The organism is Pontibacter deserti, from assembly GCF_023630255.1.
GTDB classification, from domain to species: Bacteria; Bacteroidota; Bacteroidia; order Cytophagales; family Hymenobacteraceae; genus Pontibacter; species Pontibacter deserti.
The window spans coordinates 2,652,440-2,710,110 of the sequence record NZ_JALPRS010000001.1; the positions used below are offsets into that span (position 1 = coordinate 2,652,440).

Annotated in this window: 44 protein-coding genes (2 of these 44 running past the window's edge); 24 read left to right on the forward strand and 20 right to left on the reverse strand. The window is 44.6% G+C overall.

Annotated features, from left to right (window positions below):
- On the reverse strand, positions 1 to 78 hold the 5' portion of the coding sequence (locus tag MJ612_RS11650; RefSeq protein WP_187033696.1) for an alkaline phosphatase D family protein. Its footprint begins 1,245 nt before the window's first position; only the first 78 of its 1,323 coding nucleotides appear in the window; the start codon lies at positions 76 to 78; its stop codon lies off the left edge, out of view.
- A 122-nt stretch (positions 79 to 200) separates the two neighbouring features.
- Here MJ612_RS11650 and MJ612_RS11655 point away from each other — a divergent pair, with 122 nt between their 5' ends.
- Entirely contained in the window at positions 201 to 845 is a 645-nt protein-coding gene (locus MJ612_RS11655) for a DUF2238 domain-containing protein (protein ID WP_187033697.1), read from the forward strand.
- Positions 846 to 1,196: 351 nt separating this feature from the next.
- Here MJ612_RS11655 and MJ612_RS11660 read toward each other — a convergent pair whose 3' ends face one another.
- The 6 genes from MJ612_RS11660 to MJ612_RS11685 form a co-directional block, all read right to left on the reverse strand.
- Entirely contained in the window at positions 1,197 to 1,910 is a 714-nt protein-coding gene (locus tag MJ612_RS11660; RefSeq protein ID WP_187033698.1) for an OmpA family protein, read from the reverse strand.
- Between the two features lie 309 nt (positions 1,911 to 2,219).
- Complete coding sequence (locus MJ612_RS11665) at positions 2,220 to 2,978, reverse strand: OmpA family protein (RefSeq protein ID WP_250419133.1); 759 nt, start codon at positions 2,976 to 2,978, stop codon at positions 2,220 to 2,222.
- A 255-nt stretch (positions 2,979 to 3,233) separates the two neighbouring features.
- The gene (gene accD / locus MJ612_RS11670; RefSeq protein ID WP_187033751.1) at positions 3,234 to 4,130 is read right to left on the reverse strand and encodes an acetyl-CoA carboxylase, carboxyltransferase subunit beta; all 897 of its coding nucleotides are present in this window, start codon (positions 4,128 to 4,130) and stop codon (positions 3,234 to 3,236) included.
- 157 nt (positions 4,131 to 4,287) lie between these two features.
- A complete protein-coding gene (locus MJ612_RS11675) occupies positions 4,288 to 5,346 on the reverse strand; it encodes a class I fructose-bisphosphate aldolase (RefSeq protein WP_187033699.1) in 1,059 nt (352 codons plus the stop codon).
- A gap of 257 nt (positions 5,347 to 5,603) precedes the next feature.
- A complete protein-coding gene (locus tag MJ612_RS11680; protein ID WP_222619804.1) occupies positions 5,604 to 6,818 on the reverse strand; it encodes an amidohydrolase family protein in 1,215 nt (404 codons plus the stop codon).
- Between the two features lie 104 nt (positions 6,819 to 6,922).
- The gene (locus MJ612_RS11685; protein WP_187033700.1) at positions 6,923 to 8,224 is read right to left on the reverse strand and encodes an amidohydrolase family protein; all 1,302 of its coding nucleotides are present in this window, start codon (positions 8,222 to 8,224) and stop codon (positions 6,923 to 6,925) included.
- A gap of 398 nt (positions 8,225 to 8,622) precedes the next feature.
- Between MJ612_RS11685 and MJ612_RS11690 the strand changes: the two genes are divergently transcribed.
- Positions 8,623 to 9,306, forward strand: coding sequence for a DUF4136 domain-containing protein (locus MJ612_RS11690; RefSeq protein WP_187033701.1), 684 nt, complete (start codon positions 8,623 to 8,625; stop codon positions 9,304 to 9,306).
- Positions 9,307 to 9,346: 40 nt separating this feature from the next.
- Here MJ612_RS11690 and MJ612_RS11695 read toward each other — a convergent pair whose 3' ends face one another.
- The 3 genes from MJ612_RS11695 to MJ612_RS11705 form a co-directional block, all read right to left on the reverse strand.
- On the reverse strand, positions 9,347 to 10,369 hold the full coding sequence (locus tag MJ612_RS11695; RefSeq protein WP_187033702.1) for a M28 family peptidase: 1,023 nt from the start codon (positions 10,367 to 10,369) through the stop codon (positions 9,347 to 9,349).
- Positions 10,359 to 11,849 (reverse strand): cysteine--tRNA ligase, encoded by a 1,491-nt coding sequence (gene cysS, locus MJ612_RS11700; RefSeq protein ID WP_222619806.1) that lies wholly within the window; start codon positions 11,847 to 11,849, stop codon positions 10,359 to 10,361. Before cysS ends, MJ612_RS11695 begins: the two co-directional genes overlap by 11 nt.
- A 104-nt stretch (positions 11,850 to 11,953) precedes the next feature.
- Positions 11,954 to 13,069 (reverse strand): endonuclease/exonuclease/phosphatase family protein, encoded by a 1,116-nt coding sequence (locus MJ612_RS11705; protein ID WP_187033703.1) that lies wholly within the window; start codon positions 13,067 to 13,069, stop codon positions 11,954 to 11,956.
- A gap of 317 nt (positions 13,070 to 13,386) precedes the next feature.
- Between MJ612_RS11705 and MJ612_RS11710 the strand changes: the two genes are divergently transcribed.
- The 3 genes from MJ612_RS11710 (at position 13,387) to infB (ending at position 18,326) form a co-directional block, all read left to right on the forward strand.
- Positions 13,387 to 13,860, forward strand: coding sequence for a ribosome maturation factor RimP (locus MJ612_RS11710; RefSeq protein WP_250419134.1), 474 nt, complete (start codon positions 13,387 to 13,389; stop codon positions 13,858 to 13,860).
- Between the two features lie 7 nt (positions 13,861 to 13,867).
- Entirely contained in the window at positions 13,868 to 15,121 is a 1,254-nt protein-coding gene (gene nusA / locus MJ612_RS11715) for a transcription termination factor NusA (RefSeq protein ID WP_187033704.1), read from the forward strand.
- A gap of 121 nt (positions 15,122 to 15,242) precedes the next feature.
- Positions 15,243 to 18,326 (forward strand): translation initiation factor IF-2, encoded by a 3,084-nt coding sequence (infB, locus tag MJ612_RS11720; RefSeq protein WP_187033705.1) that lies wholly within the window; start codon positions 15,243 to 15,245, stop codon positions 18,324 to 18,326.
- Between the two features lie 74 nt (positions 18,327 to 18,400).
- Here the strand turns inward: infB and MJ612_RS11725 are convergent, their stop codons facing one another.
- Positions 18,401 to 18,742 carry a hypothetical protein gene (locus MJ612_RS11725; protein ID WP_187033706.1) on the reverse strand — a complete coding sequence of 114 codons (342 nt, stop codon included), beginning with the start codon at positions 18,740 to 18,742 and terminating at the stop codon, positions 18,401 to 18,403.
- A 200-nt stretch (positions 18,743 to 18,942) separates the two neighbouring features.
- Positions 18,943 to 19,371 (reverse strand): large-conductance mechanosensitive channel protein MscL, encoded by a 429-nt coding sequence (gene mscL / locus MJ612_RS11730; protein ID WP_187033707.1) that lies wholly within the window; start codon positions 19,369 to 19,371, stop codon positions 18,943 to 18,945.
- A gap of 179 nt (positions 19,372 to 19,550) precedes the next feature.
- On the opposite strand from mscL, the gene MJ612_RS11735 reads away from it, so the two are divergent.
- From MJ612_RS11735 to MJ612_RS11820, 18 genes are all read left to right on the forward strand, one after another.
- Entirely contained in the window at positions 19,551 to 20,333 is a 783-nt protein-coding gene (locus tag MJ612_RS11735) for an enoyl-CoA hydratase/isomerase family protein (protein ID WP_187033708.1), read from the forward strand.
- Positions 20,334 to 20,364: 31 nt separating this feature from the next.
- A complete protein-coding gene (locus MJ612_RS11740; protein ID WP_187033709.1) occupies positions 20,365 to 21,864 on the forward strand; it encodes a lipopolysaccharide biosynthesis protein in 1,500 nt (499 codons plus the stop codon).
- 17 nt (positions 21,865 to 21,881) lie between these two features.
- Complete coding sequence (dut, locus tag MJ612_RS11745; protein WP_187033710.1) at positions 21,882 to 22,331, forward strand: dUTP diphosphatase; 450 nt, start codon at positions 21,882 to 21,884, stop codon at positions 22,329 to 22,331.
- A gap of 150 nt (positions 22,332 to 22,481) precedes the next feature.
- On the forward strand, positions 22,482 to 23,489 hold the full coding sequence (locus MJ612_RS11750; protein WP_187033711.1) for a sugar phosphate nucleotidyltransferase: 1,008 nt from the start codon (positions 22,482 to 22,484) through the stop codon (positions 23,487 to 23,489).
- Positions 23,490 to 23,496: 7 nt separating this feature from the next.
- Positions 23,497 to 25,260, forward strand: a complete 1,764-nt coding sequence (locus MJ612_RS11755) for a tetratricopeptide repeat protein (RefSeq protein ID WP_250419135.1) — start codon at positions 23,497 to 23,499, stop codon at positions 25,258 to 25,260.
- Entirely contained in the window at positions 25,253 to 25,996 is a 744-nt protein-coding gene (locus MJ612_RS11760; protein WP_187033712.1) for a DUF4292 domain-containing protein, read from the forward strand. Before MJ612_RS11755 ends, MJ612_RS11760 begins: the two co-directional genes overlap by 8 nt.
- 82 nt (positions 25,997 to 26,078) lie before the next feature.
- Positions 26,079 to 27,314: a murein hydrolase activator EnvC family protein gene (locus MJ612_RS11765; RefSeq protein WP_187033713.1), complete on the forward strand. Its 1,236-nt coding sequence runs from the start codon at positions 26,079 to 26,081 to the stop codon at positions 27,312 to 27,314.
- Positions 27,315 to 27,977: 663 nt separating this feature from the next.
- Complete coding sequence (locus tag MJ612_RS11770) at positions 27,978 to 28,190, forward strand: Sec-independent protein translocase subunit TatA/TatB (RefSeq protein WP_187033714.1); 213 nt, start codon at positions 27,978 to 27,980, stop codon at positions 28,188 to 28,190.
- Between the two features lie 17 nt (positions 28,191 to 28,207).
- Positions 28,208 to 28,426: a Sec-independent protein translocase subunit TatA/TatB gene (locus MJ612_RS11775; RefSeq protein ID WP_187033715.1), complete on the forward strand. Its 219-nt coding sequence runs from the start codon at positions 28,208 to 28,210 to the stop codon at positions 28,424 to 28,426.
- Complete coding sequence (gene gatA, locus MJ612_RS11780) at positions 28,423 to 29,859, forward strand: Asp-tRNA(Asn)/Glu-tRNA(Gln) amidotransferase subunit GatA (RefSeq protein ID WP_187033716.1); 1,437 nt, start codon at positions 28,423 to 28,425, stop codon at positions 29,857 to 29,859. The genes MJ612_RS11775 and gatA overlap by 4 nt, the downstream gene beginning before the upstream one ends.
- Before the next feature lie 7 nt (positions 29,860 to 29,866).
- Positions 29,867 to 31,408 carry a lytic transglycosylase domain-containing protein gene (locus MJ612_RS11785; protein WP_187033717.1) on the forward strand — a complete coding sequence of 514 codons (1,542 nt, stop codon included), beginning with the start codon at positions 29,867 to 29,869 and terminating at the stop codon, positions 31,406 to 31,408.
- Positions 31,409 to 31,618: 210 nt separating this feature from the next.
- Positions 31,619 to 33,892: an NADP-dependent malic enzyme gene (locus MJ612_RS11790; RefSeq protein ID WP_187033718.1), complete on the forward strand. Its 2,274-nt coding sequence runs from the start codon at positions 31,619 to 31,621 to the stop codon at positions 33,890 to 33,892.
- Positions 33,893 to 34,489: a Holliday junction branch migration protein RuvA gene (ruvA, locus tag MJ612_RS11795; RefSeq protein ID WP_187033719.1), complete on the forward strand. Its 597-nt coding sequence runs from the start codon at positions 33,893 to 33,895 to the stop codon at positions 34,487 to 34,489. It abuts the gene before it with no gap.
- A gap of 12 nt (positions 34,490 to 34,501) precedes the next feature.
- On the forward strand, positions 34,502 to 41,668 hold the full coding sequence (gene sov / locus MJ612_RS11800; RefSeq protein ID WP_250419136.1) for a T9SS outer membrane translocon Sov/SprA: 7,167 nt from the start codon (positions 34,502 to 34,504) through the stop codon (positions 41,666 to 41,668).
- Positions 41,669 to 41,730: 62 nt separating this feature from the next.
- Complete coding sequence (gene gcvH, locus MJ612_RS11805; RefSeq protein ID WP_187033720.1) at positions 41,731 to 42,111, forward strand: glycine cleavage system protein GcvH; 381 nt, start codon at positions 41,731 to 41,733, stop codon at positions 42,109 to 42,111.
- A gap of 94 nt (positions 42,112 to 42,205) precedes the next feature.
- Complete coding sequence (locus tag MJ612_RS11810; protein ID WP_187033757.1) at positions 42,206 to 42,502, forward strand: VanZ family protein; 297 nt, start codon at positions 42,206 to 42,208, stop codon at positions 42,500 to 42,502.
- 41 nt (positions 42,503 to 42,543) lie between these two features.
- Entirely contained in the window at positions 42,544 to 43,821 is a 1,278-nt protein-coding gene (locus MJ612_RS11815; RefSeq protein ID WP_187033721.1) for a M28 family metallopeptidase, read from the forward strand.
- A gap of 147 nt (positions 43,822 to 43,968) precedes the next feature.
- Entirely contained in the window at positions 43,969 to 46,626 is a 2,658-nt protein-coding gene (locus MJ612_RS11820) for a S8 family serine peptidase (RefSeq protein WP_187033722.1), read from the forward strand.
- Positions 46,627 to 47,517: 891 nt separating this feature from the next.
- On the opposite strand, the gene MJ612_RS11825 is transcribed toward MJ612_RS11820, so the two are convergent.
- The 3 genes from MJ612_RS11825 to MJ612_RS11835 form a co-directional block, all read right to left on the reverse strand.
- Positions 47,518 to 48,321: a M57 family metalloprotease gene (locus MJ612_RS11825; protein WP_187033723.1), complete on the reverse strand. Its 804-nt coding sequence runs from the start codon at positions 48,319 to 48,321 to the stop codon at positions 47,518 to 47,520.
- 460 nt (positions 48,322 to 48,781) lie between these two features.
- Positions 48,782 to 49,585, reverse strand: coding sequence for a M57 family metalloprotease (locus tag MJ612_RS11830; protein WP_187033724.1), 804 nt, complete (start codon positions 49,583 to 49,585; stop codon positions 48,782 to 48,784).
- Between the two features lie 296 nt (positions 49,586 to 49,881).
- Entirely contained in the window at positions 49,882 to 50,763 is an 882-nt protein-coding gene (locus MJ612_RS11835; protein ID WP_187033725.1) for a YicC/YloC family endoribonuclease, read from the reverse strand.
- A gap of 128 nt (positions 50,764 to 50,891) precedes the next feature.
- Here MJ612_RS11835 and purQ point away from each other — a divergent pair, with 128 nt between their 5' ends.
- Positions 50,892 to 51,584, forward strand: coding sequence for a phosphoribosylformylglycinamidine synthase subunit PurQ (gene purQ / locus MJ612_RS11840; protein ID WP_187033726.1), 693 nt, complete (start codon positions 50,892 to 50,894; stop codon positions 51,582 to 51,584).
- Between the two features lie 76 nt (positions 51,585 to 51,660).
- On the opposite strand, the gene MJ612_RS11845 is transcribed toward purQ, so the two are convergent.
- From MJ612_RS11845 to MJ612_RS11865, 5 genes are all read right to left on the reverse strand, one after another.
- Complete coding sequence (locus MJ612_RS11845; RefSeq protein WP_187033727.1) at positions 51,661 to 52,098, reverse strand: hypothetical protein; 438 nt, start codon at positions 52,096 to 52,098, stop codon at positions 51,661 to 51,663.
- Between the two features lie 65 nt (positions 52,099 to 52,163).
- Positions 52,164 to 52,541, reverse strand: coding sequence for a hypothetical protein (locus tag MJ612_RS11850; protein WP_187033728.1), 378 nt, complete (start codon positions 52,539 to 52,541; stop codon positions 52,164 to 52,166).
- 68 nt (positions 52,542 to 52,609) lie between these two features.
- Positions 52,610 to 53,755 carry a serine hydrolase domain-containing protein gene (locus tag MJ612_RS11855; protein WP_187033729.1) on the reverse strand — a complete coding sequence of 382 codons (1,146 nt, stop codon included), beginning with the start codon at positions 53,753 to 53,755 and terminating at the stop codon, positions 52,610 to 52,612.
- Positions 53,756 to 53,764: 9 nt separating this feature from the next.
- Complete coding sequence (locus MJ612_RS11860) at positions 53,765 to 56,992, reverse strand: hypothetical protein (RefSeq protein WP_187033730.1); 3,228 nt, start codon at positions 56,990 to 56,992, stop codon at positions 53,765 to 53,767.
- A 4-nt stretch (positions 56,993 to 56,996) separates the two neighbouring features.
- A protein-coding gene (locus tag MJ612_RS11865; RefSeq protein WP_187033731.1) for an NAD(P)/FAD-dependent oxidoreductase crosses the window boundary here: on the reverse strand, positions 56,997 to 57,671 show its 3' portion. It continues 417 nt past the right edge of the window; the window shows 675 of its 1,092 coding nt (coding positions 418–1,092); its start codon lies off the right edge, out of view; it ends in the stop codon at positions 56,997 to 56,999.

Here is a 57,671-nt window from a genome sequence, read left to right on the forward strand (position 1 = left end):
CTGTAAAAGTTTTTCCTGCGCTACAGCTACCAGGCTACAGCACACAAAGTATAGCACTGCCAGTAATCTTAATGTCATAGGTATGGTGTTAAAGTATAAACTGCTTTATGTTGGCACCCAAAGATACGCCGCCTGTATCAAATTTGTAAAAACATAGGTATTAGTTTTAGGTTAATGTGCTGTAACAAGTATATCCTGAAATGACTGTAACCACCAGACAAGCCATCCTCCGAAAGCCTTTCCTGCGCCAGCCATTGCACATGGCGTACATGGTGTTGTTCCTTACTTTCTGGATTTATTCGGCCATCACTACTCCTGACCTTATAAACTGGTTCACTGAAAACTCCCTTACTTTATCCTTGCTTATCTTCTTGGTGGCCTTTTACAATATCTTTCGGTTCTCAGATACCAGCTATACTTTGATCTTCCTGTTTTTGCTGCTGCATGTATACGGCAGCCAGTACGAATACCCTGATAATCCTTTTGGCGAGTGGTTGCAAGTTGAATTTAACCAGCCCCGGAACAATTACGACCGCCTGGTGCACTTAGGCTTCGGGCTGCTGCTCTCTTACCCCATGCACGAGGTATTGGCTTATGGTTTCAGAATAAGACGCATTTTAAGCTATCTGCTCCCAATAGAGTTTGTGCTGTCGTTGGGGGCCTTATATGAGTTAGCAGAATGGGCTGTTGCAGACTTATTCTATAAAGGATCTGAACAAGGCATGGACTTCCTGGGAATGCAGGGCGATATCTGGGATGCACAGAAAGATATTGCTTTAGGTTTTGCAGGCAGTGTGTTGGCGATGTGTATAACTTATTTGCTCAACAGATTCAGGAGCCGATAATAGTTTTTAATCTTAATGATCTTAATCAAAACCTTCTGCAGTCTTAAGATAACAAAAACCAGAAGAGCAGGAGAAGTATAATCTTCTCCTGCTCTTCTGGTTTATAAAGTTGTAAGGGTATTTATTTAACTGCCGGACGAGCGGTGAGCACTTGCTGTGTAAGCTTTGCGTTGTTTTGGCTCATTCGTTCGCAGGCACTAAAGATAAGGGAAATGGCGGTACTCAAAAAAGCCATTTTTAAGTATAGTTTCATATTAACTGGTAATGTAAAAAAGGAAGCGAATAGCGAAAAACAGCCGCACTTACAGGTGCGGCTGAAAAAATCACCAAAAATTACACTTTAATCAAATATTATAACTCGCCTTTTTCAGCGGCTTTCTTCATTTTCTCGTTCGCGAAGATCGCAATCTCTACACGGCGGTTCTGCTGACGGCCGGCTGCTGTAGTGTTATCAGCAATTGGTTGGTCAAAAGCATATCCTTGTGTAGTCATACGGTTACGTGAAACGCCCTGCTGCGTCAGGTAGCTTGCAACAGATTCTGCACGACGCTCAGACAACGCCTGGTTCAGTTCGCGTGTACCGGTATTATCTGTATGTCCTTCTATCAGGATGTTTGTATCTGCGTACTTCTTAAGAGTAGTTGCCAGCTGCGAGATATCAGTTTGGGCAGATGACTGCAGCTCAGCAGAGTTGGTAGCGAACAGTATACCAGAGTTAAAAGTGATCTTTATACCTTCACCTATACGCTCTATTTGAGCATTCTCCAGGTCACGACGTAGTTCTTCTGCTTGTTTGTCCATCTTACGTCCGATAAGGGCACCTGTTGTACCACCTACGGCAGCACCAATAATAGCACCGGCAGCAGTGTTGCCTGCAGCTTTACCAATTACACCACCTACTACAGCACCGGCACCAGCACCAATTATACCGCCTTTAGCAGTTTTGCTCATGCCTTTTTTCTGGGTAGTGGTTGTGTCGCTTGTGCTGCCTGATTTATTGGCGCATGATGAGAACAATAAACCAAAGATTACTAAAATGGATAAATAAATTCTGATACTTTTCATATGCATTTGTGTTTAATTCTACATTAGCGAATCGCTAGATTCTGAGGTTGATACTTTATATTTTCAAAAATGTTCCGGGTTTGCACCTGCTTTCAATACTATTAATATAAGCAAATATTGGCAATCTACACCTATCACACTGAGACTTACCACTTTATATAGCTTATATTGTATACTGTAATGACTAAAATATTTCACGTTTTTTTTAATACCCTTAACATTAGGTATACGCGTTACATGAAGTATAAACAAAAAAAGCGCCTGCCAGCCGAAGCTAACAAGCGCTGTTAAGTATATTACGTAAGCTGTTTAGTTAATCTCACCGCTCTCTGCAGCTTTCTTCATTTCCTCGTTAGCAACGATAATGATTTCTACACGACGGTTTTGCGAACGACCTTGTACTGTGCTGTTATCAGCAATTGGCTGGTCGTAGCTATACCCTTTAGCTTGTAAACGAGATCCTTCTACACCAAGGCTTTTCGCATAGTTTAACACAGACTGTGCACGGCGCTCCGATAACTTCTGGTTCAGTTCATAGCTACCAGTATTGTCTGTATGGCCTTCGATGATCACATTCGTACCTTCGTACTCTTTCAGTGTCTGGGCAAGTTTCGCGATATCTTTTTTAGCAGATGCATTTAGCTCAGCAGAGTTTGTTGCAAACAAAATACCTGAATCAAAATTAATTCGGATAGCTTCTCCTACACGCTCTACATTAGCATTCTCCATGCTCTTTTCCAGCTCTTCGGCCTGCTTATCCATTCTTCTGCCAATAACGGCACCTGTTGCACCACCAACGGCAGCACCAATAATAGCACCGGCAGCAGTGTTACCCATCTTGTTACCGATGATACCACCAATTACGGCACCTGAACCTGCACCTATAATACCGCCCTTAGTTGTTTTATTCATTCCCTTCTTTTGAGTGGTACCTGTTTGTGTACCCGTCTGGGAAGTAGTTTCAGTAGTTGTACCTGAGTTGTCTGCTGTTGGGCGCGTGCTCTGGCAGGAAGTAAACAGCATAGCTGCCGCTAGAAACGAGGTTAATGATAATTTTAAAGCTTTCATGTTTCTTAAAATTGGTAAAGATTTAGTTTTACGGTAATTGTACTGTTTTTGATAAATTTCTTGGCTTTCGCTGCAGAGCGTATTGCAATACGAGTGCCAGTTTTACACCAACGAATCAAATCCTCAAAACAATACAAGCCGTTTTTAAATAATATTAGTTTTTTTAAATATAGAAGCTTAACAATGTGATTATTAGGCAATAAAAAAAGCCTGCACTTTTTAGAGCAGGCTTTTTTATTTTATATTTTAAACTGGTTAAGATGCTTTGGTAGTCTTTTTCGCTTTGGCTTTTGCTTTTTCGGTTTCTTGCTCACAAACCATACTTAGCAAGTTTGTCAGTTTTTCCTTCAGTTCCTTGCGGTCAACTATAAAATCAAGGAAGCCATGCTCCAGTACGAACTCAGCACTCTGGAAGCCTTTCGGAAGATCTTTACCAATCGTTTCTTTAATTACACGTGGGCCGGCAAAACCAATAAGTGCACCTGGCTCAGCAATGTTAAAATCACCCAGCATAGCATAAGATGCCGTTACACCACCTGTAGTCGGATCAGTCAGCATAGAAATGTACGGTAAGCCTTCTTCTGAAAGCAATGCCAGTTTTGCAGATGTTTTAGCCATCTGCATTAACGAGAAGCCGGCTTCCATCATACGCGCACCACCTGATTTAGAGATCATCATAAAAGGTGTGCGTGTTTTGCGGGCATGGTCAATGGCGCGGGCAATTTTCTCTCCTACCACTGACCCCATAGAGCCACCAATAAAGGCGAAGTCCATACAGGCAACAGTAATCTCGCGACCATTCATCTTACCATAGGCACTGCGCACTGCATCTTTCAGACCAGTTGATTTCTGAGTGGCAACTATACGGTTTGGGTAAGGCTTAGAATCCACGAAATCCAGCGGATCGCCTGAGGTCAGGTTCACATCCAGTTCTGTAAATTCGTTATCATCAAAAAGTATAGCAAAATACTCCTTAGAACCAATGCGGTCGTGGTGGTTACATTTAATGCAAGTACTCAGGTTTTTGCGGTGTTCAGCCATACTTGTTACAGCTTTGCACTCCGGGCACTTATGCCACAAACCATCTGGTGTTTCTTTCTTCTCTTCAGTAGGAGTATGAATCCCCTTTTCTACTCTTTTAAACCAAGGCATCATAGTTTAAAGCGTGCGCTATGCACTTAAATTGTTATAACTATACTTGCAGCCAACCGGCCAGTCACTCAAAAAAATGGCCTGCCTTTCAGTCTCCGGAGAGCTTTAAAAAAGGCAGGCCACAAAAATATGTAATTATCAGCAGTTCTGCTACAAATTACGCTAATGTAATCTCGTTATTCAGGTATACGTCCTGAATTGCATTAAGTAGCTCAACGCCAACTTTCATATCTTTCTGGAACGCTTTACGGCCTGAAATTAAGCCCATACCGCCCGCACGCTTGTTAATAATAGCTGTACGCACTGCATCTGCCAGGTCAGACTCACCTTTAGATTCACCTCCAGAGTTGATAAGACCGGCACGACCCATGTAGCAGTTTGCCACCTGGTAACGCGCTAAATCAATCGGGTTATCAGTTGTCAGCTTTTCGTACATATCCTTGTGCGACTTAGCGAAATTGATCGCTGTAAAACCACCGTTGTTCTCAGGAAGTTTCTGCTTAATGATGTCGGCTTGTAAAGTTACACCCAGGTGATTAGCCTGTGCTGTAATGTCGGCAGCTACGTGGTAATCTACACCATCCTTTTTAAAGGCGTTGTTGCGCGTATAGCACCAAAGTATAGTTGCCATACCTAGCTGGTGCGCTCTTTCAAATGCTTCAGCTATTTCAATAATCTGGCGGGAAGACTCTTCAGAACCAAAGTAGATAGTAGCACCTACTGCAGTTGCACCTAAATTCCAGGCTTCATCCACAGAACCGAACATGATTTGATCAAACTTGTTAGGGTAAGTCAGCAGCTCGTTGTGGTTGATTTTAACGATAAATGGAATTCTGTGCGCATATTTTCTGGACATCATGGCCAGGTTACCAAATGTTGTAGCAACCGCGTTGCAACCACCTTCAATAGCAAGCTTAATGATGTTCTCTGGATCAAAGTAAATAGGATTTGGCGCAAAAGATGCACCGGCAGTGTGCTCTATACCCTGGTCAACAGGCAGGATAGACAGGTAACCAGTGCCACCTAAACGGCCATGGTCAAACATTTGCTGCAGGCTGCGCAACACTTGTGGGCTACGGTTGCTCTGGGCAAAAATTCTGTCTACGAAATCCGGACCCGGGACGTGCAGCTGCTCTTTAGAAATAGTTTTGCTTTCATACTGAAGAAGGCTTTCTCCTTCAGAACCAAGTAAAGAAACGATGTTATCGTAATTCATTTTGTCTTTAATATTTTGTGATAGAGACACTTTAGATTTGGTGATACAAATATAGCAAGGTTAATATTATTCTGGTTATACTTTCACTTAACAATGTTACAGGTTCCTGCAGAATAAAATACGGACAGGCGAACAGAGGAAAAATAGCTTAACACAGAACGAACGTAAACCCAACACTCATACTTGCACCCGTTAAAAAAGTTACTTAAAAAAATGGTACCTGCGCTCTATTTAAACAGGTGCCGGTTTATACTTATTTACATGCACTTCTCATTTACCACTTTGCCATTTACAATTACAGTGCATACATGAGAGGTATATTCAAACGGATCACCATCAAAGAGTACGATATCGGCATCTTTTCCTTTTTCCAGTGAACCAATGCGTTTATCCTGCCCAATCATTTTGGATGGCGCTGTTGTGATGGCTGCTAATGCCTGCTCGGGCTGCATACCGTTTGCCACTGCTACACTGGCTTCGAAAAGCAATACACGCGCTCTGGGCACGTAGGCTTCAAAACCACTCTGAATAGCTACCGGAATACCAGCTTTGGCAAGTATAGCTGCCGTTTCAAACGACATATTCTTGTTCTCTCCGTAAGCACGTGCCATAGTTGGATGCACTATAACCGGTACTGCTGCAGTTTTTATCTCATTCACCAACAGGTATGCTTCTGCAGCACCATCCAATACCATATTCAGGTTAAATTCTTTGGCTAAACGCAGGGCCGCCATAATATCCTGTGCTTTATTGGCTGTTACCAATGCTTTATACTTACCGCTCAGCACACCTGCAAGTGTTTCCAGTTTCAGGTTACGGTCTGGGCGTTTTGCTGCATCTGTATTTGCCATCTTTTTGGCATAAGCCTGCGCAGCCTGCAACTCTGATCGCAGCATAGCCATACCTTTTGCCGATGTTTTAGGAGAGTTATAGTTCTCCCCTACTGATGCCCCTAAGGTAAAAGCTACCATACTGGTGGTATCCAGCAAATGATCAAAGCCATCTTTGGATGTTTTTAAGGCCATTAACTGCCCGCTTGCCAGTGCGCCGGGCGCATGCCCTGTGTTTATAGTTGTAACACCATGGCTGCGAACCCAGCTTATTAGTTCTTCATTTGGATTATAGGCATCGATGGCACGTAGCTCGGGTTGTATAGGGGCGGTTTTCTCCAGTTGCTGCTGGTCGGCAGGTACGTTGTAGATACCAGCCAGGCCAACAGAAGTATGGGCATCTACAAAACCCGGCGTAACAACTTTGGCTGTATAGGTTTTATAGTTCTGCGGCACCTGCAGGTTAGCGCCTACAGCTTCTATTCTGCCATCTTTTATCAGCACCACACCATTTTTAATGGGTGAGCCGGCCATTGTATAAACTGTTTCGCCTTTTACAGCGATCTGCGCCATAACCTGCTGTCCGCCAAGCAGGGCCATACCGGCAAGTATAACAGCTCGTAATTGTATATGTTTTTTCATGATAATTTTTTAAAGAGACACAGGACATCAGACATAAGATATAAGACTCACAACTGAAAGGTACTTCTAAAGTCTTGTGTCCTGCGTCTTATATCTTATGTCACTTAATGCGTGTGATAATGTACATCTGTCTGGTAAGTGTTGTAGCCGCCAGTAGCAAACTTCTTATCTTCAGGATTACTGATATCAAATCGTTTCTTTCCTTCTACCCAAGTCTGTTCTATAGTTGTGTACACACTAAAAGGCTCGCCGCTCAATACTATAAAGTCAGCGTCCTTACCTTTCTCCAGAGAACCTACACGATTATCGAGATCCAGCATTTTAGCACCGGCTATAGTTAAGGCTTCCAATGCTTTTTCGCGGCTCATACCGGCACGCACGCCCAGCGCAGCACTTCGCATAAACAAGCGCGAATCAGTAATACCATCATCCGTATGAAAAGCAGTAAGCACACCGGCTTTTTCCAGCACAGCCCCATTGGAATTGCGTACTTCCACAGCTTCAGATTTACCACCGGGCGAGTCAAGTGTAATGATGGAGGCAGGAATGCCCGCCTTTGCAATTTCATCGGCCGCTTTCCAGGCTTCGCTAACGTGGTGGAGCACCATTTTAAAGCCAAATTCTTTTTGCAGGCGCAAGGCTGTCAGTACGTCATCGTAGCGGTGTGTATGGAAGTGTACAATCCTTTTGCCTTCCAGTATTTCTACCAGCGGAGCAAGATTAGCTTTATACTCCGGCAGTTTATCAGCTTTACCTTTTGCGGCTTTTACTTTTGCCTGGTACTGCTGCGCATCCAGGAAAAGCTGGCGGGCCATAGCCGCTGATTTGGCACGTGTTCCCGGAAAAGGAGTTGCCTTCATGGGGTTTGTACCGTTGGCCATTTTCATACCGCCGCATATACCTGTGGTAACATCATCACAAAAGGTAAGGTCGCTGATGGTATTGCCTTCGCGCATTTTAAGGTACACTGTTTGCCCGCTCATCAGGTGACCGGAACCTGGCATTACGTTTACTGTTGTTATACCTCCGGCAAGTGCGCGTTTAAAGGAATCACTGATTGGGTTAATGCCATCTATAATGCGTACATCCGGGTGCAGCGGCGCAGAGGCATCACCGCCAGATCCTTCACCTAAATGTGAATGGGTATCAACAAGGCCCGGCATCAGCACTTTGCCTTTCATGTCGAATTCTGTGGCCCCTTTCGGCACTTTTACCTGCCCGGCAGTGCCTACAGCAGTTATCTTTCCATGCTGCACTACCAGCACGCCATTTTCTATTGGTTTTCCGGCAATAGGGATGATCCTGGCGCCTGTAAATACATGCGGCTTTTCCTGTGCCCATGCTGAGGTGCTGCCCAGCGTTAAGGCCATGCCTAAGGCTGCCAATAATCTCTTATTGGTTTTCATAAAATATAAGGTAAGGAGGTTAGTTCAGTTCTTGAACTTAAGAATTAAATACCTTAAATAAAATAGCTTACCGATCTATAGGTATGTTCTTGCCATTTTATGCTCTCAAACTTTCCTTTTCTGCTACCGCACACCCCGCCCCATACTATACCAAAAGCACCTTAGACCAAGGTTATACTTATTGCTCTGTATTCATTTTCAGTTTAGCAGACTTATTCCGGTGTAGTTTTCCTCCATTTCAGAATTTATACTCCACTTAATTTAAACTGCTCTATACCTGTCTTGGCCAGTATTTCTCCATTTAATAAGCCTCCCTATCATAGCAGCACAAAAATTCTGTTACCTGAATTTATTTTAAAACCGTTTAATAACATATAGCACCGCATATCACTCGCATCATGAAAGTCACTGTAAAACAATATTTTATACAGCTGACCACAGTGAAAATAGCTACGCTACTACTTATAGTTCTCTGTGGCTGCTCTCCCACCACCCGGATTACCGGCACCTGGAGAAATCCGGATGTGAATAAGACCTATAATAACATTGTAATAGCCGCTCTAACGGATAATGTAAAGGCAAGACAGGAAATGGAAAATGACCTGCAGATGCAGTTACAGATGCGCGGCATCAAGGCCACAAAGAGCCTTGATTTCTTTCCGCCTTCGTGGGCAGGCAGAAATGGGCCTGATGTAGACCTGTTGGTAGAAAGGATTAAAGGAAAAGGTATTGATGGTATTCTAACAATTGCACTAGTAGATAAGGAAACCAGAACGCGCTATGTTCCCGGCTACTACAGGTATGACCCTATGGTATATTACGGGGGATGGTACGGAAGTTTCTGGGGCTATTATTCATACTGGTATCCTATGATTTATGAACCAGGTTACTACACAGAAGAAGAGATTTATTACGTAGAAACCAACCTCTATGATGTTAGTACCGATGTTCTGATGTGGTCTGCAAAAACAAGATCGTACAGCCCTTCCAGGCTCAGAAAAGAAGCTGAAAAACTTTCGGAGATGATAGTAACTCGGTTAGGACAAGAAAATTTAATACACGCCACACTTCAGGAAGAATAAAAAAGGCACTGTAAAAGTGCCTTTTTTATTTATATCTTACTTACTCGTTGTAAACCACATGCAGTACCGTTTGCCCAACTGCTTTTAATGTATTTGGGCTGATAATGGCCATGCTATCGGAGTGGCGGTGGTGGTAATCACCAAAATAGTCTCCATCAATCGCTGTCATGTTATATTCTATGATATCGATCATCGGTATTTTAGCTATCGTGTTGATGTAGTAATGATCGTCGGTAATGGCTGAGGCATTTACATACTTAAAGTAATCAGAGTACCCTAATTTGTTGCCGGCTTTCCAAACTTTATCTACTACATCTTTTGCATAATCCATCGAGTTGCCTTCGCGGGCAAAACGTGCATTGTTAGCCCCCACCATATCCAGCAGTATGCCATACTTAGCTGTATAGTTCGGGTTGTGCTTGTTCTTGCTCCAGTACTGTGAACCCAGGCACCAGGTATCTTCTTTGTAAGGTAGTTTGCTGTTATCCGGTTGGCCGTAATCTTCCCCATCGAAAAAGAAAAGATCTACTCCTACTCCTGGCTTTTGCTGCGCGGCATTTATAGTTCTGGCAATCTCTAGAAGTACAGCTACACCGCTGCCACCGTCATTGGCACCATCAATTGGTTTATCCGGGTTGCTGCTGTCTTTGTCGGCAAAAGGACGCGTATCCCAGTGGGCTGCGAGCATAATACGCGTACCAGCTTCCGGGTTATAAGAAGCAATGATGTTGCGCAGGTTCAGCATAGTACCATCAAAGGCACGCACCTGAAATTCCTGTACTTTTACATCGGCCCCATACGCTTTTAATTTACTGATGATCCAGTCTCCTGTTGCTTTATGGGGTTCTGTATTTGGCACTCTTGGCCCGAAAGCCACCTGCTTTGCCACAAACTTATAAGCTGAATCAGCATGAAACACCGGAGCCGTTACACCAGTTGGTTCAGTTGTTTCTTCGGTAGCTACGGTTGCTTGCTCGTTATTGCTTTTCTCTGCAGGATCGCAACTATAAAGTGCCAGTGCACCGCAGAAAAGTATAGCTATCAGGTTCAATTTATTCTTCATAAGCCCAGTCGATACCGGTTTTTAAGTCTTTAATTACAATGCCCTGCTTTTTCAGCTCAGCCCGGATGGCATCTACTTTATCGTAGGCTTTGGTTGCCTTGGCTTCTTTATAAAACTCCAATATAAGCCCAAGCATTTCTTCCTGATCACCGAGCGGTTCTTCCTTCAGGCCAAGTATATCCAGCACCAGCGTTCTGTAGGTTCCTTTTATGGTATCAAATGTTCCACGTGTGAGATGGCTGATCTGCAGCTGCCCTAAGTATAAACTGTTGATCTTTTTGAGCAGGTTGAACAGCGAAGCTATCGTTCTGGCCGTGTTCATGTCATCATCTAACCCACGGAAGCAATCTTCGGTCAGTTTCAGCAGTTCCTGGTTCAGCTTTTCGTCTGGCGTAGCACCTTCTTCCGGGTACTGCATTTTATCCAGTACGCGCATTCCGTTCATCAGCTTGGTATAACCCTTACGGGCGGCCTGCAGCGCTTCGTTGCTAAAGTCCAAGGTACTTCTATAGTGCGCCTGAAGAATAAAGAAGCGTATCGTCATGGGGCTATAGGCCTGCTCCAACATCTGGTGATTGCCGCTGAATAGCTCGCTCAGGTTTATAAAGTTACCCAGCGATTTACCCATCTTCTGACCATTTACTGTGATCATGTTGTTATGAACCCAGTATTTTGCAGCATCAGAGTGGCTGTGGCTTGCCTGGCTTTGTGCTATTTCGCATTCGTGGTGCGGGAACATCAGGTCCAGTCCGCCGCCATGTATATCAAAATTATTGCCCAGGTATTTACGGCTCATGGCCGAGCATTCTAAATGCCAGCCTGGGAAACCGTCGCTCCACGGCGAAGGCCAGCGCATGATATGTGAAGGCGAAGCTTTTTTCCAAAGGGCGAAATCCAGCGGCGAACGTTTTTCTTCCTGCCCTTCGGTTTCGCGGGTATTGCTCAGCAGATCTTCTATAATGCGACCAGACAGCTTGCCATAGTTGTGGTTTTTGTTGTAAGCCGGCACATCAAAGTATACCGAGCCATTCACTTCATAAGCAAAACCGTTCTCCAATATCTCCTTTATCATCTCTATCTGCTCGATGATGTGGCCGGAGGCACGTGGCTCGATGTCCGGAGAAAGCGTATTCAGTTTTTCGAGGTCGCGGTGGTATACGTTGGTATAGTGTTGCACCACTTCCATCGGCTCCAGTTTCTGCGCCTTAGCAATCTTCTCGATCTTATCTTCACCTTCGTCCGCATCATTTTGCAAATGACCAACGTCGGTAATGTTGCGCACAAAGCGTACTTTATACTTCAGGTATTTAAGGTAACGATACAGCACATCGAAGGTAACCGCACTGCGGGCGTGGCCTAAGTGTGGCTCGCCGTAAACAGTTGGCCCGCACAGGTACATGCCCACAAACGGAGCGTGTAACGGTTCAAATACTTCCTTCTTGCGTGTGAGTGTATTGTATAGATTCAGTTTCTGTTGCATAATTATAAGTATAGGCACCAGTGGCGCCGCACTTTATAGTTGATCAGCCTGATACGGCTTATTAATAATTCAAAATTAAAAAGATCGCGCCCCAAGTCCTAACGTTACTCCTCTTCCAGCACATACTTGGCCGAGATCGGGAAATGATCCGAAAGTCCCATTTCGTAATGCGTCTGAAAACTGTAAGCCCGAAGCCCCTCACTATAAAACTGGTTATCGATGCGCAGGAACGGCAGCGGCCCGTTATAAGTTGCCCCTACTCCGGTACCTGCTTCCACAAAAGCGTTCTGCAGATTTCGGGCCAGCTGATTATAAGTATAGCTTGAAGGCATATCGTTAAAGTCGCCGCAAACTATAACCGGATGAGGCGATTCGTTAATATGTTCCAGCAGCTTTTCTACCTGGTGACTACGGGCAATAAATCCTTTTTTCAGACGACGCGCCAGGTTACGGCCTTCTTTCTTAAAGCTTTCTTCGTTACCTATAGCTGAATAAGTATTCTCAATGTCCTGCGACTTTATACTCATCGACTGAAGGTGTGTAGAGTAGATGCGCACTGTATCTCCTTTCACATTCAGGTCGGCCCAGATAGCACGATTTACATTTGACTCTCCAAAGCGGATAATCCCTTTATTTAAAATCGGGTAACGGGAAAAGATTGCCGTACCAATATCAGCCTTGTTGCGGTCAACATAAGACACAGAGAAATATCTGTATTTATCGTAGCGGTTACCAATGCGGCTAATAGTGTTATAAGTATTAGAACCACGATTGCTGTAAAACTCCTGCAGGCAGTACACATCGGCAGGGTGTGTGGCTACCCAATCAATCATTTCACTGGATGCTTCCCGGGCACTGCCATCCGTATCTGTATAAGCATTAAATACATGCACGTTGTAGCTTAGCACCTGCAAGGTTTTAGCTCCTTCCGGTTGTTCATCGCTAAAATTAAAAGCCATAAGCCGGCTATAATAACCCCAGCCAAGTATAATTACCAACAACGGCAACACTAGCAGCCACGACCGTTTAATAAGCCAGTATAGCAGGAACAGGACATTAAGCACAAGTGCACCCGGAAGCGATAAGGCCACAAATCCGGCTGGCCAGAACTCATGTGGCGGCACACGTAGACACAGCACGCCAAGCAGCACCCAAAACACCACCAGGATGTTCAGGATGAGCCAAAACCGACGCCGTATTTTTTTAAATGTATCTGACACGAAACAAACATACAAAGAAACCCTTGATGTATACTATGCCTGTTATAGAAAATAGCAGACCAATAACTGCAATTTAAGCATAATTGTAATTGCTAAAGAACTATAAAGTAGCGATGGCTGTTACATTACCAACAACACCTCCGGCCGCTACCTTTAAGGGCAGCTGCAACTCCCAGAATCAGGCAGAAACTATAAATTATATAGCCAGTAACGGACTGTATTGTATATATAATGTTTTTGTTGTAAATTTGTGACATTATTTCCAAGGAGATGAGGGGACACGAAGTCCCCTTCTTTATTTCTTATACTTGTAAACAATGGCACTAACCGCGAAAAGCATACAAGAGATGGCGGAAGCCAGTCTTCCTGACAGCGACCTGTTTATAGTGGATGTAGCCGTGTCTGATTCACCGGCTAGACCTAAAATCACGGTGCTTGCTGATGGCGAACAAGGTATAACTATTGACCAGTGTGCAACTATAAGCCGCCGTATTAACGCAAAGATTGCAGAAACCTATGGCGAAGAACTGGCTTATGTGCTGGAAGTGAGCTCACCGGGTGTAGATTTCCCGCTGACACAGCCAAAGCAGTTTAAGCGTAATGTAGGCCGCAACCTGAAGTTAAAACTACAGGATGGTATTGAAAAAACCGGCAAACTGGAAGAAGTAACCGAAACAGGTATAAACCTGACAGAAGAAGTAAAACAAAAAGGCAAAAAGGCAACGTATGTGCCTGTGCAAATACCTTTCGGGGAGATTGTAAAAGCAAATGTTGTAATATCATTTAAATAAAAAGATAATGAACAGTTCAGTCCTGATCGAGTCGTTCGCTGAGTTTGCGAAATTCAAGAACATAGACCGCCCGACCATGATGCGTATACTTGAAGACGTGTTCCGCACCATGATCCGTAAAAAGTGGGGTACCGACGAGAACTTTGACATCATCCTGAACGTGGAGAAAGGTGACCTGGAGATCTGGCGTAACCGCGAAATTGTGGACGACAACTCAGAGGACATCTGGGATCATGATAAGATTGCTTTATCGGATGCACGCAAGATAGAGCCTGACTTTGAAGTGGGTGAAGAAGTATCAGAAGAGATACAACTGGAAGACTTTGGCCGCCGCGCTGTACTTACAGCCCGCCAAACGCTGATCCAGCGCATCAAAGACATGGAAAAGGAATTGCTGTTCCAGAAGTATAAAGACCTTGTGGGTGAGATCATCTCTGGTGAAGTATACCAGGTATGGAACCGCGAAGTGTTATTACTGGACCAGGACGAGAACGAGCTGCTGATACCAAAAGGAGAGCAGATACCAAAAGACCGTTACCGTAAAGGCGATGTAGTACGTGCTGTAGTTCAGCGTGTTGAAATTGTGAACGGTAATCCAAAGATCATACTTTCACGTACATCTCCTGCATTCCTGGAGCGTTTATTTGAGAACGAAGTACCGGAGATATATGATGGTCTTATCGCTATCAAGAAAATTGTTCGTGAGCCAGGAGAGCGTGCTAAAGTAGCCGTAGAATCTTTTGACGACCGAATTGATCCGGTTGGTGCCTGCGTGGGTATGAAAGGTTCTCGTATACACAGCATAGTACGTGAGCTTGAAAACGAAAACATAGACGTTATAAACTATACTGATAACCTGGAGCTGTATATTCAGCGTGCGCTTAGCCCGGCTAAGATCAGCAGCATCAAGATAGACGAAGAGAACAAGCGTGTATCTGTGTTCCTGAAGCCAGACCAGGTATCGTTAGCAATCGGTAAAGGTGGCCAGAACATTAAATTGGCAAGCCGCCTGGTTGATATGGAGATCGACGTATTCAGAGAGTCTGAAGTATACGAAGAAGACATCAGCCTGGAAGAATTTACAGATGAGATCGAAGACTGGGTAATTGCAGAATTACGCCGCATCGGTCTGGACACAGCGAAGAGCGTACTGGCAGTTAGCAAAGAAGACTTGCTGCGCCGCACGGAGTTAGAAGAAGAAACCATTGACGACGTGCTGGCTATCCTGCGCGAAGAGTTGGAAGAAGAAGACAATCAATAGTTGTACGTTGTGCCCCATTCGCATAATTTTGAAAGAAATTACCGAGGGGCACTGCGCATTACCTGGTATAAGGGCAACTAACAATTAATATTAAGATTAAAAAGACAGCATATAGAACAAAATGGCAGAAGAACAAACAAGGAGGCTTAAACAGGTTGCGACTACGTTGAACATTGGTACATCTACCATTGTGGACTACCTCTCTGCTAAAGGTTTTGACGTGGAAAATAAACCCACTACCAAAATCACGGCAGAGCAGTTCAGTATGCTGGCTAAAGAATTCGCTTCCTCTATGCAGGACAAAATAGAGGCACACGAACTTAATATTGGTAAAAAGCCGCAAACAAACCAGGTAGTTGAGTCAGAAGTGCACCACCATGAAGTAAAGAAAACTGCAGAACCTGAGCAGGAGATCTTTATTAAAACAGTGCACCAGCCAAAAGGCGAAACAGCTGAACCAAAAACACCTGAAGCACCTGCAAAACCAGCAGAAACTGCTCCTGAGCCTAAATTGCCAGGCATAAAAGTACTGGGCAAAATAGAGCTGGATGCAAAAGGTAACCCGATACCAAAGCAGGCTCCAAAGCCAGCTCCAGCACCGGCTCCTGCGCCTGTGGCAACACCAGCACCAGTAGCTGAGAAACCTGCTCCGGCCCCTGCGCCTGTAGCAGAAAAACCATCAGCTCCGGCACCGGAAGCACCAGCTCCTGCTGCCCCTGTAAAACCAGTTGAACAGCCAGCTCCCGCAGCTAAAAAACCAGCAACGCCTGCGCCTGCGCAACCGGCGGCTCCAGTTGCTGAAAAGCCTGCGGCACCTGCGACACCAGTAACAGCTACCCCTGAGAAGGTGGCGGCACCAACCACTGCACCTGAGCCAACGCCAGCTGCACCCGGAAAACCTTCGGAACAAGAGTCAGAACCAATAGAAACAATTACAGCAAAAGCCGACCAGTTAAAAGGCCTTACTGTACTGGGCAAGATCGAATTACCAGACAGCTCACGCAGAAAAGGTACTAAACCTGTAGCTTCCTCAGATGATAGGAAAGCCGGTAAAAAGAAAAAGCGCAAGCGCATTATAGTTCCTACTGAAGGAGGCCAACAGCCTTCGCAACAACAGCAGGGTGGTGGCCAAGGCCAGGGACAGGGTCAAGGCCCACGTCCGGGTGGAGGACAACAAGGTGGCGGCCGTCCTCATGGCGGTGGAGCACCACACCATGGGCAGGGCCCACGTCCTGCAGGTGGTGGCAGAAACCAACAGCGCAGCACATTTACTCCACGTCCTGAAAAGGCAGAAGTTACTGATAAAGAAATCCAGGAGCAGATTAAGGCAACTCTTGCCAAACTGAGTGGCGGTAAAGGAGCTGGAGGTAACAGAGCCAAGTATCGTCGTGAGAAACGTTCAGCTATTGCCGATGCAACAGAAGAGCGCCGTATGATGGAAGCCGCAGAGTCTAAGACACTGCGCGTAACTGAATTCGTATCGGCAAACGACCTTGCATCACTGATGAACGTGAGTGTGAACGACGTTATTAAGGTGTGTATGCAACTTGGTATGTTCGTTTCCATTAACCAACGTCTGGATGCAGAAGCGATCACTATTATTGCAGATGAGTTCGGTTATTCTGTTGACTTCATTACAAGTGAAGACGAACAGGCACTGGAGCATATAGAAGAGGATGCAGAAGAAAACCTGGAAGAACGTGCTCCGATCGTTACGATCATGGGTCACGTTGACCACGGTAAAACTTCATTACTTGACTACATCCGTGATGCGAACGTAACAGCCGGTGAAGCCGGTGGTATTACACAGCACATTGGTGCCTATAAAGTAAAAACAGAAAGCGGACGTACAGTTACGTTCCTGGATACACCTGGTCACGAAGCCTTTACAGCGATGCGTGCCCGTGGTGCCAAAGTAACGGACGTTGTTATTATTGTGGTAGCAGCCGACGACTCGGTGATGCCTCAGACAAAAGAAGCAATCAACCACGCGCAGGCAGCCGGTGTACCAATTATCATTGCACTTAACAAAATAGATAAACCATCTGCTAACCCGGACAAAGTTCGTGAAGAGCTTGCTCAAATGAACATTCTGGTGGAAGAATGGGGTGGTAAATATCAGTCTCAGGAAGTATCAGCAAAAACTGGCCAAGGTGTAAATGACCTGCTGGAGAAAGTATTGCTGGAAGCAGAACTACTGGAACTGAAAGCTAACAAAAACAGAAATGCAGTAGGTACTGTAATTGAAGCTGCTCTGGATAAGGGCCGTGGATATGTAGCTACAATGCTGGTACAAACCGGTACACTTCATGTGGGTGATGTAGTATTGGCAGGCTCGCATTACGGTAGAGTAAAAGCGATGACTGACCACCGTGGCCGCAAGATGAAAGAAGCTGGCCCATCTACTCCGGTTCAGTTACTGGGTCTGGACGGCGCTCCACAGGCAGGTGATAAATTTGTTGTAATGGAGTCTGAACGTGAAGCCCGTGAAATTGCATCAAGCAGAGCACAGGTACAGCGTGAACAAAGCTTACGTACCCGTAAACACATCACACTTGATGAAATCGGTCGTCGTCTGGCAATTGGTACTTTCAAAGAACTGAACGTGATTGTTAAAGGTGACGTGGATGGTTCGGTAGAAGCACTTTCTGACTCATTACTGAAACTGTCTACTCCGGAAGTTCAGGTAAGCATCATCAACAAAGGGGTGGGTGCCATCTCCGAATCTGATGTATTGCTGGCATCTGCTTCAGATGCGATCATCATCGGTTTCCAGGTTCGTCCGTCACAGAATGCGCGTAAACTGGCAGAGCAGGAGCAAATAGATGTGCGCCTGTACTCTATCATCTACGATGCCATAAACGAAGTGAAGGATGCCATGGAAGGTATGCTTGCTCCTACCCTGAAAGAAGAGATTACAGGTAACGCAGAAGTGCGTGATGTGTTCAAGATCACAAAGGTAGGTACTATTGCAGGTTGTATGGTTACAGATGGTACAATTCAGCGTAACAACAAGGTGCGTTTAGTACGTGATGGTATAGTAGTACTGGATGGTGAGATACTGGCTCTGAAGCGTTTCAAAGATGATGTGTCTGAAGTAAGACAAGGCTTTGAGTGCGGTATCAGCCTGAAAAACTACAACGACATACAGGTAGGTGATATTATCGAAGCTTACGTTGAAAAAGAAGTGAAGCGTACTCTATAAGTATAGCTTTAAGTATAAAAGAGAAAGCCCCTGGTAAACCAGGGGCTTTCTCTTTTTATAACAACTACAAAAAATTAACGTCTGTTACGGGCAAGCATGCGTTTGTCGCGGCGGTGCTTTTTATGCATTTCTTTTTCCCGCTTTTCAATAGCTTTCATCTTTTTGCTGTTCTTGATGCGCTTTTTATCAAAAGGAGATTTTTTTGCTCCCTTAGCTTCATAATCGTTAAAACGTTTATCTAGCCCGGAACCACGTGCGCCCACTTCATCGGTACCAGAGCCTTTGTTAGTCTTTGATGTTCCCCAATATTCATCCTTGGTACTGGAACCCATGGTATTAGGAGCACTTTGTGCTTTTGCTTCAGTAAAAGCAAGCAATACGCCAAGGCAAAAGAAGGAAAGCAATATTTTTTTCATGCTGAAAATGATAATGTGCAAAAGTATAACGGTACCAGACCAAAAAGTTATATAAATTCTGCTTACAAACAGTAGAAAAAACTATAAAAGTTCGTTTGGCAAAACTTATAATATGGGTAAACTGATGTAAGAAAAGATGAAAAGCTAGCTACAATTTAACTTATCAACTTTATACGTATAAAAAACTAGTAGTGAAACAGCTACAGCGGCTTACTATTAGACTGATTCTTAAGAATGTCGCGTATTTCTGTGAGTAGAACTTCTTCTTTATTAGCGGGCGGCGCTGGTGCGGCAGCTTCTTTTTCGCGGAGCCGGTTAATAGTGCGCACCAACAGGAAAATAGCAAAGGCTATAATCAGAAAATTCACGACAGCCTGCATGAACAAACCATAATTAATGGATACAGCTGGTGCTATTTCTTTTCCGTTCTCTATAACAGCATCTTTGAGCACAAGTTTAAGCGCACTAAAATCTACCTGACTTATAATAAGCCCAAGCGGAGGCATTATGATATCATCCACCAGTGATTTGGTAATACCACCAAAAGCGGCACCAATAACAACACCCACGGCAAGGTCTATTACATTTCCTTTAACTGCAAATTTTTTAAACTCGGTTATAAAACCCATTACTGTTTTCTTATTTACTTAAACCCAAATATACTATAATATTATAAAAAGCCTTTTTAAGGCACTGCTATACCCACTTAGAGTTGTGCCGTATACTTGGCAGCCACAGGTCAGATAAATTAAATGAAATGACTATATTTGTGGCCTAAAAATTTATTCAAAAAGAGCTGGAATAACCTATGGCCACTTACGAAAACCTGCTGCTGAACATTCAAGACGGCATCCTGACAATAACTATAAACAGGGCTGACAAGATGAACGCACTTAACATTGATACTGTGCGCGAGATAAAGGCAGCAATGCAGCAAGTATATGATGATGCAAGTATAAAAGGTGTGATCATTACTGGGGCAGGTGCAAAAGCGTTTGTAGCCGGTGCAGACATTGCCGAGATTGCAGAACTTAGTGAAGTAAACGCAAGAAACTTTGCTGAGCGTGGTCAGGATGTTTTTAGCATGATCGAGCATTGTAACAAGCCTGTTATTGCCGCTGTTAATGGTTTTGCACTGGGTGGAGGTTGTGAACTGGCTATGGCCTGCCATATGCGTGTGGCTACTACCAATGCTAAATTCGGGCAGCCGGAAGTTAATTTAGGTTTGATACCTGGTTATGGTGGCACGCAGCGCCTGCCTTTATTAATTGGCAGAGGCAAAGCCTTAGAGATGATGATGACCGGTGATATGATCTCAGCTGATGAAGCAAAAGCCCTTGGTCTTGTGAATCATGTGGTAGCTCCGGAAGAATTATTCTCTACCTGCGAAACTATACTTCAGAAGATAATGGGCAAAGCTCCACTGGCTATCGGGCTGGTAATTGAGTGTGTAAATGCCGTATTTGATAAAGAAGAAAACGGTTTCCAGACAGAGGCCAATTCTTTTGCACGTTGCTGCGCTTCCGAAGATTTTGTAGAAGGAACAAACGCCTTTCTTGAAAAACGCAAACCTGCCTTTAAAGGCCTATAGTTCATTTACCTCCCCGACCTAAGATAGCAAAATGAGTATAGCCAAGAAACTGGTCGGGCAGACTGCTGCCTATGGTTTAAGCAGTATAGTTGGGCGCATGCTCAATTATCTGCTAATACCCATCTATACCAGTGTTTTTCTAACCGAAGAGTATGGCGTAGTAACTTATCTGTATGCGTTTGTCGGCTTTTTTAACGTGCTGTATACCTATGGCATGGAAACCGCTTTTTTCCGGTTCGCCAACAAGCAGGGTGCTGACAAGTATAAAATCTACAACCAGGTACTCAGCGCTATCTTAACCAGCAGTGTTATACTTACCAGTATACTTATGCTGCTCTCGGGGCCTATTGCAGATTATAAGAACTTCTCGGAACAGGAACAGAATTACATCCTTTGGCTGGCGGCTATACTTGCCATCGATGCTATAGTTGCCATACCTTTTGCCTGGCTCCGCCTGCAGGGTAAAGCTGTAAAGTTTGCCTCCATTAAAATGGCAAACATTATAATTACAGTAGTTGCCAATGTATTCTTCCTGTGGTTTTGCCGAGAGATCTATAACGGTACATTTTTACCAAGCCTGCGCCCCTTTATAACATCTATTTATGATCCGACTTTTGGTATTGGTTACATCTTCCTGATAAACCTGGCAGCAAATGCGCTACTCATACCCATGCTATGGAAAGAGTTGCGCATTTTCAGGTTAAATCTGAATTTCAATCAATTACGGCCACTGCTGGTTTATGCTTACCCGATCATGTTAATGGGCATGGCTGGTATGGTAAACGAAATGATCGACCGCATTTTGTTAGAAGAATGGTTGCCAGAAAGCTTTTACCCGGGCCGTAGCAATACAGCTGCAGTTGGTATTTACGGTGCCTGTTATAAGCTTTCTATCTTCATGACGCTGGCTATTCAGGCATTCCGTTATGCCGCCGAGCCGTTTTTCTTTTCCCAGTCTGAGGATAAAAATTCTCCGCAGACCTTTGCCATCATCATGAAATGGTTTGTGATCATCTGCGCGGCTATGTTCCTGTTCATTTCTGTGTTCCGTGACGATTTTGGCTATTTATTTCTGCGCAAACCAGAATACCGTGAAGGATTAATGGTAGTACCGGTACTGTTGCTCGCGAATCTGTTCCTGGGTGTTTACTATAACCTGTCGGTGTGGTTTAAGCTTACTGATAAAACAAAGTATGGCACCTACATCAGCTTTGCCGGAGCAGCCATTACGATACTTTTAAACCTGCTGCTTATACCTGTGTTGGGATACATGGGCTCGGCTATAGCAACATTGGTTTGCTACTTTAGTATGGCACTTGCCAGTTACCTGCTGGGCAACCGCCACTACCCTATTCCATACCCAGTAAAAACTATAGCCGGCTATATACTATTCGCTACAGCGTTGGTTTGGGCAACTATAGCTATTGATATCGAAAACTGGTGGGCGCGTCACGCTTTTAACCTAGCTGTGTGCATAGCCTTTGCAGCTGTAGTCTGGCTGTCTGAGCGTCGTCGCCTGCTTAAACTATAAATCTTTATTTTCAGAAGATGAACAACAAGAACTTGCCCGTTAACGTCATTAATCAATCCAAGCATGTATTGCCTCATTACCAGACCGAACACTCGGCTGGCATGGACCTGCGTGCCAACCTGGACGCACCTGTTACGTTAAAGCCGCTTCAGCGTGCACTTATACCTACAGGGCTATTCATAGAATTACCTGAAGGACACGAAGCACAGATTCGCCCAAGAAGCGGACTGGCATACAAACATGGTATTTCCATCGTTAACAGCCCGGGAACTATAGACGCCGATTACCGTGGCGAGATAAAAGTGCTGCTAATTAACTTGTCGGATCAGGATTTTGTAGTGGAAGATGGCGAGCGCGTAGCACAAATGGTAGTAGCCAGGTATGAGCGCGTAGCATGGCAGGAGGCAGAATCGCTAACCGATACAGAACGCGGTGCCGGCGGCTACGGAAGTACGGGCACAAAGTAGAAGCGTGTTTTGTGTTTCGTTTTTGGTATTTCGAGGATAAATAAAACTAAAGACTCGAAATACAACACACGAAAAACTATAAACGAAAATTAAGCTGTAGCATAAAGCTGTGGCAATAACTATAACTTATACTTAATCAAAATAATAGCTATGAGGATAATTATACCTATGGCCGGAATGGGCAAGCGTATGCGCCCACATACTTTAACTGTTCCTAAACCACTTATACCTATTGCGGGTAAGCCAATTGTGCAGCGCCTTGTAGAAGACATTGCCAAAGTTTGCCACGAGCCTATTGAGGAGGTGGCTTTCATTATCGGCCATTTTGGCGAGGCTGTTGAGAATGACCTGAAAAGTATAGCTCAACAGATTGGCGCCAAAGGAACTATAGTTTACCAGGAAGAAGCCCTGGGAACTGCGCACGCCATTATGTGTGCCAAAGAGTCGCTGGACAGCAAAGTAGTAGTAGCTTTTGCAGATACACTTTTCAAAGCTGATTTTAAACTGGACACCAATTCAGATGGAACGATCTGGGTGCAGCGCGTGGAAGACCCACGTGCATTTGGTGTAGTTAAACTGAATGAGAGCGGCGAGATCACAGACTTCATAGAAAAACCACAGGAGTTTGTTTCTGATATGGCCATTATCGGGATCTACTATTTCCGTGACGGTGCTTACCTGCGCAGCGAACTGCAGTACCTGTTGGATAACAACATCATGGACAAAGGCGAGTACCAGTTAACAAACGCCCTAGAGAACATGAAGAACAAAGGCACCAGGTTTATACCTGCTGTTATCTCTGAGTGGTTAGATTGCGGAAATAAAAACGCAACTGTTTATACTAATCAACGCTATTTAGAGTATATAAAGAATGAGCAGGGCCTGGTAGCTTCTACAGCTAAATTGGTTAACTCAGTGGTTATTCCGCCGGTATATATAGGAGAGAATGTAGTGATAGAAAATTCTGTAGTGGGACCGCATGCATCTATCGGCAACAACAGCAGTTTAACTAACTCCATCGTAAGCAACTCCATTGTACAGGAGAGTACTTCGATCAAAAACGGGAACATAACAAACTCAATGCTGGGCAATTTTGTTTCCTATGAAAGAAGCCAGTCGGACCTGAGCCTTGGCGACTACAATACGCTTTTAGAATAGGATTAATATGAAATCACAGTTCAGAAACATCGTTCTGGTTACGTGCTGCATCGCTTTTATGGCGACCGGTGCTGCCAATGCCCAACTGGGTAAAAAGAAAGGCAAAGCACAGCAGGCTACTCCGGCAGAGGTTACGGCACCAGCCCAGCCTTCGGAGCAGGAGCAGCTAATAAGCGAGTCGTTGTTTCTGGATGGAGTAAAACATTTTATGCTGGAGGACTACGACAAAGCCCTCCAGCTTTTTCAGAAAGCCTATACCCTGACGCCGGATAATGCAGCCATAAACTATAAGCTGGCTGAGACTTACATGGTGCTCAAGAACCCGAAAGCAGCCACTCCGTTTGCACAAGCGGCTATTACAAAAGAACCCAAAAACGCATATTATTATTTACTGCTGGCCCAACTGCACACCGAGCAGAAACAGTTTACCGAAGCCGCACAGGCCTACAATGACCTGATGCGTAATGTACCGGACTCTGATCAATACCTTTTCCAGTTAGCTGATTTATACTTATCTCAATCAAAATATAGTGATGCACTTAAGACTTATGATCGTATTGAGAAAAAGTTTGGTTCGATGGAGCAGCTCAGTGTAAACCGTCAACAGATTTATCTTCGTCAGAAAAACGTACCCAAAGCCATTGAAGAAGGTGAAAAACTATTGGCTGGCAACCCGAGCGATGTCCGCTACTTTCTGGCACAAGCCGAACTATACAATGCCAACCAGCAAACCGATAAAGCTATAGTTACCTTGCAAAAGGCGCTGCGTATGGAGCCAAACAATCCATTTGCACACCTGATGCTCTCAGACCTGCACCGCCAGAAAGGTGAGCGCGAGCAATCTGAAAAAGAAATTAAACTGGCCTTTGCCAGCCCTGAACTGGATATTGATACCAAAGTCCGTATCCTGGTTGATCTTATCCGGCAGCTGCCAAACCGCGAGATAGAAGATGTATCGCTGGAACTGGTTGACCTGACCATACAGAGCCACCCGGAAGAGGCCAAAGCTTATGCCGTAGCCGGCGACCTGCAAACCATAGTTGGTAAAAAAGCGGATGCCCGTAACAACTATCTGAAAGCTGTAAAACTGGATGATTCACACTTCAAGATATGGCAGCAGATCGTGTTGCTGGATGCAGAACTGAATGAATCAGCAGCATTGGTAAAACATTCGGAGCAGGCGTTGGAGCTTTTCCCGAACCAGGCAATTTTCTGGTTCTACAACGGCACAGGCCATCTTATTGAAAAGAATTACGACAAAGCTGTAAAATCGCTGGAACATGGCAAGCGCCTATCGGTGGCTGAGCCCGATCTGGTAGCCCAGTTTAATATGCAGTTAGGTGATGGCTATAATTCATTGAAAGACTATAAAAGATCAAACGAGTCGTACGAGGCAGTATTGGAACACGATGCTGATAACGAACACGTACTGAACAACTATAGTTACTTCCTTTCTGTCAGAAACGAAAACCTGACAAAAGCAAAAGAAATGGCATCACGCCTGGTTCAGAAATTCCCTAATAACCCTACATACCTAGATACTTATGCCTGGGTGCTTTACAAGTCCGGCGACTATAAAAATGCGCTGAAGTACCTGGAGCAGGCTGTAGCCCTTTCGGATGATGCCACTATTGTAGAGCATTATGGGGATGTGCTTTTCAAACTTGGCAAAAAAGACGAGGCCATTGCCCAGTGGCAGCGTGCCAAACTGAAAGGTGAAGCTTCGGCTTTCATCGATAAAAAGATAAAAGACAAAAAGCTTTATGAATAAGATTCTTCTGTATGGCCTGCTAAGTATAGCTATACTTTCGGGTTGCAAGAAAGAAGTAGTACCAGCTGCTGCCGAAACTGTTACCGAAACCGTTGGACGCGTATCGGTTAAAAATATTGAATTTAATTACCTGACTGCCAAAGGCCAGCTTAAACTGGAAGATAAAGGCGAAACCACCAGCTCCGGCTATACACTCCGTATTAAAAAAGACAGCGTGATCTGGGTATCGGTGCAGCCAGGTTTGGGTATAGAAGCTGCCCGCTTGAAAGTAACACAAGACTCTGTTCACCTGATCAACCGCATACACAAAGAGTACCTGGCAACCGATTATAGTTTCCTGAGCGACAAGTTTCAGGTAAACATGAACTATGAAGTGCTGCAGGCTATACTTTTAGGCAACTATCAGGCACAGGGCCAGGAAAAAGTAATGGACGCTGACCAGTTACAACACATCCAGCAGCTGCGCACCAACCTGCTCTTCGATTACTTTGTAGGTCGCGATAGCCAGAAATTGCAGCAACTGAATGTAAAAGACCAGCAGACACAAAACACCATTATTGTAAAGTATAACAACTTTCAGGAAGTGGGCCAGGTAGCGTTTGCACACGAAATGGCAGCTGAAGTACAACAGAAAGGTATAGCATCTACGTTCACGCTGAACCATACCAAAGTAACTACTACCGACGAAATCCTCACTTTCCCTTTCGCTGTTCCATCTGACTACAAGAGGCTATAAATTAATAAATTGCCGGGGCTATTGGCACTTGGCATATAGTTTTGCCATATTTGTAAATTCAGAGCAGAGAATCCCATAGTTCATGAAGGCCCTTTACAAATTAGTCCTTCTCTTGCTTATAGTTGTGACTCCTTTCGTTGCCGATGCGCAGAAAAAGAAATCGAAAGCACAACTGGAGCGGGAAAAGAAGGAAAACCTTACCCGTATTAAAGAAGCAAGTCGCATCCTGAAGCAAACAAAAGCGCAGAAGGAAGCCAGTATTGGTCAGCTAAACGCTATCAAAGAAAAAATTACTGTTCAGAGAGGCGTCATCAGTAATATCTCCCGCGAGATCAATTACATTGAATCAGATGTAGAAGAAACTGAAGGTATAGTTGGTGCTTTGCAGTCTGACCTGGAAAAACTGAAAGCAGAATATGCGGATATGATCTATGCTGCATCTAAAACATCCAGCAACTACAATAAATTAATGTTCCTGTTTGCCTCCGATAACTTTAACCAGTTGGTGATGCGCATGCGCTACCTGCAACAATACTCAGAAGCACGCCAGAAACAGGTAGAACAAATTAATAAGGTACAGTCTGCTTTAACCGGGCAATTAACTATACTGGAGCAAAAGAAGCGTGAAAAGAAGAACCTGCTAACGATACAGCTCACTGAGACCAAGAACCTGCAGACACTTAAAACGCAGCAGGATAGTGTTATAAGCCGACTTAGCAAACAGGAGCAAAACCTGCAACAGGAAGTAGCGCAGCGCCAGCAGTCGGTTAAAAAGCTTGAGAGATTAATTGCAGATATTGTACGCGAAGAAATTGCGCGTGCAGCCCGCGCCGCCCGTGCAGCAGGCACTAAAACAAGCGGTAGCACAAATAAAGTAACGCTTACACCTGAGACGGCTCTTATTTCTTCGTCTTTTGCAGGTAACAAAGGCAGATTGGCATGGCCAGTAGAGCGAGGCTTTATATCGCAGCGTTTTGGCCGCCATAACCACCCGGTTCTGAAAGGTGTTGTAGTAGAGAACCGTGGTATTGATATCCAGACGTCGCAGGGAGCAACGGCACGTGCCATATTTGAAGGAAAAGTTGTTACCGTAGCCAGTGTACCAGGTATGAACAATATTGTAATGGTGCAGCATGGCGAATACTTTACAGTATATGCCAAACTTAAAACCGTAAGCGTACAAACCGGCCAGGTAGTAAAACTGAAACAAAGTATAGGTACAGTCTACACCAACTCTGATGGCACAACCGAACTGCAGTTCCAGGTATGGAAAAACAGCTCAACGCTAAACCCCCAAACCTGGATCAGCCCTAAGTAACGAAATTATAAAAGCAAAAGCCGCAGCTATAAAGTATAGCTGCGGCTTTTGCTTTTATAATTATATTATCTTTTCGGGAACAGGCCTAAAATAAAAAAACACCCTACAGTGCAGGGTGCCTTTCCAAGCTATGAAAACAAACTTAATTTTATATATCTAAGCCGAAATAAGATAAATCTTAAAACTGCCAGAAATACCATACGAAGATACTACTTACACCATACTTCTGCAAGTCTGCCCATCAACTCTTTTCAGTATTTATACCTGATAACCAAGTTTATGAAACTAACCGGAGCCTTTTTATAAGGCGATCAGTACAGAAAGCATCTTAACAAAAATTTATACTTCAATTGGAGTGCCAGAAAACCCGAAATTGGTTAACTACCTGACTAGTAATAACAATATACGGAAACTGAAATATTAAGATTCCCAAATAAGGAAAATATTTTACCGATATGGGAAAAATATACTTCTAACTTCACTTAAAATACTAAAACACAGTGTGAAAAAAATTTTCAAAAAAAATTTAATCTCCTGTACATCAGCCCGGCAGCTGCTCTCAACTATACAATCCACTGCCAGAATAAACTAATATGCTTTGTTGTGAGTTTATTTAAAATATAACCTTTAATTTTGTGGGAATTTATCTTAAAATCTAATACTATGAGTATTACAAACATTTTTTGCTTTTGGGGAGGCCTTGGCGGAACAGAAGTTGTGCTTATCCTGGTAGCTATCTTATTGTTCTTTGGTGCTAAAAGAATCCCTGAATTAGCACGTGGTCTTGGTAAGGGTATCCGCGAATTTAAGGATGCGACCAAAGAGATTAAGAATGATGTGGAAAGTTCGGTAAAAGACGAACCGCAGAAGCAATAAAACTAACCTTTTAAGCTATGTGCTTAGGTACAATTTTCCTTTTCCTGGGCGACCTGGGCGGAGGAGAGATGATGGTCATCATGACTGCCATCTTATTATTGTTTGGTGCAGACAAGATTCCGGGTATGGCACGCGGCCTTGGTCGTGGTATCCGAGAGTTTAAAGATGCGACCAACGAAATCAAACACGAACTGGAACGTTCTATCGAGGACGATAACAAACCTAAAAAAGTTTGAGACCATACAACTCCCTACGCGACATCCGCACTGATATTGCCAACGGGCAGGTTACGTGCAAACAATTAGTAGCGCATTATCTCCAAAACATTAAGGAGAAGGCCGCTCTTAATGCCTTTTTAGAAGTATTTGAAGAAGAAGCCCTGACACAGGCTGATGCCATTGACCAGAAATTGGCTAATGGTACAGCGGGTAAACTGGCCGGTATGGTAATTGGCGTGAAAGACGTTATTGCCTATAAAGGTCATGGCCTGCAGGCTTCCAGCCAGATTCTGGATGGGTTTGAATCGCTGTATACTGCCACTGCTTTAGAGCGCCTTATAGCTGAGGACGCTATTATTATAGGCCGGCAGAACTGCGATGAGTTTGCAATGGGAGCATCAAATGAAAACTCATCTTTCGGACCAGTTCTGAACGCCGATGACACTACTCGTGTACCGGGTGGTTCTTCAGGTGGTTCTGCGGTATCAGTGCAGGCTGATATGTGCCTGGCTGCTATTGGTTCTGATACCGGTGGTTCTGTACGCCAGCCTGCTTCGTTTTGCGGAGTGGTTGGGTTAAAGCCTACCTATTCCCGTATTTCCCGCTATGGCCTTATCGCCTATGCTTCTTCTTTCGACCAGATTGGTTTATTTACAAAAAGCGTAGAAGATGCTGCCTTGTTGCTGGAAGTAATGGCCGGACCAGATGAGTATGACAGTACTGCCAGCCACCAGCCGGTTCCAAACTACAGCACCCTACTGCAGTCTGATAAAAAGTATAAGATCGGTTACATCCGCGACTGCTTCGAGAGCGAAGGCCTTGACACAGAGGTAAAAGAAAGTATACTTGGTGTAAAAGACATGCTGCAGAACGAGGGTCACCAGGTTGAAGCAGTAGAATTCCCATACCTGGACTACATGGTGCCGACCTACTATATTTTAACTACAGCCGAAGCCAGCTCAAACCTGGGTCGCTACGATGGTGTAAAATATGGTTACCGTAGTCCCAATATCTCTGACCTTACATCGTTGTACAAAAAAACCAGATCCGAAGGTTTTGGTAAAGAAGTACAGCGCCGTATCATGCTGGGCACTTTCGTTCTTAGCGCAGACTATTATGATGCGTATTACACAAAGGCTCAGAAAGTTAGAAGGCTGATAAAGGAGAAGACCGATGAATTGCTTCAGAAGTATGATTTCCTTATATTGCCTACAGCTCCGACTACAGCCTTTAAAATCGGGGAGAATACAGCTAATCCGTTAGCAATGTATCTGGCTGATATTTTTACAGTGCAAGCTTCTTTGGCTGGTGTTCCGGCAATTTCTATTCCGGTTAGCCGCGACACCAACGGCCTTTCCATCGGGTTACAATTAATGACCCGCTCATTCGATGAGGCAGCTTTGCTGGCTTTCTCGAATTACATACTGGATAAGATTCCCGTTGAAGCATAGTTAATTTATGACATATTCTAAACTCTTTACCGTAGTTGCGGCTATAGTTGGCGGCATCTGGGCAACCTATGCTCAGGCAAAACCAGCCGGTCTCAAGTATGAAATCACCGCTTTGGGTGATACAGTCTTAGGCCCTTTGGGTGATACTACTCAGTTGACGCCTGAAGAACTGGCGCTGCTGGTGGAGTATATCCCAAATGAGCCTAATGATGTGATCCAGGACAGGCTGAGTTGTATAGAGTCAGAGATACCACTTACATTTAATCCATTTGTAAGAAGCTTCATCGATTATTTCACCATCCGCAACCGCAAGTATACACGCACCATGATCTCGCGCGAAAATGTATACTTCCCACTTTTTGAGAAATACCTTAAGAAGTATAACATGCCGGATGAGATGAAATACCTGGCTATAGTTGAGTCTGGCCTTAATCCTAAAGCGGCCTCCTGGGCAAAAGCAGTTGGTTTATGGCAGTTCATACCTGATACGGGCAGGGAATACGGTTTGGACCAGAACAACTTTATAGATGAGCGCATGGACCCGGAAAAAGCGACAGATGCAGCTTGCCGTTTCTTACGCCGTCTTCACAAAACTTATGGCGACTGGGAACTGGCTATGGCTGCTTATAACTGTGGTCCAGGCAACGTGAATAAAGCAATTCGCAGAGCGGGCGGTGGTAAAAAATCATTCTGGGAAATCTTCCCTTACCTGCCTAAAGAAACGCGCAGTTACGTACCGTCTATGACGGCGGTAATCTATGCCATGAATTATGCACCGCAGCACAACATCTTCTCAGATTCAATACTTTATGTACAGGATGTTGAGACGTTAACGATAAACCAGGCAGTAGACCTGGAGCAACTGGCAGAAGAACTCCACATTGATTCTAAGACCCTGCTGGCGCTAAACCCCGAAATCAGGAAAAAAGTATTGCCGGCAAGCACCCGCAACTATAAATTGCGTGTACCTGCTGACAGAGCTCAGTTATTGGCATCTGCTGAAAATGTAAGCTGTATGATAGCGGCAGCTACTCCTGTGGCTCCAAAACCAAAACCAGAGCCAATACAGGAACGTGAGCCAGCTAAAGCTCCTGTTCTGCTGGCCTCCAGCACTACTCCTGCTGCTACCACACAAGTCGACAGCACCGAAAAGATGTTTTATACAGTTAAACGTGGCGACAATCTTTCAACGATAGCAACAAAGCATAATGTAACGGTAGAGCAACTGAAAGAATGGAATAACCTGCGCAGGTCAACTATAGTTTCTAACCAGAAACTAACTGTTTATCAACCGAAAGCTACTGAAGCTATTGCGATGGCTACGCCAGAAGATGAAGCAGAGACGAAAACCACAGTTGCTAAGAAATCAACCAAACCAGCACTTAAGGTTTCAGAAAAACAGCAGGAAATCATACATCATGTGCAGCCAGGCGATACACTGTGGAATATATCGCAGAAGTATAACGGCATAAGCGTAGAGCAGATTAAGAAACTGAACAAATTAAAGTCAAACGAGATTAAGCCAGGACAAAAACTTATACTTGGCTAACCCGAACAGGCTCAGATATCAACAGCACCTTCTTAACCGGGAGGTGCTGTTTTATTATATTACAACCTAAATCAGCATACTTTTAGGCACATAGCCGTATCTTTGGCTCCTGATTTTTTGATTAACAACAATTTCTTATGAAATTGGCTTTTTACAAGCGACCTAAAATAGCAGAGACGATTTGCCTCTGCCGATAAACATGTATTACCTATGATTAAAGTTAACAAGGAAGATGCTCTGAATTACCACATGGAAGGTAAGCCAGGCAAGATCGAAGTAATCCCGACCAAAATGGTAAGCACCCAGCACGACCTGGCGCTGGCTTACTCGCCTGGTGTAGCGGAACCCTGCAAAGAAATAGCTGCCGATAAAGAAAATGTGTATAAGTACACGGCAAAAGGTAACCTGGTTGGTGTTATATCAAATGGCACGGCTGTACTTGGCTTAGGTAACATTGGCCCGGATGCATCTAAGCCAGTAATGGAAGGAAAAGGTGTATTGTTCAAAAAATTCGCGGGTATAGATGTTTTCGATATCGAGATTGACTGCACCGACCCTGCCGAATTCGTACGCATCGTAAAATCACTGGAGCCTACCTTTGGTGGTATTAACCTGGAAGATATCAAGGCGCCGGAAAGCTTTAAGATAGAGAATGCCCTGAAAGAGCAGATGAATATTCCGCTCATGCACGATGACCAGCATGGTACGGCTATTATATCTGCTGCGGCCTTACTTAATGCTCTGGAGCTTGCCGGCAAAAGTATAGAAAAGGTGCACATCGTGATGAACGGTGCCGGTGCTGCTGCCATTGCCTGTGCTAAACTATATGTAGCCTTGGGTGCCAAAATGGACAACATCGTAATGTTCGACAAGGAAGGAATAATCATTCCGGAGCGTAACGACTTGGATATTTATAAGGCACAGTTTGTAACTATGCGCAAGATCAATACCTTGGAAGAAGCCATGCGCGACGCAGATGTGTTCGTAGGTTTATCTGCCGGAAATGTATTGCCTGCCGAGTATGTAAAGCTGATGGCGAACAACCCGATCATTTTTGCGTTGGCCAACCCGGACCCGGAAATTCCTTATGACGTGGCCATGGCTACCCGCGAAGACCTGATCATGGCAACCGGCCGTTCCGACCATCCTAACCAGGTAAATAACGTACTTGGTTTCCCTTACATTTTCAGGGGAGCGTTGGATGTGCGTGCTACTGAAATTAACGAAGCCATGAAACTGGCTGCTGTACGTGCGCTGGCTAAACTGGCAAAAGAGCCTGTTCCGGATATAGTACACAAAGCTTACGGCGACAACACGATCTCATTCGGCAGATTTTACCTGATACCCAAGCCATTGGATCCACGCCTGATAACTACGGTTTCGCCGGCAGTAGCCAGAGCCGCTATGGAAAGCGGTGTGGCTAAATACCCGATCACGAACTGGGAAGCATACGAGCAGGAACTGCAGGAGCGCATCGGCATCGACCAGAAGCTGATGACCCGTATTACCAACCAGGCCAAGAAAGACCCTAAACGTGTTGTTTTTGCTGAAGCAGACCATTACAAGATTCTGAAAGCAGCTCAGACGGTTAAAGAGCAGCTCATCGCAAACCCTATACTTTTAGGTAACCGCCAGCGCATCAAAGACATGATCAAGGAATATAATCTTGATCTTGGAGATGCTGAGATCATTGATCCGTTTGAGGAAGATGCGAAACGCGAAGAGTTTGCCCAGATACTTTACAAAAAGCGCCAGCGCAAAGGCCTGACCTTATTTGATTGCCGCCGCCTTGTACGCGACAGAATTTACTTTGGTAGCCTGATGCTGGAAACCGGTGAAGTTGATGCGCTTATCTCTGGCCTTACCCGCGATTACTCCAGAACTATACTTCCGGCTATACAGGTAATTGGAGTAGAAGAAGGCGTAAACAAAGTGGCAGGTATGTACATCATCCTGAACAAAAAAGAGCCTTATTTCTTTGCTGATACGACTGTAAATGTAAACCCTACTGCCGATGAACTGGTAGACATTATCGGCCTTACTGCCCGTACGGTTCGCTTCTTTGACCAGGAGCCGCGCATGGCTGTATTGTCGTATTCTAACTTTGGATCGGTGCAGGGTGATATTCCTAACAAAGGATCGGAGGCGGTTCGAAAAGCCAAACAACGCTACCCTGAACTGTTGATAGATGGTGAGATGCAGGCAAACACGGCCCTTAACCGCAACCTGCTACGCGAGCATTACCCGTTTAGCGAACTGGCCGAAAAAGGAGCAAACACATTGGTATTCCCAACACTGACATCCGGTAACATTGCCTACAAGCTGTTACAGGAAATTGGAGGCGCCGAAGCCATTGGCCCGGTACTGATGGGTATGCGCAAACCTGTTCATATTCTGCAACTTGGCAGCTCAATCAGAGAAATAATAAACATGGTAGCCATTGCTGTCGTAGATGCACAGAACTATAACAACAAACATATATAGATGATAGCCTATATCGATGGCAAGTTAACCTATAAAGATCCCACCTATGTTATTATTGACGTAGGTGGGATAGGGTATCAGATCAAGATATCGCTGGGTACGTATTCTGCTTTACCTGACGGTGAGCGTTGCCGGTTACATACGTTCCTGCACATTAAAGAAGATGCCCATACCTTATATGGTTTTATGACAGCTGCCGAAAAAGAGACTTTTCTGCATCTGATCTCTATTTCCGGAGTGGGTCCCAACACTGGTCTGATGATACTTTCGTCGTTGTCTGTTGAGGAAGTGCAGCAAGCTATAGTTCGGGAAGATGTGCGTACCATACAGCATGTAAAAGGCATTGGCGCCAAAACGGCACAGCGCATTATACTTGAGTTAAAAGATAAAATAAAGAAAGAAGTGATGCTGACAGATGCAGGTGTTTTACCGGCAGGCGCAGCACACAATACCAACAGAGCTGAAGCGTTATCTGCATTAGTTACCTTAGGTTTCGCTAAGAACATAGCAGAAAAGACCCTTGACTCTATTATTAAGCGGGAAGGTGGAAACCTTAGCGTAGAGGAGCTTATTAAATTTGCGTTAAAATCGTCTTAGAATTATACCCATTTGATCTGGAAAAGTAAACAGAACACGCTGTTTGTTACAGCGGTTGTTACTATAGCTATGCTGGCTTGGTGGTCGCAGGCAGAAGCTCTGCGCGCGCCTGTCTGGTATAAGTATGGCAACATTAAAAGTTTATTATTACAGGATACAATCAAAAAGGATACTAGTTACATCCCAAGCCGCAGGCCAACTTTTATACCTTCCGACAGGCGCGGAAACCCATTCAGCGACCGTAAGTATACTTCTCCCCTATTGCTTGGCCAACCAAGTAACATTAAACTGGATGTTGAATACGACGACAGCCTCGAGTTATACAACATCAACGAAACTATAGGCGACAGTATACAGTACCGTCCGCCTTCCTCCATGACATTAAAGCAATTCTCTGAACTGCAGCAACGCCAGGCAATCCGGGATTACTGGCGTACAAAATCCGGAGGTTTAGATGGCGAAGACCTGACCAGCAGCCGCAGGTTGGTTCCTAAAATATACATCAGCCCTATCTTCGACCGTATTTTTGGCGGTAACTATGTTGATATACAACCGAATGGTAATATATCGCTGAAGTTTGGCGCACGCTTTAACCGTAATCAGAACCCCACTATACCGCTCCGCCAGCAACGTACCGGCGATTTTGAATTCGACCAGAACATTTCGCTGAACCTGGTAGGTAAAGTAGGTGAGAAATTAGCCATTAACTTTAACTGGGATAACAACGCCAATTTCGACTTCGAGAACAACATGAAGCTGGATTATACCGGCTACGAAGAAGAGATCATCAGAAAAGTAGAAGCAGGTAACGTAAGTCTGCCACTTAACAACTCCCTGATTACTGGTGCCCAGAACCTGTTTGGTATAAAAACACAGCTGCAGTTTGGCAGGCTAGGTGTAACAGCTATTGCCTCCAACGTACGTGGCCGTAACGATGAAGTCATTATTCAGAACGGAGCTCAGAACCAGCCATTTGAGATCCGGATCGACCAATACGACAAAGACCGCCACTACTTTCTATCCCAGTTCTTCCGGGGCCGCTACGACCGGTCTCTGGCTAATCTGCCATTGGTTAACTCGGGTATAGTTATCCGCAGATTAGAGCTTTATGTAACTAATAACAACCGCGCCACCGAGAACCTGCGCAACATGGTAGCTTACATGGATCTTGGTGAACCAGACCCATTCCGCGACCAGTTTGAAAGAATAACTACAGCACCGGCCAGTAATGCTGCCAATACACTTTATAGTTTAATAGCTACCAACCCTTCCGCCCGCGACAATGCGCAGGTAGATGCATACCTGCGTAGCCAGGGCTTGCAGAAAGGTGTGGACTTTGAACATGTGCGTGCACGCAAACTCGATCCAAGAGAATATAATTTTAACCCGCAACTAGGCTATATTTCCCTTAACACAGCATTGTTGCCAGACCAGGTATTGGGTGTAGCGTTTGAGTATACTTTCAATGGTAAAACCTATAAAGTAGGTGAGCTGCTGGAAGATTACCAGAACCTGCAGGATGAGCAAGTAATACACATGAAGTTGCTAAAAGCAACAAATCCATCTTTAGAGTACCCAACCTGGGACCTGATGATGAAAAACGTGTATAGCCTGGATGCCACCCAGGTGAACCGCGAAAACTTTCAGCTTCGGGTTGTTTACAAAGATGACCAGACTGGCGTGGATATATCTGCCCTTACAGAGCAAAGCCCGATACAGGGTGTGCCATTGGTTGAGGTATTTAATCTGGATAACGTAAACACCAACAATGACAAACCGAATGATGGTAATTTCGACTTTCTGCAAGGTATAACTATAGATCCGGAAACTGGCCGTATTTACTTCCCTCAAGTAGAGCCGTTTGGTGATTACCTGCGCCAGCAACTACAGGGCGACCCTGAATTGGCAGAAAAATATGTGTTTGAAGAACTATATAACCAGACACAAACCGACGCCCAGCAGAACAACGCTAAAGCAAAGTTTTTCCTGACAGGACGTTTACAGGCAACATCAGCAGATGAAATTGTGCTACCCGGCTTCAGAATCGCGGAAGGTTCTGTGGCAGTTTATTCCGGTGGAACGCGACTAACAGAAGGCACAGACTACCAGGTTTTCTATGACCTTGGTCGTATCAAGATCCTGAACCCAAGCTATATCAGCTCCGCCAGCGACCTTCGCGTTACTTATGAGAAAGCCGAACTGCTGAACATACAACCACGCGCCCTGCTTGGTGCCCGCTTCGATTATCGCCTGACAGATGATATTAACCTTGGCGCAACTGTACTCCACCTGAGCGAGCAGCCTTACATTAATCGTGTAAGTATAGGCGACGAGCCAAGTAACAATACCATTTATGGTTTGGATATAAACCTGCAAAAAGAGTCGCGGTTCCTGACAAGGATGACGGATGCGCTACCGCTATTGCAGACGAAAGCACCTTCCAGCATCACGTTTAGCGGTGAATTTGCCCAATTAATTCCGGCGGCTACTGAATCGCCAGCCAACGAAGACGGTACTTCTTATATCGATGACTTTGAGGGTTCTGAAACGCCTTATAGTCTAGGTGGCTTCAGCAACAACGGCTGGCGACTGGCTTCTACCCCTGCTCCACTTATACCTGGCGAAGGCCTGGCTTATAGTTACAACCGCGCAAAACTGGCCTGGTATACGATAGATCAGATATTTTACCGCGATGCTGATGGGCTGAAACCAGATAATATTACTGACGAAGAACTTAAAAACCATTACGTACGTGGCGTGCCGCGTACAGAAATATTCCCTGGCCGCGACCCTGAAGTATCCAACACCTTTGAGTATACATTTGACCTGGCTTATTACCCACGCGAACGCGGCCAATACAACTATAATCCAAGCCTTACTTCACAAGGTTTGCTCTCAGGCGACCCAAAAGAGAACTGGGGTGGTGTGAGCCGCGAAATCACTTTTGACACCGACTTTGATAATGCCAATATAGAGTACATCGAATTTTGGATGATGGACCCATTCCTTACAGGGCAGTATGGCCGTAAAGATGCGCAGGGCAACCCTATCCAGAATAACACAGGCGGGGAGCTGGTATTTAACTTGGGAAGTATATCAGAAGACCTGCTGCGCGATAATCAGTATGCTTTCGAAAACGGATTACCAACTGAAGCAAACAGCCTGCAGAACATAAATGAAACGATCTGGGGCCGCATTACCACACAACAGTTCCTGACAGATGCTTTTACAGGTATACCGGGTGGCCGCCAGTTCCAGGATGTAGGTTTGGATGGTTTGAACGATGCTGCTGAAGCTGATTTCTTTAGAGCAAGTTTCCTTAACCAGATACCGGGCACACCACCACAGACTATAGTTGATGACCCATCTGGGGATAATTTCCTGCATCATCTCGACCCGATCTACGATCAGCAGAATGCTGGTGTACTGGCCCGTTACAAAAACTTTAATGGCATGGATGGCAACTCACCTGAAAACAGCCAGTTTGCCAACTACGCCTTCCCGGATAAAGAAGACCTGAACCGCGATAACGTGATAAACGATGTGGAGCAGTATTATGAGTATAAGATCAACCTGCAACCCGGACAGCTGAATGTAGGCCAGAACTATGTTGTAGACCAGGTAACGCAAACTATAAACGGCGATCAGGTATCTTGGTACCAGTTCCGTATACCTGTGCGCCAGCCTACAGGCAACGTAGGCAACATCAGTGGCTTTAAATCGATCCGATTCATGCGTATGTACATGACCCAGTTCCAGGATCCGGTTGTACTGCGTATGGTTCAGTTCCAGTTTGTGGCTAACCAGTGGCGGGCTTTCCAGCAACCAATTACAGAAGGTCGCCCTTGCCTTACCTGTACCGACGATGCCCGCACGTTCACGATATCAACGGTTAATATTGAGGAAAACAGCCAAAATGTAGAAGGTAATATACCTTATGTAGTACCGCCAGGTATAGAGCGTTTACGTGACTATGCCTCTACCAACAACCGTCGCCAGAATGAGCAGTCGCTGCAGTTATGTGTAGAAGACCTGAAAGACTCTTTCTCAAAGGCTGTGTACAAGAACCTGTCGATCGACATGCTTATCTATAAGCGCCTGAAGATGTTTATACATGCCCAGACACAAGACCCGAATACACAAAGTGGCGATGCGCAGGCATTTGTTAGAATAGGTACAGACTTTACACAGAACTACTACGAGTATGTAGTGCCGTTAACTATAACGCCACAGGGCAGCACATCGCCAAACGAGATCTGGCCTCAGGAAAACATGATAGATATTGCCCTGGAAGAACTGGTTAACGCAAAAGTTGCCCGTAACCGCATTGCAGGTTATAATAAAACCATACCTTATGAAGTACAGCTGGGCAATGGCAAGATCATCCGTGTAGTTGGTAACCCTGATTTCAGTGAAGTACAAGGTGTGATGATCGGTATGCGCAACCCAACGCAGGAAGGAACAGATGCACGGCCTCACTCGCTGTGTATGTGGGTAGATGAACTCCGTGTTACAGACTTTAAGAACAGTACCGGCTGGGCTGCTAACGCACGCCTGAATACTAAGCTCGCTGACTTTGCCAACGTTACGGCTACAGGTGCTTATACTACTGTAGGCTTTGGCGGATTGCAGCAAAAATTAGCACAGCGTGCCCGTGAAAATACAGCCCTGTTTGATGTAAGCGCCAACGTTGTAGCAGATAAATTTTTGCCGGAAAAAACAGGGATAAAAATACCACTATCTGTACAGTACGGTACTTTAAACAGCGAACCGCAGTTCGACCCGCTGGATAAAGACGTACCACTGGAGCAGTCCTTATCCCGTTTTGACTCTAAGGAAGCACGAGATGAATACAGGAAAGAAGTAACCACCCGCGAAACCCGGAAAAGCTTTAGTTTGCTGAACGTACGGAAAGAACGTACTAATCCAAATGATAAGATACGCCCTTACGATATCGAGAACATATCATTGAGTTATGCATATGCAGAGCGCTTATTTACAGATATTGAGACCGACCGCGACTTTACAAAAACCTATACCGGTGGCATAGCTTATACTTATACAAACCCAACCACCAGAAACTACGCACCTTTTGAGAAGAGACAGGGGCTGAACTCGCCCTACCTGCGCCTGATAAAGGATCTGAACTTTACTCCGTTACCAAGTAGCTTTGCTTTCCGGGCTGACCTGGACCGCCGCTACAACGAGACTTTCCTGCAGCGCCGTGACCCTGTTACCGGCCTTACTACTACCCGGGGCATTGAGCCAACATTCCAGAAGTACTTCTACTTCAACAGAATTTATGACATGAAGTGGGATATTACCAAAAGCCTGTCTTTAGACTATACAGCTACTAACCGTGCTATAGTAGATGAACCGGATGACAGAATTAACAATGAGATTGACTCACTGAAGTATAAAAATGAGATTATCTGGGAAAACCTCAGACGCGGCGGCCGTAATACAAACTTTAACCAGTTGATCGCTCTGAACTATAAACTGCCACTGGACAAGTTTCCGCTGATTGACTGGATAGGTGCTGAAACACGTTATGCTGCTACCTACATCTGGACGGCAGGTTCTACTGCCCTGAATAACGACGATGACTTCAGGCTAGGAAACACAGCAGAAAACAACAAAGAGTTTACAGTAAATGGGCGCCTAGACCTGGTTAAACTATACAACAAGGTGAAGTTCCTGAAAAATGCGAATAACCCTGGTGCACCAGTGCCTGTTCGTGCAGCCAACGATACAACAGCAAGATCAGGATCAGATAATAAGGTAGTAAACTCTGTTGCCAGGTTCCTGATGATGGCTCGCTCCGTTAACTTTACCTATCTACAAAACAAAGGCACTATGTTACCGGGATATCTGCCAAGCACTAAGTTCTTTGGCCTTGAAAATGGTTTTGATGCCCCTGGCCTGCCGTTTATACTTGGTAAGCAGTACGATCTGGATGAACTATACAACCGTGCCGAGCGCAATGGCTGGTACACCGATAGCAGCCAGTACCTGAACACACCGCTCAGCGCCATACTTACAGAGTCGTTTACAGCGCGTGCCAACCTGGAGCCTTTTAGAGCTTTTAATATTCAAATAGACGTAACCCGTAATAAATCTGAGATTGACGAAGTATTTTACCGCAAAGAGTTTGATGACTTCGGTAATTTAAGTGATGAAGCACAACGTCAGAACCCGATCACGACAGGCGCGTTCAGCACTTCTTTTATGGCGCTGGGTACTTTGTTTGAGTCAGGTGAAGCAGGCGTTTCTGAAGCATTTGAGAACTACATTCGCTATCGCTATAACATCCGAGAAAAGCTGGCTAATGCTAACCCGGCGGCAGGCACTGAAGGTTATACATTAAACTCACAGGATGTATTGATGAACGCCTTCCTGTTTGCGTACCAGGGCCGTGAGGTGAATGGTTACAAAGCAGAATCGAAGAATCCGTTCAGTAGGTTGCCTATCCCTAACTGGCGCGTAGACTATAACGGTTTATCTAACCTGCCATTCTTCCAGCAGTGGTTCAGCCAGGTAAACTTAACACATGCTTATAACTCAACTTACAACATAACCAACTTTACTACTTCGCTGGCTTACGAAACAGAACCGAATGGCTTCCCGACGCAGATAAATGAATTTGGCCAGGTTATTCCTTACTATATCGTAACGCAGCTTACTGTTTCAGAAAGACTGGCGCCATTATTAGGTGTGAACTTCCGTACTAAAACCAATTTAACAGGTCGCCTGGAGTATAAAGTGGAACGTAACCTATCGCTGAACCTGACCAATGCCCAGATAACTGAAACCAATGTGAAGGATTATGTAATAGGCCTGGGGTATGCCACTACTAACTTCCGTATTCCGATCCGGATAGGTGGCGAGCGCAAAGTACTTGAAAATGAACTGAACATGCGCCTGGATTTCTCGGTAAGAGACAACCAGACAGTGCAGCGTGCTATTGCCCGCGATGATCAGGGTAACGAAACAAGCCAAAACCAGATCACAAACGGTACGCGCCAACTGCAGCTTCGCCCAACTATAGATTACCTTATAAGCGAACGTGTAAACATTCAGTTCTATGTATTGCGTACCGTATCGGACCCTAAAATTTCAACTTCGTTCCGAAACAGTGTAACCGAAGGCGGCATTCAACTGCGAGTTAGTTTGCAATAAAATTTTAGCATTACAAAAAACACTGTATTTTTGAGTCAGTCAATCACAAACAGATATAACAAATGAATTTACCTGAGAACCTGAAGTATACAAAAGACCACGAGTGGGTACGCATCGAAGGTGATGTAGCATATGTAGGCATCACTGATTTTGCACAAAGCGAGCTGGGCGATATCGTTTATGTAGACATCGACACTGTAGATAAGCAGATCAGCAAAGAAGATGTATTTGGTACTGTAGAAGCTGTAAAAACAGTATCTGACCTGTTCAGCCCACTAAGCGGTACTGTACAGGAGTTCAACGAAAAACTGGAAGCTAGCCCGGAACTAGTAAACTCTGATCCTTATGGCGATGGCTGGATCATTAAAATGTCTGTTGAAAACAATTCTGAAGTGGATGAGCTACTTACTGCTGCCGCTTACCGTGAACTTATAGGTCAGTAACTTTACCTGAACAGGTTTGATTTTACGCTATAACCTATTTACTATATTGTGGGCAGCAGTAATTTTACTTACAACACTGCTGCCCTCATCTTCCATGCCTTCGGTCTCTGTCTGGGACCTTTTTTCCTTCGATGGCTTTGCGCACGCCGTAATGTTCGCGTTACTATGCTTCCTGATGATCGTGGGCATGTCCAAGCAATATACTTTCCCGAAACTGAAGCATTCCTCCATCCGGATCTCCTTCTTTATTTCAACGATGTTCGGTATCGCCATTGAGATACTGCAATTTTCAGTAGTACCTGGCCGAAGTGCTGAAATAATGGATATAGTAAGCAACACTATTGGCTGCCTGATCGGGATCATTGTATTCCGGTGGATCTACATCTGGTAGCATAAACTTATACTTTGGTGCTGCCTTGTTATATTTAAGGCATGAAGCTACTTCTCCGTTTACTCCTGCCTGTACTTTGCCTGTGTGTTTTACAACTGCACGCACAGGATATGCCTCGCGTACGCCAAACTATAGATACGCTTACAAGCCCTTACTTCCATGGTCGTGGTTACATTTTTGATGGGGATGCCAAAGCAGCCAACTACATCCACGACAGGTATAAAGCAGCTGGATTAAAACCAATCAGCGATACATACTTCCAGGAGTTTTCAATGCCTGTAAACCGGGTAACACAAACGCCGGAGCTTGCTGTAAATGGGCACAAACTTATACCCGGAACTGATTTTGTTGCCAATGCTCAGACAGCTGCCGGCAAAGGGAAAGCCACTATAGTTTACCTCGACACGCTGGTGTTTACGAATGATGCAGCCGCTCAGCAGTTCTTTTCGCAAAGCTTTCGCAAAAAGACTCTTGTATATCCTCAGCATTACAGAAAGCAAGTATGGGAGTTACCGGAGGCTTATTTGCAGAAAGTATTGGAAGCAAAACTGCATATTATACTTCAGCCCAAAGCGCTGATGACCACCGTAGCCGCCAGGCCAGCAACAGTACCAATTGTAGAAGTAAAGAAAGATGTATGGCCTGCCACTGCTCAGAAAGTAAAGTATAAATTAGTGTCAGAGTTTACGCCGGCACATAAAACACAGAATGTTATAGCATTTATACCTGGCACAGCACAACCAGATTCTTTTATAGTTTTCTCTGCACATTACGATCATTTAGGTGGCCAGGGAAAGGATGTATACTTCCCAGGAGCAAACGACAATGCCAGCGGCACAACCATGCTGCTGGAACTGGCAGCACATTACAGCAAACCCCAGAATCAGCCTAAGTATAGTATGGCTTTCATGGCTTTTGCTGCCGAAGAAGCAGGTTTGCTGGGCTCGGTATACTACACCGATCATCCACTCTTCCCCCTCCAAAACATCCGTTTCCTCGTAAATTTGGATTTGTTAGGCACCGGCGACGAAGGCATAATGGTTGTAAATGGCAGCATTCACCCAAAAGAGTTTAGCTTATTACAAACTATAAATTCACAAGAGAACTACCTGCCCCAGGTTAAAATGCGTGGCAGGGCCGCCAACTCCGACCATTACCCTTTTTCAGAGCGTGGGGTGCCGGCTTTCTTCTTTTATACCTTGGGTGGTACTGCTGCTTACCACAATACACAAGACCACAGCCGCCAGCTTCCGCTTACAAAATTCAAAGAAGTTTTCAGGTTGATCACTGATTTTGCCAAGGCACTGCAGCCCAGATAATGACATCTGAACATATAAATTTGCTGTTGCAACACTAAGTTTATATGTATCTGCACATGTTTTAAATTGTAAAATTGCCTGTTAATCGCTACATTGTATACCTTAATTAAGAAAGCAATCTGATTGTAACAGTTTTACGAAGTGCCTGTGAATAAGCGTTGGAAGTGTCCGGTAAGTATGCAGCAGTTGGCTATATGTTTAGGCCTTCTGCTACTTAGTGTTCAGGTAAAAGCCCAACAACAGCCTACCCAGAAACCAGGTACAGCAAAGTATAAACGAATGGCTCCGGGCTTACAGCAAAGTTTCCGTAAGTCCGGAAATAAAACGGTGCGTGTACAGGTTAAAAATAAAGCACAGTTCCTGACATGGCTTACCGAAAACGGCATCCAGGGAAACGTAGAACACTCAACACGGTCGGCACAAATTCTTTCGCTCTCCAACATCTCTGAGAAAACACTTCAGCAATTAGTAAACTGCCCTTTGGTTACCTACATCGATAAACCTAACCGCCAGGCAAAAGAAGAGATCGAGTTCAGAGATGCTGATTTTGCGGTTAATCACATTTACTCCATTCGTAGCTTATACCCCCTGCTGAACGGCAGCAGTATGATAGCATCGGTAAAAGAAGATCCCTACAACCCTAATGACATTGATCTGAAAGGCCGTTCCCTTTCCCCTGAGGCTTTCGGAAGTGAGTATTCTATTCATGCTACCACTATGGCCACCATTATAGCTGGTGCTGGTAATTCCGGCCCGAATGGTAAAGGTATAGCTGATCATGCAAGGCTAGCTTATTCAGATTTTGCAGAGCTCTTTCCGGATAATAGCCAGACATTATTAAGCAAAGGCATTAGTCTGCAAAACCATTCTTATGGTGTAGGCGTGGAAAATTACTATGGCCTGGAGTCTGCTGCATATGACCGTGAAACGTACCAGAATCCTACTTTACTGCATGTTTTTTCGTCGGGTAACAGCGGCAATAAGGCAGATGAGGTTGGCACTTACGCAGGTATAACCAATTTTGCCAACCTTACCGGCCAGTTTAAAACATCTAAAAATACGGTAAGTGTAGGGGCACTGGAGCCAACAGGGCAGATAGGTGTACTTAGCTCTAAAGGGCCTGCTTATGATGGCCGGGTTAAGCCTGAGCTGGCTGCCTACGGTAAAGGTGGCACCTCTGAAGCAGCAGCTGTTGTATCGGGCATAGCATTGCTGGTACAACAGGCCTATAAAGAACAGCATAACACTTTACCACCTGCAGCACTTGTAAAAGCCATACTTATAAACAGTGCCGATGACGCTGGCAGACCTGAAGTTGATTTTGAGGCAGGCTTTGGAAATACAGATGCGCTGGGGGCAGTAAGAAGTATAAAAGATAACCGGTTTATAGTTGGATCAGCAGCACAGGGAGCTGAGCAGGTTCATAGGATAAGAGTGCCGGCCGGAGCAACAAATCTTAAAGCTACCTTAGTATGGCACGATCCCGAGGCTGCTCCCGATGCTCCTAAAGCCCTTGTTAATGACCTGGACCTTGTATTAGCTAACACTGCTACTGGTGAATCCTGGAAACCTTGGGTGTTGAGTAGCTACCCTCATGCAGACTCCCTGAAACTACTCGCCAGGCGCCGTACCGACCATTTAAATAATGTAGAACAGATAACAATAGAGCTACCTGCAGCTGGTACCTACGAGCTGAAAGTAACAGGCTATAACGTGCCACAGGGTCCGCAGAACTATAGTTTGGTATATGAGTTTGCAACTGGTCTGGAAGTAGTATATCCCAGTGCAGGTGTAAGTATAAAATCGGGCGAACTGAGCCGGATCAGGTGGCAGGGTGCCGCACCCGGCGAAAAAGGCAAAATAGAGTATAAAGTGCACGGCAGCACAGAATGGCAACTCATCTCTGACAATGTTGATCTGGGGAAAAATTATTTTGATTGGCAAACGCCGGATGCTATTGCGCAAGCACAACTTCGTATTACAACTTCTAATACAGCAGCTACCTCCGGCGAGTTTATACTTACCAAACAGCTTAAAATAAAAGTAGGCTACAACTGCGACAATGAAGTGATGTTATATTGGGCAGAGCTACCTAATGTACAACAGTATCAGTTGTATCAGGTTGGCAATACACACTTAGAGCCATTCCTCACCACCTCCGATACGCTGGCATTGCTACAAAAGGATCAGCTCCAAACCTTACCTGAACTTGTAAGCGTAGCCCCCCTTGTTCAAGGCATTAAGGGCGAAACCAGTGAAGTAATAGCTTATAACCAACTGGGCATAGGTTGCTATATTAAAAGCTTTTTGCCTTACCAGTTTGTTACCGATACCGTAAATCTGCAACTGGAGCTCAGCACCTTATACCAACTTACGACCCTTACACTCGAGCGCCTGGTAAATGGTACTTATATACCTGTACAGACCATTTCACCTGTTACTCAGCTTGCTTATAAGCTAGAAGATACTGCACCTGCTCTTGGTAAAAACATATACCGTATAAAAGTAACTAATGAAGCAGGTTTTTTCTTCTACAGTAATCCTGAAGAACTAATTTATACTGACAAAAATTTTATTCAAGCTTATCCGAACCCAATACAATCAGGACAAACATTATCGGTGGCTGTAGCCAGCGATGTAGCAGTTATACAATTGTATGATCAATTAGGTAAGCTTGTTTATGAGTCTGAAGAGTATGGTATGGTAAAACAAATACCAACTACGGGCTTACATAATGGCTTATATATTATTCGTGTAAAAACAGACACAGGTAATTTTTTAGCCGGAAAGGTTCTAGTTCTGTAAGCACACAATAGCGCTTTCCCCATTTTTTGATCAAGGAGATGCCGAACCACAGGTTAAGGTTGCTTTAATTTGTCAGGCCTACGCAACGTCACCAAAACATTAAGCAACTGGTATATTTTAGTTTCTTAGTTGCTGTAGTCCCCCTATCCCTCTCTATCTAAGGCGTGGATCTTTGTATGCTATTTCACCCTTTAGCCGATATTTTATAGCTGCTGTTTTCACACCCCTGTGACCTGCGGTCGCAAGTTTCGAACTCCCGTTCTCACTTGTCCTCAAGGGGACAATCCTGCTAATGCTATAGTAAATTGAAGCGCTATAGTTACAGCCTGCTAGCGGACAGGTTTACCTGTCCCTATGGAATTACAACCACGAGAAGGCTATGCAACTATAAATTCTCCTCTAACTATAAGTTAGCTATCGAACTGATATCAGTCTTTGGGTGGAGCGCCTTTGATTTGTTGCGGTGCCGTCAGGCAGCCGGAGCAGAGCGGAGGCAGCTTCAAATCAGCAGCACGATGCCCGAAGACGAGGCCCCGCGGCCGTGAGCGCACCAAAGTCAACTATGGCAACTATAGGCTACTAGAGCTCCCAGGATTAGAGGCAACTATGAAAGTATAGCTTGGTTCAAGTAACTATAGATTCTAACAATAGGACATACAAGATCCCTCGGCTACCGCTCGGGATGACAAATAAATGTAAATAGCCGCTCCGAGACAATTACCGGGTTTCAACTTGCAGGGGGCAAAGACCGAGCTTAAACGCTTTCTGGCACGTTGCGTGGGCTTCTAATATCGGATCAATATAGAAACTCCTATAAAGCAGAAACAGCTCCCACCGTTAGGCAGGAGCTGTTTCTGTTTGTTTTAAGGTGTAGTTAAATGCTTCTTGAGCTTAGTATAGGTAGCTAAGAGCAGTTTTGTCGTTTGCATTGAACGGACGGTTCTGGCCAGATCCGATACAAGCAAGCATCCAAGAGTTAGGATCCTGTGTAGTTGGAGTACCTGGGATGTGGATAGCACCTACAGTAGAAGCACCTTCGTTAGAATAGCCACCACCGCAAGAGTAAGAACGGTCCATGTAGTCAGTGTGACGGAAACCGATGCAGTGACCGATCTCGTGTGCAAGGATAGTTGCGAACCAAGCCTGGTTAGGGCTAGTACCAATGTATCTCTCGTTAACTTTGATCAGGTTGTGAGGATTACCAGTTGAAGTTGGGAAACCTGCAGAAGCTAAATACTGAGCAGATCTAGGAGCTTCAGTAAGTGTAATGTTAGCACCTGAAGATACACGCTGCATAGTGATTGTTAAGTTCTCAGCATTGTAACGTGCAATAGCCTCATCTAAGCTTGGGCCATAGCTAGCTGGCAACGAAGCATCTAATGCAACTGTAATTACACGACCTGAACCAGCATTTACTAGGTTAGTAGTACGGTACTGCTCAGACTCACCTACGCGAAGCGCTTTAGTGTTGTGTGCAGCAGTAAGGTCACCTTCCGATAAGAAGATATCGCCCTCTACTACATAACCGCCTTCTACTTTCTCAACATTCTTGCTGTAAAAACCAAGAGCAGAGATCTGAGATAATGTGCTTTCAGAAACTTCGTTCTGTGTAGTTACTTCTTCATCCTGCTGGCAAGATGTGAAACCAAAGGCAGCTACCATAGCGCCAACGATTAGTAAACGATTTACTTTCATAAATTTTTTAAGGTGTTAAAGTTAAACATAATTGAAATGTAGAAAATCATATATTATGCTGCAAGCTTTTAAACTAATATTTTAACGTGTTTCAACATTGATTTGTCAAATTTATAAAGGTTATATCCTATTAAAACAAATAGTATAATTTTAACAACATATTTAGTGTTAAAACATCATATTTTTACTATATAAGAGGCTTTTTACTGTTTAAACTCACTTATTTATATGTTAAGTCTAATGTTTTAACAATGAATTATAAATTTTCCCCGGGGCAGGTAAATTATTTATTGGGTTGGAAGGAAGGATATGCAGGCCACTTTAAAGTATAGCAGTGATAAGATAACCTGACTTTATGTTATTAAAATAGAATTGTGTTATAGCCTTGTAAAACAGAAACAGCTCCCACCGTATGGCAGGAGCTGTTTCTGTTTTAAATAGAGCAGGTATACCTTATAATTTAGTATAAGTAGTCAAGAGCATTTTTGTCGTTGTTATTAAACGGACGGTTCTGGCCAGATCTGATACAAGCCAACATCCAGGAGTTAGGGTCAGGACCAGTTGGCGTACCCGGGATGTGGATAGCACCTACATTTGATGCACCTTCGTTAGCATAAGATCCACCGCAGCTATACTGTCTGTTCATGTAGTCAGTATGACGGAAACCAATGCAATGACCGATCTCGTGCGCAAGTATAGTAGTGAACCAACCTAAATTAGGGTTAGAACCAATGTAACGGGTTGCTACCTTAACACTGCCATAAGGGTCACCGGAGGCAGAAGGGAAACCGGCAGAAGCCAAGTATTGTGCTGATCTTGGCGCTGCAGTTATCACAATGTCGCCACCAGATGAAACACGAGCCATTCTGATGGTAAGGTTTTCAGCATTGTAGCGGGCAATTGCTCCATCAAGCGAAGCACCATATGAAGCAGGCAGTTTTGGATCTAATGATAAGGTAATTGTTCGACCACCATTAGCGTTAACCAGATTTGTAGTATGGTACTGCTCTGACTCACCCACACGCAAATGTTTGGTGTTGTGTGCAGCAGTAAGGTCAGACTCTGATAAGAAGATATCACCCTCTACTACATAACCGCCTTCTACTTTCTCAACATTTTTATTATAAAAGCCAAGCTCAGAAATGCGGGCCAGCGCCTCTTGAGATACTGTATCCTGGGTAGTTACTTCTTCATCCTGCTGGCAAGATGTGAAACCAAAGGCAGCTACTATAGCGCCAGCGATGAGTAAACGATTTACTTTCATAATGTTTAAGGTGTTAAAGTGAGAGATAAAATGATCTAAAGGCCATACACGCATATAAGCCTTTAGATCAATAACTTACGCATCAACATATAAAACGGATAAAAAACCGGAAATTAATTTACAAATAATGGATTGCACAATTTAAACCTGTAGCTGATTTTTTAACATACTATAAACAGCACTACTCTAACTTATAGTTATGATGTTGTGTTACTCTGCAAGACCTATGAGCTTATAGCAACAAAAAAGCCCCCTGCTACAGCTATAGTAGCAGGGGGCTTTTTTGTTGCTATACTTTATAGTATGTTATTGATCTGTTCTTTTATCTTCTCCAGCTCTTCTTTCATTTCTACTACGTGGTGCTGTATAGTTGCATCGTTTGCCTTAGAGCCGATTGTATTTATCTCACGGCCTATTTCCTGCGATATAAAGCCCAGCTTTTTACCGGTAGGTTCGGGCAAGTAAACAGTTTCAGTAAAATAGTGCAGGTGGTTAACCAGACGAACTTTTTCTTCAGCAATATCCAGCTTCTCTATATAATACACCATTTCCTGCTCAAACCGGTTCTGGTCAAAGTGTTCTGCCGTAGCCAGCTCTGCCATGTGCCCTTTTATGCGCGTACGTATCTGCTCCATACGCACCGGGTCATGTTTATCAATTTCAGCTAACAGAATTCTTATCCGATCGATGTAAGACATGATCTCGGCAGTTAGTGCCTTGCCTTCGTCGTTACGGAAATTGTTTATACTTACCAGTGCTTCCTGCACCAGTGGCTGTACCTGCTCCCACTCTGCATCTCCGCCAATGTCTTCTACCTGGTCCTGCAATAACACGTCCGGCATATGCAGTGCCAACCTGAACAGGTCGTTCTTTGCTCCGCCAACCATATCGGCAGCTTCTTCCAGCTCACGGTAATAAGTTTGTAGTAGTTCTTTATTAATAGTGCTCTTAGCTTTCTGGGCTTTGTTCTTCACATAATCCACACATATACTTACCTTACCCCGCACCAGCGCTTTCTGCACCATGTTCCGTATCTCGTACTCCTTATCAGACAGAAAGCGCGGCAGGCGCACGCTCAGGTCCATGCTTTTAGAATTTAACGATCTGATCTCTACTGAAATGGAATATTGGTCTGTGTCGAGTCGGGCGCTACCGAACCCGGTCATGGATTGCAACATAAGCTAATTGAATGTTATACTGGCAAATTAACTATAAATCTTCGTTTTTACGTTACCTACACTTTAAAAGCTACCGAAAGGCTCCTGACCTGGTGTAAGTTCTGTCTATTTTTATTTACCTTTGATGTATGAAATTTGGTGTAGTCGTTTTCCCGGGGTCCAACTGCGACCAAGACCTGGTAGATGCCCTAAGCGTGGGTATGCAGCAGGAAGTTGTTAAACTATGGCACAAAGACCACGACCTGCAGGGTTGTGACTTTATACTTCTGCCAGGTGGTTTCTCATATGGTGATTACCTGCGTTCAGGTGCCATTGCCCGCTTCTCGCCTATTATGCAGGAGGTGGTGCAGCACGCCAATCGTGGTGGTTATGTAATGGGTATCTGCAATGGTTTCCAGATTCTTACTGAAGCTGGTTTGTTGCCAGGTGCTTTGCTGCGCAACGTAAACCAGAAATTTATCTGCGACAACGTGTACATTAAACCGGTAACCACTAACCTGTTGCCAACCCGCAACCTGGACCTGAATAAGGCTTATAAGATTCCGGTAGCACACGGCGAAGGGCGTTACCACGCCGACAAAGAAACGCTACGCCGCTTGGAAGACAACGACCAGATCATGTTTAAGTATAGCAGCAACATTGCCGATACACATGAGATCTATAACATAAACGGAAGCTTACTGAATATTGCCGGTGTAGCCAACGAAAAGAAAAACGTATTCGGGATGATGCCGCACCCGGAACGCGCCGTAGACCCAGACTTAGGAAATACTGACGGCCGCGCCATCTTCGAATCTATACTTGAGATGGTAAACGCGTAATAAAAACCTATCCATAAATTGTAAAGGCCCGGAAGTGTAAACTCCCGGGCCTTTACAATTTATAGTATTGAATAACTTATAGCTGTTGACCTATACTGTTAAAAGATTTAATGTCTGCCTTTAGTCGCTGTTTTACAATTTTATCTAACGCCTTACTGTTATAAAAAGCCAAGCAGGATGAGGTTATCTTTTTACCTTCCATCCCTTCAGCTCTTGGATAATTGCGGGTAGCCTCAGCTTGTTGTATCTTTTCTGCCTCAATGCGTACCAAACTATCTATTATTTTCGATTGCGCATATAGGTAATCCGGAGTACGGCAATCTACATCTTCGTCCCAAAGTTCCAACTCCCGCTCGTGTGCATATTCCAGGCATCTGCATAAGCTTAGTGTTTTAAAACCATCCACAAAAGCACTTTTCAAATTTTTAGAATATCCTTCATTATCAGGCCTACTAACAGTTTTGCAACCAAATACAAATAGCCATAGTAGTAAAAATAATTGATTTGCTTTCATAGAAGGGTCAGCTAAAGTATAAACTCAAACCAGTTTTAATTGAATTCTGGTTTATGAAACAATGCTTACTTTACTCTTATTAAAGCTACCTTGTTAACCATTCTATAGCTCAATATTATACAAGCAAAGAAAGCTATTGCTAAAACTAGGTCATCCATCAATGGAAATTTTTCACAGGCTGTGATGGCTGCAACAGTTGAGGCAAATAATAGAGTACCTGCTATCAGTCTGGCTATAAAAGAAGTGGATGCGATCAGGCGGGTTTTAACAGTTATTACGTGTGTAATTATAGTAACTACTATCAGAGGTAAAATAATTCTTGGCAAACCTGTGTTCAAAGCTTTGCCGACCAGATCGGCCCGTTCAGTTAAAAATAGTTGCGCAATTATAACAAGCGTCAGAAGCACTAAAGCGAGCAGAGAAGTATAAATCACTTGTTTCATAAGTTTTAAAGTTTGTTTGAAGTATATTTTAAGTATAGAATAAATATAATATTATTAATCTATAAATCCTATTCTACTACTTCATTCACCGCATCTATCATAGCTAATACCTCACTTGGGTGGCCGTTAATGCGTTCGCCGCGCTGCTTGCCTAAACGAACTATAATTATCTCTTTTTCGGGGATCACGATGATATACTGACCAAGTATACCGCGTGCATAGAAAATATTCTGGCCTTTATAGTTAGGCAGCAGCCACCACTGGTAGCCGTAATCAGCTGGTTGACCTGAACTGTTTTGCAATCCATTTGGTGTAAGTGATGCACGAACATAAGCCGGATCAACTATTGTGTCGCCATCCCATACGCCATTTTGCAAGTATAGCTTACCGATGCGGGCAAAGTCACGGGCGTTGCTGAAGAAACAGCAATAGGCCTTTTCTATACCTGTCGGGTTGTCAACACTCCATTCAGCATCGTGCTCGGCACCCAGCGGTTTCCATAGTTTATCTTCGGCATAGCGGCTCAACGATTTTCCGGTTGCAGCTTCCACTACCATTCCTAAAATCTGGGTATCTCCACTTTTATAACTAAAGGTTTGCCCCGGTTCTTCTACTGCTTCCAGTCTTTTAATTACCTTTTTCAGGTTAGTGCCATAGTAGGCTTCGGTAGTTACAGAAAGTGGATTCGCATACGATTCGTCCCAGTTCAGACCGGAGCTCATCATCAGCAAGTGTTTTATCGCGATCTTGCTTTTAGCCCCCTCTTTAAACGATGGCAGAAAATCGGAAACAGGTTGGTCTATACCTTTAATATACCCATCGCGCAGGGCAGCCCCCACCAAAATACTGACTATACTTTTAGCCATCGAAAACGAATTGCTCTTCGACTTATCTGAATAGCCGTCCCAGTACTGCTCATGAAGTATAGAATCTCGGTGCACCACCAGGAATGCAACCGATCCCAATTGCTGGTGCTGGTTCTGCAAGGTATCTGCCCACGTTATCCTATTGTAATTGCTAGCCAGCGGCCAGGGTTGTGCTTTGGCAGGGGCATCTACGGTACGCTGGTCAAATATCAGGTGGTCGTCTATGTCGGCAAAGTTGTAAACCAGTGCTTTATAAATGTAGTTTTTGTCGGTCATGTGCAGCCAGGCAGCCACCAGGCCCAGCAGCAATACTCCCCCGAAAGTAAAGCGTTTTGCTTTCCGGTTCATGTATAGATTTTAGAAGTCGTAGCCGAGTGTTACGTATAGTTTAGGTCCCCGGCTTCCCATATCGTCTTCGCTCCAGGCTACATCCAGTTTGCCATATACTCCGAATAAGGTAGATCGGGCACCAAATCCATAACCAACCAGGAACGGGTTACGGTAGTTTATCACTGTAATCTCGAATGGGTTATTGTTAGTTGCATCTGTTCGGCCACCAACTATACGAGTGTTAATAGAGTTATTGCCTGTAAATGGGTTGGAGCCATTATATGCAGAACCGGCATCGGCGAAAGCTGTTAATTGCAGGTTGCGGAAGAAGCCGGAGCCAATAGCACCATTATAAAGGTACTGGATGATCGGGATGCGTAATTCGGCGTTAGCTAATAAGTGTTTGCTACCTGTGCGTGTGTTATAGTCATAGCCCCGTAGCGGCAGGGCATACTCCAGGTAAAACAGGTCCGGCGCAGACTGGATATTTACATCGTTACGTTCAGTTTCATCGTCTTCGCCGGCAAACAACCAGTTATCCATACCACCTATCAGGTAGTTTTTAGGAGATTTGCCAAAAAAGGCACCATAACTTAAGCGTGCCGCAAGTATAATCTCGCGGTGTATTTTCTGGTAATGGCGCAGATCAACATAAAACTTGTTGAAGTTAGCCCGACTGCTCTCAAAATCACGCAGAGATAGGAAGCCAACTTTCATGCGGGTTCCTTCCATCATGTTTACGCCTGTAACCACGGAGTTATCAAATACCATCTCTACATTACCACCATACATGTTATTTACACTGTCAGGGGAAGAGAAATCATTTACTTGTGTAAAGCGCGTAGTTACAAAGCGTGGCTGCGCGCGTAAACTGGTACTATAACTAAGCGGGTAAACCAGCAGCGGTGCTACTTCGTTGCGGGCAAACCTTACGATGGCCCCTGGCGCCTCCAGCACAGAGCTTACGATTATATCTCTCCTATACTGCACTCCCAGGTCAACACGGTTTTTCAGGTTTACATATTCGGCAAACATACGGCTTGTTTCCAGGTCGGTGCGCAGGTAAGCTGTACCGCGTATATGATGATTTTCGAATAGGTCGCTCATGTTTACACCTGCAACTATACCAAAACCCAGTTGTGGGTCTGCGTAAACAGATGTAATAATTTCATGCACGCTAAAACGGGTATCGTACTCTAACGGCCCCACTAGTTTGAATTCCGGTGCAGTATTGGCCTTAGGTTTGGCAGCAACTTGTTCTACAGCCTTAGTGGTGGTATCGGTTACGGCTATAGTATCTGTTTTAACCTTTACCTTCTCCGGCTCCGAGCCAAACTCATAGTTTTCGATATTTACTTCCCCTTCAGTCCGGGTGGTATCTTCTTCTTTATTAGCCTCTACCTCCAGCAGTTTGCGTGTAGTAGCAGCCGCCTGTGGCACACGCGCACGGGTCTCCAATATAATCTGTCGGGCAGTTTTAGGTAATGTATCCTGCGCTACAGAGGTATAATCCGGAAGCAGGTATACAAAGTCGCGGGCATAATCTTTGGCTACCAGTGCCAGTGTATTATTGCTCCCTACGTAATCATAAGCTTCTATATTCTGTACAAAGTTGGAAACAGGTATTTTAGTACCTGTAGTAAGGTTATAGGTATACAAACTACGAATACCGTTTTCTTCGCTCAGGAACATAAAATTACCATCAGCTGTAGCTCGTGGCCTCAGTTCGCTTGCTATACCAGAAGTAAGTTGTGTTATAGATACCGGTGCCGTTTGCTGTAGCAGAAAAACATCATAGTTATCTACTACATCTTTAAACGTAGCCGCCTGCACCGTACCACTAGAGTCTACCCAGCGGTTAGAACTGAAAACAATATTTTTACTTCCCTTCAGGAAAACAGGCTGAATGTCGTCGTACACATCGTTGGTAAGTTGCCCTACTATTCTGCCGTTGCTCTGCAGCAAGTATAGATCGGTCTGCCCGTTTTCTACAGCACTAATAACTATTTGGCTTCCGTCTTCAGAATAGCTCATATCGCGCACCTGAGAGAAATTACCCAGTGTAGCCGCTGGTTTTGTCAGGTCGTCGTAGAATGGCAGGAAAGAACTTTTATTTTTAGCGTTTACCTGGCGCAGCAGCATTTTACCACGACGCGGCTCTATAAAGCCTAACTGGGTGTTGGTACGCCACGCCAGCACCGGCAAACTATAGTCGCTCGGCTGATCCAGTGTTTTGTAGCCGCCACGCCATACAACCCGGCTGCTTTTACCCTTTACATCTTTTACTATGATCTTATAGTTGCCATTATCGTTTTCGGCATAGGCCAGTAAGGTGCCATTAGAGTTTAATACAGGCTCTGTATAGCGCAGGGCCCGCTTGTTCTTATCGAACACTTTCTTATCATCCGGCAACGATACAAAAGGGTCTTCAGGGCGAGCATTTATTTGTTGGTAGTAGTTTAGCCAGTCCTGCAGAAAACGCTTATAAGGAATATTTAAACTACTGGTTATACCTATCTCCACATCGCGGGTAATGCGGGTAAGGTTAAGTATGTTCTGAATAGAAGTATAGCCGTAACGCTCCGCAATATAATTCCACACCGACTGTCCGGTAAGTTCCGGGTAACGCATCAGTGTTTGTTCAGCACGCAGCTTATCAGCATCCAGCATCAAATCGCGGATGTGGCTATCCATACGTACGCTCCAGCCTTCAGCTGTATAGGCAGCTACACCACCCACAAACCATTCCGGCAGGCGCAGCAGGTAACTGCTTTGCAGGGCTTCCTTCAGGCTGCCGCCATACATCATATCGTTCAGCAGCAGTTCAGTTAACTCATAGCTTAGTTTGCGTTTAAAATCTGTTTTAGTACCCTCGTAAGCTAACTGCAGTTTGTTCTTCATAAACAGCGTTTCGCCCCCGGTCTGGAACTGGTCGCTGTAAAGGCCAATATTGCTCTGGCGCAGGTCTGTGGCAGAGTTATAAAGTACAAGCGTTATTTTGGAGTAAGGATAATACCCGATAAGGCTGGTGATGCGTTTTAGCTCGCGCTCTGCATAATCTGCGGCATCTTTAGCAGTTTGCTCACCGCCTTTATAGAAGTACAGGTTAAAGTTTTGCGTGTTATAGAGTTTCCAGTCAAAATTCTTATACTGGATGCGGCTCTTGCCAAATGGGTCGCGGCCGGGTTGCGCCTGGAGGGCAGCACCCGCCAGTAAGCACACAAACAGCAAAAATAACCTTGTAAAAAAACGCATGCGCTTAGGGTTGTTGGTTTTGGTGTTTTATATAGTCGTAATATAACGAAAAATATCTCGAAATATGTATCTCAGGCATTAATTCTGTTTGTCCGGCTAAGGCATCAGCAAAGTGCTCAGACAGGTAAGGAGCCATTAATACACCTTTAGAACCCATCCCGTTAAATACACTCAATTGCATGTACTCAGGGTGCGTGCCAACCAACGGCCTACGGTCGCGCACAGCAGGACGAATACCTGCCCAATGCCCTGTTATTTTAAATGCCTGTGGTAAAATCTGCCGGAACCGCTCGCTTAGTTCTTCTGCTCCCTGCGGTGTGGCTTCCTCATCAGGATTTCGCCAGTCGTAAGTAGCGCCGATTATAAAGCGACCCTCTCCTTCCGGAACAACGTAAACCGCTTTGTTATAGATGCATTCCGGGCTTAAATTCTGCTCCGTCTGTACTTCCAGCACTTCGCCTTTAGTTGGCTGGATAGGCAGCCACGCAAAGTATGGGTTATTAATTACTTGGTAGCCTTCACAAAAAACAAGGTGTTTTGCTTCAATATCTTTATACTTTACTCCCCCCTCCGTCAGTTGCAGTTGGCTTATGTCAAACCGCTCCGGCATTAGTAAGTTTTGCTGCAGCAGGTCTTCAGTCAGCAGATCAAGCATTCCATACACATGCAGAAATCCACC

What these genes read in the sequence shown, in the direction of transcription:
- MJ612_RS11725 (WP_187033706.1), bottom strand. Translation starts at nt 18,742, where the DNA reads ATGAAAAAAATATTGCTTTCCTTCTTTTGCCTTGGCGTATTGCTTGCT.
- MJ612_RS11835 (WP_187033725.1), bottom strand. Translation starts at nt 50,763, where the DNA reads ATGTTGCAATCCATGACCGGGTTCGGTAGCGCCCGACTCGACACAGAC.
- MJ612_RS11850 (WP_187033728.1), bottom strand. Translation starts at nt 52,541, where the DNA reads ATGAAACAAGTGATTTATACTTCTCTGCTCGCTTTAGTGCTTCTGACG.
- MJ612_RS11790 (WP_187033718.1), top strand. Translation starts at nt 31,619, where the DNA reads ATGATTAAAGTTAACAAGGAAGATGCTCTGAATTACCACATGGAAGGT.
- MJ612_RS11815 (WP_187033721.1), top strand. Translation starts at nt 42,544, where the DNA reads ATGAAGCTACTTCTCCGTTTACTCCTGCCTGTACTTTGCCTGTGTGTT.
- MJ612_RS11860 (WP_187033730.1), bottom strand. Translation starts at nt 56,992, where the DNA reads ATGCGTTTTTTTACAAGGTTATTTTTGCTGTTTGTGTGCTTACTGGCG.
- MJ612_RS11855 (WP_187033729.1), bottom strand. Translation starts at nt 53,755, where the DNA reads ATGAACCGGAAAGCAAAACGCTTTACTTTCGGGGGAGTATTGCTGCTG.
- MJ612_RS11675 (WP_187033699.1), bottom strand. Translation starts at nt 5,346, where the DNA reads ATGAATTACGATAACATCGTTTCTTTACTTGGTTCTGAAGGAGAAAGC.
- mscL (WP_187033707.1), bottom strand. Translation starts at nt 19,371, where the DNA reads ATGGGTTTTATAACCGAGTTTAAAAAATTTGCAGTTAAAGGAAATGTA.
- MJ612_RS11825 (WP_187033723.1), bottom strand. Translation starts at nt 48,321, where the DNA reads ATGAAAGTAAATCGTTTACTAATCGTTGGCGCTATGGTAGCTGCCTTT.
- nusA (WP_187033704.1), top strand. Translation starts at nt 13,868, where the DNA reads ATGAACAGTTCAGTCCTGATCGAGTCGTTCGCTGAGTTTGCGAAATTC.
- purQ (WP_187033726.1), top strand. Translation starts at nt 50,892, where the DNA reads ATGAAATTTGGTGTAGTCGTTTTCCCGGGGTCCAACTGCGACCAAGAC.
- MJ612_RS11695 (WP_187033702.1), bottom strand. Translation starts at nt 10,369, where the DNA reads ATGAAGAATAAATTGAACCTGATAGCTATACTTTTCTGCGGTGCACTG.
- MJ612_RS11810 (WP_187033757.1), top strand. Translation starts at nt 42,206, where the DNA reads ATGCCTTCGGTCTCTGTCTGGGACCTTTTTTCCTTCGATGGCTTTGCG.
- MJ612_RS11735 (WP_187033708.1), top strand. Translation starts at nt 19,551, where the DNA reads ATGGCCACTTACGAAAACCTGCTGCTGAACATTCAAGACGGCATCCTG.
- MJ612_RS11655 (WP_187033697.1), top strand. Translation starts at nt 201, where the DNA reads ATGACTGTAACCACCAGACAAGCCATCCTCCGAAAGCCTTTCCTGCGC.
- MJ612_RS11685 (WP_187033700.1), bottom strand. Translation starts at nt 8,224, where the DNA reads ATGAAAACCAATAAGAGATTATTGGCAGCCTTAGGCATGGCCTTAACG.
- infB (WP_187033705.1), top strand. Translation starts at nt 15,243, where the DNA reads ATGGCAGAAGAACAAACAAGGAGGCTTAAACAGGTTGCGACTACGTTG.
- MJ612_RS11785 (WP_187033717.1), top strand. Translation starts at nt 29,867, where the DNA reads ATGACATATTCTAAACTCTTTACCGTAGTTGCGGCTATAGTTGGCGGC.
- MJ612_RS11690 (WP_187033701.1), top strand. Translation starts at nt 8,623, where the DNA reads ATGAAAGTCACTGTAAAACAATATTTTATACAGCTGACCACAGTGAAA.
- MJ612_RS11755 (WP_250419135.1), top strand. Translation starts at nt 23,497, where the DNA reads ATGAAATCACAGTTCAGAAACATCGTTCTGGTTACGTGCTGCATCGCT.
- dut (WP_187033710.1), top strand. Translation starts at nt 21,882, where the DNA reads ATGAACAACAAGAACTTGCCCGTTAACGTCATTAATCAATCCAAGCAT.
- accD (WP_187033751.1), bottom strand. Translation starts at nt 4,130, where the DNA reads ATGCCTTGGTTTAAAAGAGTAGAAAAGGGGATTCATACTCCTACTGAA.
- cysS (WP_222619806.1), bottom strand. Translation starts at nt 11,849, where the DNA reads ATGCAACAGAAACTGAATCTATACAATACACTCACACGCAAGAAGGAA.
- MJ612_RS11830 (WP_187033724.1), bottom strand. Translation starts at nt 49,585, where the DNA reads ATGAAAGTAAATCGTTTACTCATCGCTGGCGCTATAGTAGCTGCCTTT.
- gcvH (WP_187033720.1), top strand. Translation starts at nt 41,731, where the DNA reads ATGAATTTACCTGAGAACCTGAAGTATACAAAAGACCACGAGTGGGTA.
- MJ612_RS11750 (WP_187033711.1), top strand. Translation starts at nt 22,482, where the DNA reads ATGAGGATAATTATACCTATGGCCGGAATGGGCAAGCGTATGCGCCCA.
- MJ612_RS11845 (WP_187033727.1), bottom strand. Translation starts at nt 52,098, where the DNA reads ATGAAAGCAAATCAATTATTTTTACTACTATGGCTATTTGTATTTGGT.
- MJ612_RS11665 (WP_250419133.1), bottom strand. Translation starts at nt 2,978, where the DNA reads ATGAAAGCTTTAAAATTATCATTAACCTCGTTTCTAGCGGCAGCTATG.
- MJ612_RS11770 (WP_187033714.1), top strand. Translation starts at nt 27,978, where the DNA reads ATGAGTATTACAAACATTTTTTGCTTTTGGGGAGGCCTTGGCGGAACA.
- MJ612_RS11765 (WP_187033713.1), top strand. Translation starts at nt 26,079, where the DNA reads ATGAAGGCCCTTTACAAATTAGTCCTTCTCTTGCTTATAGTTGTGACT.
- ruvA (WP_187033719.1), top strand. Translation starts at nt 33,893, where the DNA reads ATGATAGCCTATATCGATGGCAAGTTAACCTATAAAGATCCCACCTAT.
- MJ612_RS11760 (WP_187033712.1), top strand. Translation starts at nt 25,253, where the DNA reads ATGAATAAGATTCTTCTGTATGGCCTGCTAAGTATAGCTATACTTTCG.
- MJ612_RS11775 (WP_187033715.1), top strand. Translation starts at nt 28,208, where the DNA reads ATGTGCTTAGGTACAATTTTCCTTTTCCTGGGCGACCTGGGCGGAGGA.
- MJ612_RS11660 (WP_187033698.1), bottom strand. Translation starts at nt 1,910, where the DNA reads ATGAAAAGTATCAGAATTTATTTATCCATTTTAGTAATCTTTGGTTTA.
- MJ612_RS11680 (WP_222619804.1), bottom strand. Translation starts at nt 6,818, where the DNA reads ATGAAAAAACATATACAATTACGAGCTGTTATACTTGCCGGTATGGCC.
- MJ612_RS11710 (WP_250419134.1), top strand. Translation starts at nt 13,387, where the DNA reads ATGGCACTAACCGCGAAAAGCATACAAGAGATGGCGGAAGCCAGTCTT.
- MJ612_RS11740 (WP_187033709.1), top strand. Translation starts at nt 20,365, where the DNA reads ATGAGTATAGCCAAGAAACTGGTCGGGCAGACTGCTGCCTATGGTTTA.